Source organism: Pseudomonas sp. PDM09, assembly GCF_014852305.1.
Classification (GTDB): Bacteria; Pseudomonadota; Gammaproteobacteria; order Pseudomonadales; family Pseudomonadaceae; genus Aquipseudomonas.
Map to the genome: position 1 here is coordinate 1 of NZ_JACVBI010000013.1, position 57,671 is coordinate 57,671.

41 protein-coding genes and 1 rRNA gene (1 of these 42 running past the window's edge) are annotated in these 57,671 nt (G+C 59.4%); 19 read left to right on the forward strand and 23 right to left on the reverse strand.

The window, feature by feature from the left end; genetic code table 11:
* Positions 1–186: 186 nt before the first annotated feature.
* Positions 187–302: ribosomal RNA gene (gene rrf / locus IB250_RS26145) — 5S ribosomal RNA — on the forward strand.
* Between the two features lie 65 nt (positions 303–367).
* Here rrf and IB250_RS26150 read toward each other — a convergent pair.
* The 4 genes from IB250_RS26150 to IB250_RS26165 all read right to left on the reverse strand — a co-directional run bounded on the left by IB250_RS26150 (position 368) and on the right by IB250_RS26165 (position 5,738).
* Complete coding sequence (locus IB250_RS26150; RefSeq protein ID WP_192346376.1) at positions 368–1,564, reverse strand: PepSY-associated TM helix domain-containing protein; 1,197 nt, start codon at positions 1,562–1,564, stop codon at positions 368–370.
* A 70-nt stretch (positions 1,565–1,634) separates the two neighbouring features.
* Positions 1,635–4,136 (reverse strand): TonB-dependent siderophore receptor, encoded by a 2,502-nt coding sequence (locus tag IB250_RS26155; RefSeq protein ID WP_192346378.1) that lies wholly within the window; start codon positions 4,134–4,136, stop codon positions 1,635–1,637.
* Positions 4,137–4,224: 88 nt separating this feature from the next.
* A complete protein-coding gene (locus IB250_RS26160) occupies positions 4,225–5,238 on the reverse strand; it encodes a FecR domain-containing protein (protein ID WP_192346380.1) in 1,014 nt (337 codons plus the stop codon).
* A complete protein-coding gene (locus tag IB250_RS26165) occupies positions 5,238–5,738 on the reverse strand; it encodes a sigma-70 family RNA polymerase sigma factor (protein ID WP_192346382.1) in 501 nt (166 codons plus the stop codon). Before IB250_RS26165 ends, IB250_RS26160 begins: the two co-directional genes overlap by 1 nt.
* Before the next feature lie 299 nt (positions 5,739–6,037).
* Between IB250_RS26165 and IB250_RS26170 the strand changes: the two genes are divergently transcribed.
* Positions 6,038–7,918 carry a methyl-accepting chemotaxis protein gene (locus IB250_RS26170; RefSeq protein WP_192346384.1) on the forward strand — a complete coding sequence of 627 codons (1,881 nt, stop codon included), beginning with the start codon at positions 6,038–6,040 and terminating at the stop codon, positions 7,916–7,918.
* 155 nt (positions 7,919–8,073) lie between these two features.
* Here IB250_RS26170 and IB250_RS26175 read toward each other — a convergent pair whose 3' ends face one another.
* From IB250_RS26175 to IB250_RS26195, 5 genes are all read right to left on the reverse strand, one after another.
* Positions 8,074–8,544, reverse strand: coding sequence for an SRPBCC family protein (locus tag IB250_RS26175; protein WP_192346385.1), 471 nt, complete (start codon positions 8,542–8,544; stop codon positions 8,074–8,076).
* A gap of 29 nt (positions 8,545–8,573) precedes the next feature.
* A complete protein-coding gene (locus IB250_RS26180) occupies positions 8,574–12,005 on the reverse strand; it encodes a non-ribosomal peptide synthetase (RefSeq protein WP_192346387.1) in 3,432 nt (1,143 codons plus the stop codon).
* Between the two features lie 10 nt (positions 12,006–12,015).
* Positions 12,016–12,948 carry a diiron oxygenase gene (locus IB250_RS26185; protein ID WP_192346389.1) on the reverse strand — a complete coding sequence of 311 codons (933 nt, stop codon included), beginning with the start codon at positions 12,946–12,948 and terminating at the stop codon, positions 12,016–12,018.
* The gene (locus IB250_RS26190) at positions 12,945–13,721 is read right to left on the reverse strand and encodes a DUF3050 domain-containing protein (RefSeq protein ID WP_192346391.1); all 777 of its coding nucleotides are present in this window, start codon (positions 13,719–13,721) and stop codon (positions 12,945–12,947) included. Before IB250_RS26190 ends, IB250_RS26185 begins: the two co-directional genes overlap by 4 nt.
* Positions 13,722–14,405: 684 nt before the next feature.
* The gene (locus tag IB250_RS26195) at positions 14,406–15,098 is read right to left on the reverse strand and encodes a GntR family transcriptional regulator (protein ID WP_192346393.1); all 693 of its coding nucleotides are present in this window, start codon (positions 15,096–15,098) and stop codon (positions 14,406–14,408) included.
* 199 nt (positions 15,099–15,297) lie between these two features.
* Between IB250_RS26195 and lapG the strand changes: the two genes are divergently transcribed.
* Positions 15,298–15,990, forward strand: coding sequence for a cysteine protease LapG (gene lapG / locus IB250_RS26200; RefSeq protein WP_192346395.1), 693 nt, complete (start codon positions 15,298–15,300; stop codon positions 15,988–15,990).
* A gap of 14 nt (positions 15,991–16,004) precedes the next feature.
* Complete coding sequence (gene lapD, locus IB250_RS26205) at positions 16,005–17,951, forward strand: cyclic di-GMP receptor LapD (RefSeq protein ID WP_192346397.1); 1,947 nt, start codon at positions 16,005–16,007, stop codon at positions 17,949–17,951.
* A 592-nt stretch (positions 17,952–18,543) separates the two neighbouring features.
* Here lapD and IB250_RS26210 read toward each other — a convergent pair.
* Both IB250_RS26210 and IB250_RS26215 read right to left on the reverse strand, forming a co-directional pair.
* Positions 18,544–18,882 carry a tryptophan synthase subunit beta gene (locus IB250_RS26210; protein ID WP_192346399.1) on the reverse strand — a complete coding sequence of 113 codons (339 nt, stop codon included), beginning with the start codon at positions 18,880–18,882 and terminating at the stop codon, positions 18,544–18,546.
* 147 nt (positions 18,883–19,029) lie between these two features.
* Positions 19,030–29,865: a retention module-containing protein gene (locus IB250_RS26215; protein ID WP_192346401.1), complete on the reverse strand. Its 10,836-nt coding sequence runs from the start codon at positions 29,863–29,865 to the stop codon at positions 19,030–19,032.
* 359 nt (positions 29,866–30,224) lie between these two features.
* On the opposite strand from IB250_RS26215, the gene IB250_RS26220 reads away from it, so the two are divergent.
* The 8 genes from IB250_RS26220 (at position 30,225) to IB250_RS26255 (ending at position 39,915) form a co-directional block, all read left to right on the forward strand.
* Positions 30,225–31,577: a TolC family outer membrane protein gene (locus tag IB250_RS26220; protein ID WP_008074875.1), complete on the forward strand. Its 1,353-nt coding sequence runs from the start codon at positions 30,225–30,227 to the stop codon at positions 31,575–31,577.
* A gap of 39 nt (positions 31,578–31,616) precedes the next feature.
* Positions 31,617–33,773, forward strand: coding sequence for a type I secretion system permease/ATPase (locus IB250_RS26225; RefSeq protein WP_050682105.1), 2,157 nt, complete (start codon positions 31,617–31,619; stop codon positions 33,771–33,773).
* A complete protein-coding gene (locus IB250_RS26230; protein ID WP_063341962.1) occupies positions 33,763–35,130 on the forward strand; it encodes an HlyD family type I secretion periplasmic adaptor subunit in 1,368 nt (455 codons plus the stop codon). The genes IB250_RS26225 and IB250_RS26230 overlap by 11 nt, the downstream gene beginning before the upstream one ends.
* 303 nt (positions 35,131–35,433) lie before the next feature.
* Positions 35,434–36,345: a TauD/TfdA dioxygenase family protein gene (locus IB250_RS26235; RefSeq protein ID WP_192346403.1), complete on the forward strand. Its 912-nt coding sequence runs from the start codon at positions 35,434–35,436 to the stop codon at positions 36,343–36,345.
* Between the two features lie 15 nt (positions 36,346–36,360).
* Positions 36,361–37,386, forward strand: a complete 1,026-nt coding sequence (locus tag IB250_RS26240; protein ID WP_192346405.1) for an ABC transporter substrate-binding protein — start codon at positions 36,361–36,363, stop codon at positions 37,384–37,386.
* A 5-nt stretch (positions 37,387–37,391) separates the two neighbouring features.
* Positions 37,392–38,252: an ABC transporter ATP-binding protein gene (locus IB250_RS26245; protein WP_192346407.1), complete on the forward strand. Its 861-nt coding sequence runs from the start codon at positions 37,392–37,394 to the stop codon at positions 38,250–38,252.
* Between the two features lie 19 nt (positions 38,253–38,271).
* Positions 38,272–39,138: an ABC transporter permease gene (locus IB250_RS26250; RefSeq protein ID WP_192346409.1), complete on the forward strand. Its 867-nt coding sequence runs from the start codon at positions 38,272–38,274 to the stop codon at positions 39,136–39,138.
* Positions 39,139–39,426: 288 nt separating this feature from the next.
* Positions 39,427–39,915, forward strand: coding sequence for a glycine zipper domain-containing protein (locus tag IB250_RS26255; protein WP_192346411.1), 489 nt, complete (start codon positions 39,427–39,429; stop codon positions 39,913–39,915).
* Positions 39,916–39,984: 69 nt separating this feature from the next.
* Here IB250_RS26255 and IB250_RS26260 read toward each other — a convergent pair whose 3' ends face one another.
* The 4 genes from IB250_RS26260 to IB250_RS26275 form a co-directional block, all read right to left on the reverse strand.
* A complete protein-coding gene (locus tag IB250_RS26260; RefSeq protein WP_192346412.1) occupies positions 39,985–40,416 on the reverse strand; it encodes an acyl-CoA thioesterase in 432 nt (143 codons plus the stop codon).
* Between the two features lie 176 nt (positions 40,417–40,592).
* A complete protein-coding gene (locus IB250_RS26265; protein ID WP_192346414.1) occupies positions 40,593–41,819 on the reverse strand; it encodes a 3-hydroxyacyl-CoA dehydrogenase in 1,227 nt (408 codons plus the stop codon).
* 226 nt (positions 41,820–42,045) lie between these two features.
* Positions 42,046–43,980: an ATP-dependent DNA helicase RecQ gene (locus tag IB250_RS26270; RefSeq protein WP_192346416.1), complete on the reverse strand. Its 1,935-nt coding sequence runs from the start codon at positions 43,978–43,980 to the stop codon at positions 42,046–42,048.
* Between the two features lie 285 nt (positions 43,981–44,265).
* Positions 44,266–44,760 carry a polysaccharide deacetylase gene (locus IB250_RS26275; RefSeq protein WP_192346418.1) on the reverse strand — a complete coding sequence of 165 codons (495 nt, stop codon included), beginning with the start codon at positions 44,758–44,760 and terminating at the stop codon, positions 44,266–44,268.
* Between the two features lie 311 nt (positions 44,761–45,071).
* Between IB250_RS26275 and IB250_RS26280 the strand changes: the two genes are divergently transcribed.
* The 3 genes from IB250_RS26280 (at position 45,072) to IB250_RS26285 (ending at position 46,249) form a co-directional block, all read left to right on the forward strand.
* Positions 45,072–45,365 (forward strand): hypothetical protein, encoded by a 294-nt coding sequence (locus tag IB250_RS26280; protein WP_008076544.1) that lies wholly within the window; start codon positions 45,072–45,074, stop codon positions 45,363–45,365.
* Between the two features lie 81 nt (positions 45,366–45,446).
* A complete protein-coding gene (locus IB250_RS29125; RefSeq protein ID WP_412548354.1) occupies positions 45,447–45,614 on the forward strand; it encodes a hypothetical protein in 168 nt (55 codons plus the stop codon).
* A gap of 338 nt (positions 45,615–45,952) precedes the next feature.
* A complete protein-coding gene (locus IB250_RS26285) occupies positions 45,953–46,249 on the forward strand; it encodes a hypothetical protein (RefSeq protein ID WP_192346420.1) in 297 nt (98 codons plus the stop codon).
* Positions 46,250–46,347: 98 nt separating this feature from the next.
* On the opposite strand, the gene IB250_RS26290 is transcribed toward IB250_RS26285, so the two are convergent.
* Genes IB250_RS26290 through IB250_RS26300 form a run of 3 tightly spaced genes read right to left on the reverse strand, consistent with a single transcriptional unit; the run spans position 46,348 to position 48,562 of the window.
* Positions 46,348–47,019 carry a PP2C family protein-serine/threonine phosphatase gene (locus IB250_RS26290; RefSeq protein WP_192346422.1) on the reverse strand — a complete coding sequence of 224 codons (672 nt, stop codon included), beginning with the start codon at positions 47,017–47,019 and terminating at the stop codon, positions 46,348–46,350.
* A complete protein-coding gene (locus tag IB250_RS26295; protein WP_192346424.1) occupies positions 47,016–47,717 on the reverse strand; it encodes a hypothetical protein in 702 nt (233 codons plus the stop codon). The genes IB250_RS26290 and IB250_RS26295 overlap by 4 nt, the downstream gene beginning before the upstream one ends.
* The gene (locus tag IB250_RS26300; protein WP_401172055.1) at positions 47,714–48,562 is read right to left on the reverse strand and encodes a MarR family transcriptional regulator; all 849 of its coding nucleotides are present in this window, start codon (positions 48,560–48,562) and stop codon (positions 47,714–47,716) included. Before IB250_RS26300 ends, IB250_RS26295 begins: the two co-directional genes overlap by 4 nt.
* 235 nt (positions 48,563–48,797) lie before the next feature.
* On the opposite strand from IB250_RS26300, the gene IB250_RS26305 reads away from it, so the two are divergent.
* Complete coding sequence (locus IB250_RS26305) at positions 48,798–49,163, forward strand: DUF1493 family protein (protein ID WP_192346426.1); 366 nt, start codon at positions 48,798–48,800, stop codon at positions 49,161–49,163.
* Between the two features lie 129 nt (positions 49,164–49,292).
* On the opposite strand, the gene IB250_RS26310 is transcribed toward IB250_RS26305, so the two are convergent.
* From IB250_RS26310 to IB250_RS26320, 3 genes are all read right to left on the reverse strand, one after another.
* Complete coding sequence (locus IB250_RS26310) at positions 49,293–50,834, reverse strand: phosphoenolpyruvate carboxykinase (protein WP_192346428.1); 1,542 nt, start codon at positions 50,832–50,834, stop codon at positions 49,293–49,295.
* Positions 50,835–51,013: 179 nt separating this feature from the next.
* Complete coding sequence (hslO, locus tag IB250_RS26315) at positions 51,014–51,916, reverse strand: Hsp33 family molecular chaperone HslO (RefSeq protein ID WP_192346430.1); 903 nt, start codon at positions 51,914–51,916, stop codon at positions 51,014–51,016.
* Positions 51,917–52,141: 225 nt separating this feature from the next.
* A complete protein-coding gene (locus IB250_RS26320) occupies positions 52,142–52,549 on the reverse strand; it encodes an RNA-binding S4 domain-containing protein (protein WP_007903079.1) in 408 nt (135 codons plus the stop codon).
* Between the two features lie 232 nt (positions 52,550–52,781).
* On the opposite strand from IB250_RS26320, the gene IB250_RS26325 reads away from it, so the two are divergent.
* Positions 52,782–53,243: an ATP-dependent zinc protease gene (locus IB250_RS26325; protein WP_173667533.1), complete on the forward strand. Its 462-nt coding sequence runs from the start codon at positions 52,782–52,784 to the stop codon at positions 53,241–53,243.
* Positions 53,240–54,145 (forward strand): 30S ribosomal protein S6--L-glutamate ligase, encoded by a 906-nt coding sequence (gene rimK / locus IB250_RS26330; RefSeq protein ID WP_007903081.1) that lies wholly within the window; start codon positions 53,240–53,242, stop codon positions 54,143–54,145. Before IB250_RS26325 ends, rimK begins: the two co-directional genes overlap by 4 nt.
* A gap of 126 nt (positions 54,146–54,271) precedes the next feature.
* On the opposite strand, the gene IB250_RS26335 is transcribed toward rimK, so the two are convergent.
* Positions 54,272–55,585: an ATP-binding protein gene (locus tag IB250_RS26335; RefSeq protein WP_123498188.1), complete on the reverse strand. Its 1,314-nt coding sequence runs from the start codon at positions 55,583–55,585 to the stop codon at positions 54,272–54,274.
* Between the two features lie 114 nt (positions 55,586–55,699).
* On the reverse strand, positions 55,700–56,440 hold the full coding sequence (ompR, locus tag IB250_RS26340) for a two-component system response regulator OmpR (RefSeq protein WP_007903084.1): 741 nt from the start codon (positions 56,438–56,440) through the stop codon (positions 55,700–55,702).
* Between the two features lie 360 nt (positions 56,441–56,800).
* Here ompR and IB250_RS26345 point away from each other — a divergent pair, with 360 nt between their 5' ends.
* On the forward strand, positions 56,801–57,671 hold the 5' end (the start) of the coding sequence (locus IB250_RS26345; protein ID WP_192346432.1) for a Tex family protein. It continues 1,454 nt past the right edge of the window; the window shows 871 of its 2,325 coding nt (coding positions 1–871); it begins with the start codon at positions 56,801–56,803; its stop codon lies off the right edge, out of view.

The window sequence follows — 57,671 nt, forward strand, 5'->3', positions numbered from 1 at the left end:
TCCCGAACTCAGCAGTGAAACGATGCATCGCCGATGGTAGTGTGGGGTTTCCCCATGTGAGAGTAGGTCATCGTCAAGATTAAATTCCGAAACCCCTATCTGCGTATGCAGGTAGGGGTTTTGTTTTAGTAGAAGTCACCGATTTTGCTGGCACGTTACCGCTGTAACGGGCTGGTCACAGAATTTCTTGACGACCATAGAGCATTGGAACCACCTGATCCCATCCCGAACTCAGCAGTGAAACGATGCATCGCCGATGGTAGTGTGGGGTTTCCCCATGTGAGAGTAGGTCATCGTCAAGATTGAATTCCGAAACCCCTGTCTGCTTATGCAGACAGGGGTTTTGTCTTTCTGGGCTATAGAAACCTCAATCTGGAATGGGGCACATCCTGCTCTTACGTGCCTTGCTACTTCTTCGAGCCAGCAACTTGCGCCACCAGATATAGATTCCCGTCACCGACAGTACTGCAATCAAAACCCCCAACAACGCGATCATCACTTGCCCGGTGAGCCCAATGATCCGCCCTCCGTGTATAGGCAATTGCAGCCGATAAAAGCGCTCCCCCAAGGTGCCTTGCCCTGCAATTTCCTGTCCCAGTAAACGCCCGTCCGTGCCATGGAAGAACAGCCAGGACTTTCCATGGGCCTCGGTATCATGTTGCCCAAACCCTGCCCCATAAAAGTTGTACTCAAAGCTGTAATACAACTCCCCGATTGCAGCGGTCAGCCCCAGCCTTTGCCCTTCCTGCAGCGCACGTTCATAAGCCTGTTGATAACTCAGCCGCGTAACTCCCAACTCCTCAGCAGGCATGCGTCCGCGGGCCTCGTAAACGCTCGGCTCAATCGGCGAAAACAGTGAAACCACAGGCTTGAAGACCTGACTCGGCAGGTTCATGGCGACACTGCTGACCGCAATCGGTAGCAGCAACAACCAAAGCCACAACCCACCCGCCCGATGCAGGTCAAAATTCAGCCGGTAGGCATGCCCACCCTTGATCTTCCAGGCCGTCGACCATTTCTTCCAGAACGGTTTCCCACGTGGAAGCGTCAGCCAAAGCGCAATGAAACAATCGACAACCCAAGCGATCGCGACCAGTCCCATTAACAACAATCCCCAGTTATTCGGCAGGACCAGGTTGTAGTGAAACTCCAGAATGAACGGAATGAAGTTCTCCCGCTGAAAGCAGCATTCTCCCCAGAACCGCTGCCCTTTCTGCTCGCCATTGACCGGGTCCAGATAGAACACCTGATTGGGCTCGGCAAAAGGTTTTCCGGTCGCAGGGTCATTGCGCGGTACCGCAGCCAGCAATGCGGTATGACCCTGTTCTGAAGGGTACTCCATGTACCAGACTTGTAGCCGCGGATGCTCCGCTTGCAGCTTGTCGACCAAGGCTCCAGGTGGCAAACGCTGACCTTCGGCAGACGCTGCATAGAACCCCGGATTGAGCCACTCATCCAGCTCATGATTGAACGCCAGGATGCTGCCCGTAAGCCCCGCCATCAGCAGAAACAACGCAGTCGCCAAACCAATGTAGCGATGAAGTAAAACCAGAAATGCACGCATGGAATTTTCCTGCAGAGACGACAAAGCCAGCCCCTGAATTCAGGGGCTGGCTTTTTTGGATAACGAGTCGTTAGAACTGGTAGCTCACGGTAGCGGCGACGTTGCGCTCTTCACCCAGGTAGCAGAAGTTCAGGCTGGCGCAGGAGGCCACGTAGGACTCGTTGGTCAGGTTGTTCGCATTCAGACGTACGTCCACGCCCTTCAAGCCCATCTTGCCCAGGTCATAGCCGACAGACGCATCGAACAGCGTGTAGGACGGCACCTTAAGGGTGTTTTCCGCATCGGCCCAGCTGTAGCCGACATAACGCACGCCGCCGCCCAGACGCAGGCCATCAAGTGCTGCGCTGTCGAACTTGTAGTCCGCCCACACCGATGCCATATGACGTGGCGCCTGAGTCGGCGAGTTGCCCTTGTTTTCGATCACGTCGGTTGCAGTGCTCAACGTACTGATCATCGACTTCGAATACTCGATGTCGGTGAAGGTGTAGCTGCCGAGGACTTTCATGTTATCGGTCAGCTGCATGTGCGCTTCCAGTTCCAGACCCTGGGAGCGGACGGCGCCTACAGCGCGATAGAAGTTTTCCTGCGGCAGTTTGGTCGCCAGGTTTTCCTGATCGATGCGGAACAGCGACGCCGTGAACAAGTTGTCGGTGCCTGGCGGCTGGTACTTCAAGCCCACTTCCCACTGGGTGCCATCGGTCGGTGCCAGAGGATTGCCGGCGCTGTCCGCGTAGGAATTCGGGTTGAACGACTCGGAGTAGCTGATATACGGCGCGATGCCGTTATCGAACAGGTACAGCGCCCCAGCCCGGCCCGTCAGCTTGGTGCGTTCGTCACTGATTTCCGTGCCTACAGGGCGTCCCGCTTCAGCCAGCCGATTTTCATCGGAGGTTTCAACCCAGTCCTGACGCAGGCCCAAAGAGAAGCGCCACTTATCCATCTCGATCAAGTCTTGCAGGTAGACGCCAGTCTGTTCCAGGCGCCGCAGATAGCTGGTCGGGCTGTAGAAGTCGATGGCCGAATTGCCGTACACCGGATTGAACGCATCGATCGGCGCAAGACCGCCACTGGTCCAGTCGACGACCGTCTTGCGCCGCTGGTAGTCCGCGCCCATCAGCACGGTGTGTTTGGTTGCGCCGGTGAAGATCTCGGCTTGCAGCATGTTATCGACGATAAAGGCGTGGAGCTTTTCGTCGCCGCCGGTGTAATAGCGGTTCAACTCGTTACTGGTGGGAGTGGTCCAGCCATAGGCATAAACCTGATCGATCTTCACCTTGGAGTCGAGATAGCGGAAGTTCTGCCGAGCGGTGAGGACGTCGTTGAAGCGATGTTCGAACTGATAACCGAAGGACTGTTGATCACGCTGGAAGCCATCAATGCCCGGCTCGCCTTCGAAGAAGTTGGGAGAGATCCGATTGCCGTTGCGCTGATGGATCGTGCCATCGGCCGGGACGCCGCCGTGATAGCCGCCGTCGGGATCGTGTTGCAGATAGGCTTGCAGCGTCAGCGAGGTATCTTCGGTGAAATCGATGCTCACCGTCGGCGCCAGGGCGAAGCGCTTTTCCTCATTGTGGTCGAACTGTGTGTCGGACTGATCCGCCAACCCTGTCAGCCGATAGGCGATGCGCTTGTCATCATCCACCGGCCCGCTGAAGTCGAAGCCCATGCCGCGCTGACCTTGGGTGCCCACCGTGGCCTGGACCTGATGATAGGGCTCATACAACGGTTTCTTGCTGGTCAACGCCACCAGCCCGCCCGGCGAACTGCGACCGTAGAGTACTGACGACGGCCCTTTGAGAATATCGACTCGTTCGAGGAAATAGGGGTCTACCTGCATGGTGCTGTAGGTGCCGCTGTCACCCATGGATTTGAGGCCATCGAGATAGATGTTATCCACCGAGCCGTCGTTGAAACCGCGCATCGCCACGTAGTCGTAACGGTGGGTCGCGCCGTAAGGGTTGGTCAGCACGCCCGGGGTGTAGCGCATCGCCTGGGACACGGTTTGCGAGCCTTGGTCGTCCATTTGCTCGCGGGTCACCACGGACACGCTTTGTGAGGTTTCCAGCAACGCGGTACTGGTCTTGGTGGCGATCTGGCTGTGCGTTGCGTTGTAGCCATCCATGCTGCCCAGCGCGTTACCCAGGGCGAAGCCTTTGATGTCGGTGGTGGGCAGCGCCAGGGCTTCGGTTTCAGCGACGGGCCGCAGCACATAGCTGCTGCCATCCTGACTGACGGCCACAAGCCCTGTGCCGTTGAGCAAATGACTCAACGCCTGATCCGCCGAATAGTCGCCCTGTAATCCCGGCGATTGAAGGCCCTGAGTTTGAGCCGGTGTCGTCGACAGCGTGATGCCCGCCTGACGCGCGAATTGGTTGAGCACATCGCTCAAGGAGCCGGCGGCGATGTCGTAGCGGTGGCTACTGGCTTCGCTGCCCTGTGCTGCAACGCCAAGTGTCGGCAGCAGGCCGACACCCAATGCGGTCGAGAACAGCGCCGCGCGGATGGCGTGGCGCAATACGCCCGATTCCGCGGCGAAATGGAGAGGGTTCTTAGTGATGGCGCGCACAGTCATTGTAGGTTTCCGTAGGAAGTCGCTGAAGGCAGAGTCGAAGTGCTTACTGACTAAGCCGGACTTGTTCGGAAAACCCGCCAAAAATAATTCAGGCCTGTCGCTCCAGCCTCACCCAATAGCGGGTGCGATAGCGCAGTTGCACCGCCAGGGTTTGCGGCAGGATGGCCAGTAGTTTGTCGGTGTCTTCGAGACGGAAAACCCCGGACAGCCGCAAGTGGGCAATGTCGGCCGCGCAGGTCAGATAGCCGGGACGGTAACGTCCGACTTCATTAATGAAATCCCCGAGGCGCATGTTGCGGGTGACGATCAGGCCATCCACCCAGGCGCCCGCATCCATGTCCTGCGGCGGTGCCAACTGCGCTCGACTCCGATCGATCAGATAACTCTGCCCGGCCTGCACCTGAATCGGCAGGCCATCGGCCGCCCGTGGCGAATGGATTGCGACGACGCCGCTGGTGACGCTGAGCCGCGTGCAGTCGGCGTCCTGACGAACAATGAAGCGCGCCGCCACACTTTCGAACACACCGTGACGGCTTTGCACCCGCAACGGTCGATCAAGCGAAACCCCTCCACTTGCCCCACCGCACGTCACGACGATCTCGCCGCGGGTCAGTTTGATCAGGCGCTGCTGCGCGGTGTAGTCCAGATCCACCGCGCTGGCAGTATTGAGTTCCAGGCGCGAGCCATCCGGTAACTGGAAACCGCGTCGCTCGCCCGTGGCGGTGGCGAAGTCGGCGGTCCACTGTTGCCAGCCGATCGCATCCTTGCCCAGCCATGCCGCCGAACCCATCAAGAACGCGCCCGACAGCAGCTTCAATGCCTGGCGCCGACCCAATCCCTGCGCGCTGTTTTCCAAAGTGTTGAAAGCGACTTGGGCGCCGGGCACCGCGCGCAAATTACTGCTCAACTCGGCTTGCAGGGACTGCACCCGTTGCCAGGCCAGTTCGTGTTCATGGTGTTCCGCCCGCCAGATATCGCATTGCTGGCGCAGTCTGGAATTGGTCGCATTGTTACGCAGACGCAGCAACCAATGGATGGCTTGTTTAACCACCTGCTGATGCGGCGCGCCACGGCGGTTCAGCGCTGAGTTATCCACAGGCATCACGCTTCATACCGCAGCACATAGCAGTGATAAAGCGCGTCAGCCACATAGCGTTCCACCGAACGCAGGGATAATCCCATGTGTTCGGCGATCTGCTTGTGGGTAAGTCCTTCGCACTGGGCCAGCAGAAATGCCTGACGCACTTTCGGCTTCAGGCCTTCAAGCATACGGGCGATGCTTTCCAGCAACTCGAGCAGCAATGCCCGCGCCTCGGCGCTCGGGGTTTCGGCCTCAGGCAAATGGGCGATGGTTTCCAGGTACGCGCGCTCGATTTCCTCACGACGCCAATGGTCGATCACCAGGCCGCGGGCAATGGTTCGTAGAAAAGCGCGGGGGGCCTTGAGCTCCAGGCGTTCGGTTCTTTGCAGCAGCCGGACGAACGTGTCCTGAGCCAGATCCGCCGCATCGGTTGCATTGCCCAATCGCGCACGTAGCCACGTGTTGAGCCACCCGTGATGGCTGCTGTAAAGCGCCTGTACTGCAAACTCAGGTGAAGACATGAACGCGATAGCCCGACGGCACAAATGATAATTAGTCGCATTGTCATCAAGGGTCGGAAAATTTGCAACTGCCGTTCGAGCAACCGTCAGTAAACACCCCTGCTTGGGCGCTCTAGGATGCCGTTCGGCGGGTATCTGACGGGTTTCGTACAAATCCCTAAGATTTCTCCCGCTCGTGCCGACAGACTGGTGAGACATGCGTGCACCAAAGTAGAGCGGCCCAAGAATGCCGTCTGCGCGGTTACATGGAATGTTGAAACCGGAACGCATCCCCACTTTTTGCATAAGAAGCCCATGAAATGAATCTCAAGTTCAGCCATAAAATCCTGCTGGCCGCTTCAGGCGTCGTGGTGCTGGCTTTTGCGTTGTTCACTTTGTACAACGACTATTTGCAGCGAAACACCATTCGGCAAAACCTCGAGTCTTCCGTTGAGCAAGCCGGCGAGCTGACCGCCAGCAGCGTGCAGAACTGGATGAGCGGCCGGGTGCTGGTCCTGGAAAACCTCGCGCAGAACATCGCTCATCAAGGCGCCAATGCCGATTTGCCGGGGCTGGTCGATCAACCTGCCCTCACCTCGAACTTCCAGTTCACCTACGTCGGGCAGGCCAATGGTGTGTTCACCCAGCGCCCTGACGCGAAGATGCCGGACGGCTACGATCCGCGTCAGCGTCCCTGGTACAAACAAGCCGTGGTCGCCGACAAGACCATGCTGACCCCGCCTTACATGGCAGCGGTCGGGGGGTTAGTGGTGACCATCGCCATGCCGGTGAAAAAGCAAGGCGAACTGCTGGGCGTCGTCGGCGGCGACTTGAGTCTGGAAACCCTGGTGAAGATCATCAACTCGGTGGACTTCGGTGGCATCGGTCACGCGTTCCTCGTCAGCGCCGACGGTCAGGTGATCGTTAGCCCGGACAAGGATCAGGTGATGAAGAACCTGAAAGACATCTATCCGGGCTCCAGTGTCCGTATCGGGAAAGGCAATCAGGAAGTAGAACTGAACAAGCAGGACCGCATCCTCTCGTTCACGCCGGTGAGTGGTTTGCCAAATGCCGAGTGGTACATCGGTCTGTCGATCGACAAGGCCAAGGCCTACGCACCACTGAGCCAGTTCCGCACCTCGGCGCTGATCGCGATGTTCATCGCCGTGACCGCCATTGCAGTGCTGCTGAGTCTGTTGATCAGCGTGCTGATGCGTCCGCTGACCACAATGGGTCGTGCGATGCAGGACATTGCTCAGGGCGAGGGCGACCTGACCCGGCGTCTGGTGGTAGAAAGCAAAGACGAGTTCGGCGAGTTGGGCGGCTCTTTCAATCAGTTTGTGGAGCGGATTCACGCGTCGATTTGCGAAGTGTCCTCGGCGACCCGTCAGGTGCATGACCTGTCGCAACGGGTGATGGCATCGTCCAATGCTTCGATCATCGGCTCCGACGAACAAAGCGCCCGCACCAACAGTGTGGCCGCGGCGATCAACCAATTGGGCGCCGCCACACAGGAAATCGCCCGCAACGCCGCCGATGCTTCGCAACACGCCAGCGGCGCGAGCGAGCAGGCCGATGACGGTCGTCAGGTGGTGGAAAAAACCATCCTGGCCATGACCGAGCTGTCGCAGAAAATCAGCCTGTCCTGCACGCAGATCGAAACCCTGAACGCGAGCACCGACAACATCGGCCACATTCTCGATGTGATCAAAGGCATTTCCCAGCAGACCAATTTGCTGGCGCTCAACGCGGCCATCGAAGCGGCCCGTGCCGGTGAGGCCGGTCGTGGTTTTGCGGTGGTGGCGGACGAGGTGCGTAACCTGGCTCATCGCACCCAGGAATCGGCGGAAGAGATCCACAAGATGATCAGCTCGCTGCAGATCGGTTCTCGCGAAGCGGTGACCACGATGAATGCCAGTCAGGCATCCAGCGAGCAGAGTGTCGAAGTGGCGAACCAGGCCGGCCTGCGTCTGGTCAGCGTGACCCAGCGTATCGGCGAAATCGACGGCATGAACCAGTCGGTGGCCGCAGCGACCGAAGAGCAGACCGCCGTGGTGGAAACCCTCAACGTCGACGTCAACCAGATCAACCTGTTGAACCAGCAGAGCGTGGCCAACCTCAATGAAACATTGAAGGATTGCGATGCGCTGTCCCAGCAGGCCAATCGGTTGAAGCAGTTGGTTGATAGTTTCAAGATCTGATTCAAATCAGTTCTACCGCGTTATCGTTCAATCGCGAGCAGGCTCGCTCCCACATAGAATTTTCCGTGATCACTACATTTGTGAACGACTGAGAACCCCTGTGGGAGCGAGCCTGCTCGCGATAGCGGAGTACCAGTCACCGCTGAACTGAAGCCCTACACAAACAGCTTCAACACATTCCCCATCGCCTCATCGGCAAACCCCTGAAGAAAATCCTTGAACCCCGGCAGGGCTTCGGAACCGCCTTGAGCCGGTTCAGCGATGATGGTCCAGATCGCCCGCGACTTGCCTGCTCCCAAGGATTCAACGCTCATCGTCGCCCACAAATTGCCGATGCCCAAGGTGTTGTAGATGAGGGTCCAGGTCATGTTCATTGCCTGGTCGTCCCGAGAGTTGAGCTGCTCGACCACCAGATGGTTGTCGTCCTTGAAGAATTTCTTGCGCAGCGACGACACGCCTTCGCCCGTCATCTCGATGTGCGACAGCGCCGGAATGAATCGATCGAAGCCGGCAAAGTTACCGACCACCGCCCAGACCTGTGCCGCATCGGCCGGTACATCCACCGAAGACACAACGTGGCAGCCGTGAGGATTTTTGATCAGGGTATCGGGTTGCAGAGTATTCATGGTTTTGCTCCGTGCAGGGTTAGGGTGAATCAGATGAAGTTGATTTCTTTGAGGTAGTCGCAGCCGCGCCGCAGCAGCGCCGGGGATTTTTCCGGGTAATGCGTGCCCATCTGCCGGACGCCGGCCTGGGCGTTGTCGTGGCCGATCATCGAGATGTCGCCGATGTCTTCCTCGAAGCCGTTGAGGTAGAAGCCCAGCACGCCAAACAGTGCGTTTTCGCTGTCGACCCGGCCCAGTTGCTGCTGCCAGTCGGCGACGCTGACCATGGCGAACTCCCGGCCGGCCTCGCGAAATGACGCTACGTAGGAATCCCAGCTCAGGGGCTCGGGGTTGTGCAGGTTGAATACGGCTTTTTCGGCCTGGTAACGGCTGGCGTGGAAGGCGATGAATCGGGCGAGGAAATCCACCGGCATCAGGTCGAAATTCAGCGCCAGTTCCGGCACCTGGCCGAGCTGGATCGAGCCCTTGAGCATCAGCATCAAGCGATTCTTGTGGGGCTGGCAGACACCGGTGAGGCTGTTGAAGCTGATGTTGCCGGGGCGATAAAGATTGACCCGCACCCCACGCTCCCGCGCCCGTTCGAGGATCCGCTCGCCGACCCATTTGGACAGGTTGTAGCCGTTCTTGATGTAGATCGGCGGTGTCTGCGCGGCGGGCAGTTCCAGTACCCGGCCATCGTCGGAGATCGTGCTGGACGCCGAGAGCGTCGATACGAAGTTGAAGATCTTCTTGCTGCGCCCTTCACACAGGCGCAGGCACTCGAAAATCGGCTCGACGTTATCCCGCGCCAACGACTCGTAATCGAGGACGTGATTGACGTTGGCGGCGTTGTGCACCAGCGCGCCGAAGGTGCGGTCGATGCGTGCGTAAACGTCGTCCGGCAAACCCAATTGCGGTTGGGTGATGTCGGCGGCGTAAACGCTGACCCGGCTCAGGTCCAGATGGGTGAGACGGTTATCCCGCAGGGCCTGGGCGAAACGTTCGGCCGCGCTTTGTCCGCCGGACTCACGCACCAGGCACGCGACCTCGGTGGCGCCCCAGGCCAGCAAAGCTTCGACGATGTGTACCCCGAGAAAGCTGTTGGCACCGGTCACCAGCACTTTATGCACATCACCGCACTGGCTGATCGGTAGCGGATCGAGGTTGAGTTCGGCTTCGGCATCGATGAAGGCCTGGGGGCTGAGCGTCGAAGCTGCGCTTTGCTCGGGGCCATCGAGCAGCTTGGCGAGGGTCAGCAACGTAGGCGCTTCGATGAAGCGATTGATCGACAGGCTGCGACCGAACACCTGGCGGATGCTCAGCAGCAGCTGTGACAGCAGAATCGAATGCCCGCCCAGGTTGAAGAAGCTTTCATCGGTGGCAATCTCCTCGACCGGCAGCTCAAGCAACTCGGACCACAGCTGGCGCAACTGCATCTGCAACGGGGTCTGCGGCTGGCGCCGCTGACTGGCGACCTGGACCTGTCCCGAGGTCGCGAGCAGAGCCCGTCGATCGACCTTGCCGTTACTGGTGTATGGCAGGCGTGGCAGTTCAATGTAGGCGCTGGGGTGCATGTAACCGGGCAGCGCGTTTTGCACATGCTCGCGCAAGGCCGAGAGGGCGGTGCCTGGCTGCTCTTCCCTGGGGTGAACCAGGTACGCCAGGATTCGCCGCCGTTCATCGACCACCACCGCCACCTGACGAAACAGCTGGCTTTCGCGCAGGCAATGCTCGATTTCCTCGGGCTCTACCCGAAAGCCCCGAATCTTCACCTGATTATCACGACGGCCACTCAGCTCGATCCCGTCGTCGGTCCACTGGCCGATATCGCCGGTGCGATAAACCCGCAACGCCTGCCCGTTGGGCAGTGTCAGGTTGAGGTAGCGCGCCGCTGTCAGCGCCGGGTCGTTCAGATAACCAAGGCCGACGCCCGGCCCGGCGATGTACAGCTCGCCGGGTGTGCCTTGGGGCACTGGTTGCAGTTGCTCATCCAGAATCAACACCCGGGCATTGGCGATGGGGATGCCGAGATTGCGATTGCTATCGCTGACGCAAAATTGCCGCGTGGTGGCCAACACCGTGGTTTCGGTCGGGCCATAAATATTGTGGAATCGACATTGTGGTGCGAGCTGTTCAATCACGAACGGCTCGCAGACATCGCCACCGGTAATCAAGTGCTCAAGGCCCAGCGGTGCTTGCAACGGCATGACGCTCAGCAGCGCCGGTGGCAGGAAGGCGTGGGTCACTTGCTGCCCGCCAATCAACTCGACCAATTGCTGTGGATCGCGGCGCTGGTCGTCGCTGGGCACCACCAGCAGCGCACCGTGGATAAAGGTCGGCAAGATATCCAGCAGCGACGCGTCGAAATTGATGGTGGAAAACTGCAACGACCGACTGCTGCGCTGTAACCCGACATGGTCGGCGTACCAGGCACAGAAATGGCTGAGGTTGCGATGGCTGAGCAACACGCCTTTGGGCTGGCCGGTGGTGCCCGAGGTATAGATCGCCACGGCCGGTTCGTCGATGTTCACTGTGCGGCGGATCAGCGAGGCCGGGAGGCCGGGTTTGGGCGAAGGCAGACGGCGAATGTCCAGCATCGGCAGCGAGACGTCGCCCAACTCGCTGGCGCCGTCGTGCAACAGCAGGTCTGCGTTGGCGTTTTCCAGAATGAAGCGCCGACGTTGTGCCGGATGCTGCGGGTCCAGCGGCAGGTACACCGCGCCGCAACCCAGCACCGCCAGAATCGCCGCGTACAGTTGCAGCGACTTGGGCAGGCACACGCCGATCACCACCGGTCGGTCGGTTACGTCGCGATGGCGCAGCATGTCCAGCATCGGTTGTTGCAAGCTCAACGCCAGGCTGCGCAAAGCCTTGTAGTGGACAAGCGAGTCCTCGACCCACAAGGCCGGCCGCGTTGCGTCATCGAGCATGTGCTGCTCAATGCTGTGCATCACCGGCACTTGGGCGGCGGCCAGCAGCCACGGCACCGCGGGCGCATTGAGGCGGTGTTCGAAGGCCAGCATCTCCAGTGCATCAAGCCCATGCAATAGTGGGGCGGCAACGCCGACCTCCGCCGTGGGCCAATGATCGAAACAGGCCTCATCCCGGGAAAACTGGCTGACCAGCCGTGCGCCGCTTTCGACTACCGCTGCCAGTGCGCGCAGGCGCAGGGACTGGCCGTTGCCGCCGCTTTCAAGAGCGATAACCTGCCGCCATAACAGTCGTTGCGCACCGTCGCGAAAAACCACCACCGGCTGCGGCAACACCTCATCCGGCAGGGCATCAAGTGCTACGCGTACTTCCAGGCGAGACCGGGCCTGGAGGGCGCAAGGCGCCGTCCCGTCGTCGATTAACAAATCCACCGGGCCGTGATTGGCCGGCGATTCAATACGCACGACACCATGGCCGTGCAGTTCAAGTTCAAGGGCCAGTTCGGCCATTGCCTGGCTGCTGCCAGACACTGCAATTTCAAGGCGTCTCATGGACGGATCCTCAGGGGGTCAGGTAGTCGGCCAGGGCGTCGCGCACGCAGGGGGAGGCGAGCATCGAACTGCTGCGAAAGAAGCGCGTGATGTTGCCCACCAGCGGATGAAATCGGTTGATGGGGTAGGCCAGCGCACTGGCGTCTTCACACAGCGACTGGCGTACCGATTCATCGACGGGCAGGTGAGCGATCAGCTCGAAATCGAACGCCTGCTGCAGATCGCTCGCCAGATACTGGGCGATGAAACCCGGCATCAGTCGCGCTATCGCATGGCGGTCCTCTTCGGGGGCGGTGCGCCAGTACATCTGCACCAGCCGCGTCCAGAAACCGGCGTGACGTCCCTCATCCATAAGGTGGTCGGCCATCAAACCCTTGATCGAAGCCTTGACCGAATCGTCCCGGGCGAAGGCCGCCACTTCATTGGTCACGGTATTTTCGGCAATGGCGATGCAGATCAGCTCTACGGCGCTGAGCAGGTGCTTCGGTGCCTGGGCCAGCGTCGCCGGTATCGCGCGGCTGAGTTCGATCTGCATGGGCAACGGGATCGGTGCGATACCGGTCATGTCGATGGTCTGCTGCATGAAATCCATCGCCACCAGTGCGTGGTAATCCTCGTCTACCACGACCGTCATCGCGTCGTAGCGGCAGGCGAACGGGAACTCAATGCCGAAGCTGTTCTTGGCGATGCGGCGGGCGGTGTTGTCCACCAGCTCGGTCTCGAAAATCACCACGTCGTTGATGAACTTGTAGAGGCTCTGCACCAGCACAAAGTCGCGCAGCTGCGGGCAGTGGCTGAGAAAGGTCTGGCTGTGGACCAGGGGTTGGCGGCTCATGGGGAAGATCAGTTTGTCGTCGTCTTCGAGCCGGCGCCGTGGCCGGGTGCGGATCGTGGCGCGGCTTTCCCAGGCGTCAGCGAAGGATTGGTAGTGGACGGCGTTCATGGCGTCACCTGCGCAACCGGTTGGGCCATGCTCTGGCGCAGGCCGTCCCACAGGGCGGCGCGGCTTTGGACAGCGGCGAGCGCGGCGGCCAGAACTTCGGTTTCGCGCTGCGGGTCGCCATCGATCAGCCGTGCCAGCAGTTTTTCCGCCGCCGGGCCGTGGTCTTCGGAATCGACTTCGATGTGCCGTTGCAGGTAGTAACGAAACGTCGGGGCTTGATCCAGGCCAATGCCCCAGGCATCCAGCATGCGCTGGAACATCTGCGGAATGACGCTCTCGCGACCATGCACAAACGCGGCAGCCACGCTGTGCGCTGGGGCGTGCAGGGCGGTGTGCAGGGTCTGGCGGACGAACTCTGCCGCCGCCGGTTCGACCTTGACACTGTCCAGTGCGGTCTGGGGGCTTACGCCTTCCTGCTGCAGCGTAATGAATCGCTTGATGGCCCGGGTGTCCGCGCCGACCTCCTGCATGGCATCCAGATACAATTCGAAGTGGCTGCAATACCCCGCCCCGGGGCGGTCATCCGATTCTTCGCCCAGCACGATTTCGTTGATCAGGCGTGCAGCGTGCGGGTCCGCCGGCGGCAGCCAGGGCAGATGGACACAAGTGAGTTCACGTTGCAGCCGTTTGGTCAGCGACATGAAGTCCCACACTGCGAAAACATGGCTTTCCATAAAACGGCGCAATAAGTTAATTGATGTTATTTCGGAAAAAACCGGGTGTTGACCAAGTTCGCGTTTTTTCAGAAAAAGTTGTTCTTTGGTGGGCTGCATATGAACGTCCTCATCAATGTTGTTTAGCGGTAAGGTCGCCCGCTTTTTTATAAGGGCGAGCGGGTGCCTGAACCGAAGTCCATGGAATATCAAAGTTGTTTAAATATTCGCTCTGAATGCCCGTGCCGGCCTTGCAGGTATTGCCTGGTGGGGCTTTGCCGGAAGCAGGAGCGGTCGATAATGGCTCGACGAAGAAAAAACTAATACACGAAACAAGTAGGCGGCAAGCAAAATTTTAATTATTTGAAGTGGGCAGTTTATTGGGAATGAAGTGGCCTTATAAAACTTTTAATATAAGTTTTATTCGGGCGAAGTGGCTCCTTCCGATTTATATTCATCAGAATTGAATAGATTGAGTGAATACCTCACTCAGAGCACTTCAGGGAACAGGGAATCAAGATTTGATGTTTTATGGGCGGGACATCGGTCGGACTTCCGATTATCCCGCCTGTTGGCGCCGCTCCTTGCGTATTGGCTTCGATTCGCCTGGTTTTCTGTCAGGCGCTGACTTCTTTTGGTCTGTTTGAATCGATAAACGCAAGAGTGAGCCTAAATCAATGGCAGTGCCATTGAACTGATGGCGGCGACCGGTTGCGCGCACGGCTTCGCCGCGCCAGGCAAGAGCGGAGATGGAGAGGGGAATATGTAAGGAAGTGATACGCCGGCCAGGTCGCCGGCGAGCGATTAACGTTTGAGCTGTTGATCCAGATACCGCCGCATGGTGGCGGAGGCTTTTTCCAGGTGCTGCTCCAGCAAGGCAACCGCTTTATCGATGTCTTTGGCCCTCGCGGCCTCGAGCAGTGCGCGATGGTCGTCTTGGGTGAGTTTGCCCAGCCCCATGGACGACAGATGAAAGCGCAGGAAGCGCTCTTCTTCATTGAGCTCTCGTTCGATCAGGCCCAGAAGCTTGCGGTTAGGTGCCTTGTGGTAAAGCGACATGTGAAACAGCCGATTGAGCTTGCCGATCTCGGAGTAATCGGTTTGCGCTTCCAGTTGCTCGATATATTGGTCCGCCCGCGCCAGGTCGCTGTCATCGAGCAGTGGAATGGACAGGCGCAAAGCGAATGACTCCAGCACCGAGCGCAAGGCGTAGGTCTCGACCGCATCGTTGTCGATCAGCGGGGCCACCACGGCGCCTTTGTGCGGGACCACATTAAGCAGTGATTGCGCCTCCAACTGGCGCAATGCCTCACGCACCGGCATGCGGCTTACGCCGAACAGGTCAGCCAGTTCCTGCTGGCGCAGGGCGGTACTGCGCGGCAGGCGTCCGTCCAGGATGGCCGCGCGCAGGGTTTCTTCGATCACCGAGCGTGCCAGATGAGCGGGAATCGGCCCGTTGACCTTGATACTGCTGAGAGGGCTAGGCTTCTGTGTCACAACAAACGCACCCTGATTGGCTGATAAATTCTGGATCCAAATGGACCCTAGTGACTGGCTGACAGGTTGTCAAACGGGCAAAAGATCGCATTACCTTAAAGTCTAGCGTGCCGACGGTGATCTCACTGTGCCATTGTCTTTTACCGGGCTAACCTGCACCATCAACCGACTTCCACCTGCCTACCCTGGATGCCTCGCATTGGCGGTACGTTTCGCGATCCCTCGGACTTTGCGCTGGCTAGGCTGCGCGCTGCTGCTGGCCGGTGTGATGCTGGGCGGGCTGCATGCCGATTGGGATTTTTCGCTGATCAGCCGTCGCGCGCAGGCGTTGTACGGGCCTTTGGGTGAAGGGCAGCAGCGCATCGATGCCTGGCAGCAATTGCTGGCCACGCAGAAGCAGATTGGCGAGCTGGAACAGCTCAACGTGGTCAACCGGTTCTTCAACAGGCAGATGCGCTACGAAGAAGACATCGACCTGTGGCACGAGGTCGATTATTGGGAGACGCCGATCGAAGGCTTATGGAAAGGCGCTGGCGACTGCGAAGACTACGCTATCGCCAAGTATTTCAGCCTGCGCCATCTCGGGGTCTCCAGTGACAAGCTGCGTATCACCTACGTCAAGGCTTTGCGCCTGAACCGCGCGCATATGGTCCTGACCTACTATTCGAGCCCGGAGGCCATGCCTTTGGTGCTCGACAGCCTGATCGACGCGATCAAGCCCGCCAGCCAGCGAACCGATTTGCTGCCGGTCTACTCTTTCAATGCCGAAGGGTTGTGGTTGCCGGGTGCCAAGGGCAACAAAAAGGTCGGAGACACCAAACGCCTGTCCCGCTGGCAGGATGTGTTGAAGAAAATGCAGGCCGAAGGTTTTCCGGTCGAGACGACTAACTAGGAGCACGCGCTCAGATGTCCTTGTTCAAACAGCTGTTGATCGCTATCTGTCTGTTCCTGGTGGTCGCCTTCACCGGCAGCTTCATGGTCAGTCTGGAAAGCTCGCGTACCCAGTACGTCAATCAGTTGCGCTCCCATGCCCAGGATGCAGCCACGGCGTTGGCGCTGTCCCTGACGCCGAACATCGATGACCCGGCGATGGTCGAGCTGCTGGTCAGTTCGATCTTCGACAGCGGTTATTACGCGAGCATCCGTGTGGTCGATCTGACCAACGACAAGACAATTGTCGAGCGCAGCGGCATCCCGGCGGTCACCAACGTGCCGGACTGGTTCGTCAAACTGATCGGCCTGGAACCGGCCGGTGGCGACGCGCTTGTCAGCCGAGGATGGGAGCAGGCCGCGCGGGTCGAGGTGGTCAGCCATCCGATGTTCGCGTTGGCCAAGTTGTGGCAGAGCGCGTTGGGCAGCCTTGGCTGGTTGCTGATCTGCGGCGCGGTGAGTGCGGTGCTGGGCGCGCTGTTGCTGCGCCGGCAACTGAAGCCGCTCGATTACATGGTCAAGCAATCCCACGCCATTGCTCGCCGCGAATTCCTCAGCCTGCCGGAACTGCCGCGCACCCCGGAACTGCGTCGGGTGGTGCAGGCCATGAACCAGATGGTCGAGAAGCTCAAGGCGCTGTTCCAGGAGCAGGCCGAACGCAGTGAAAAACTGCGGGCCGAGTCCTATCAGGACAACCTGACCGGCCTGGCCAACCGGCGCTATTTCGAAATGCAATTGAACGCGCGAGTGAGCAATGCCGAGCAGGCCAGTTCCGGCTATTTGCTGCTGTTGCGGGTCAAGGATCTGGCTGGTTTGAACCAGCGGCTGGGTGGTCAGCGCACCGATGAGTTGTTGAAAGCGGTGGGCGAGCAGTTGTCCCGTGAGTGCGCCAGGTACCCGGAAACCCAGAACCTCGTCACGCGCATTCGTGGCGGTGAATTCGCCGTGCTGGCGCCGGGGCAGGTGCGCGAAGAAGCGCTGCAACTGGCGAGTAACCTCGACAGTGCCTTGGCGAGCCTGCATGCGACGGGCGCCACGGACGTCGCTTCGGTAGCCTCGATCGGGCTGGCGCCGTTTGCCCATGGCGACTCGCCGCAAGCAGTGATCGGGTTGGCGGATCAGGCGTTGGCCCAGGCGGAAAGTCAGGGCGAACCAAGCTGGGCGTGCCTCGATCACAGTGCATCGGCCCGGGTTGGCGATGACCATCATGCCTGGCACACCTTGCTCGATCAGGCGTTGGATCAGCAGCGTTTCGAGCTGTACTTCCAGCCGGTGGTGGCCAGCCACGACACGCAGGTGGTGCTGCATTACAAAGTGCTGTCGCGTCTGCTCGACGAGCAAGGTCAGACCATTCCCGCCGGGCGTTTCCTGCCGTGGCTCGAGCGTTTCGGCTGGACCGCGCGGCTGGACCGTTTGATGTTGGAACTAGTGCTTGAGCAGATGGCCGAGCATGAAGAGTCGCTGGCGCTGAACCTGTCTTCGGCGACACTGGCGGATCCGCAGGCGCTGAACAAAGTGTTCGAGATCCTGCGTCAGCATTCGAATCTCGGGGAACGACTGACTTTGGAAATCGGCGAAGAGCAATTGCCCGAGCAAGCGGTGTTGGAACAGCTGACGCGGCGTCTGCGCGAGCTTGGGTTCTCGTTGAGTCTGCAACGCTTTGGTGGGCGTTTCAGCATGATCGGCAATCTGGCGCGGCTGGGGTTGGCGTATCTGAAAATCGATGGCAGTTACATCCGGGCGATTGATCAGGAGAGTGATAAGCGCCTGTTCATCGAGGCGATTCAGCGGGCTGCGCACAGCATTGATTTGCCACTGATTGCCGAGCGGGTCGAGACCGAAGGGGAGTTGGCGGTGATTCGTGAGATGGGGTTGTATGGGGTTCAGGGGCAGTTGTTTGGTGAGCCGAAGCCTTGGCAGTAGCCCACTGATCGTTCCCACGCTCTGCGTGGGAATGCAGCCTGTGACGCTCCGCGTCACAACGGTGTCAGGCGCAACGTCGGCGGTGGGGCTGGAACGCGGAGCGTCCCTTGAGGCATTCCCACGCAGAGCGTGGGAACGATTACCGCTAGCGAAGTCCTAGGAGATTTCCTTCAAGTTGTAGCGGTGTTGGTGCACTTGTCCGGGCTCAGGCTCAGGGCTAGTCTGGCTTTTTGGCGGCTGCGCGCAGGAGATTCTCGGATCTGCTGGGTGTCCTAAATAGTCCCGGTCTTGCACACCTGCGCATGGCCGCCACCTCTTTACCGTGTCCCTCGACATCGACACCGAAGCCCCGAGCATCAACGCTGTGCAGTTGTTGGTGGAACGGGCGCTGGATCATCTTGAATCGCCGCAGATGTAGGCTCGGGCCGAGGTTTAGCAGTTAAATCTGTGGTGAACTGAAGGCCGCCATCGCGAGCAGGCTCGCTCCCACATTGGATCTCAGTCGTTCACAGATGCTGTGTTCACTGAAGATCAACTGTGGGAGCGAGCCTGCTCGCGATGGCGTCAGTAAAGGCAACATGAAGGCGGGGCGTTAGATCAACCCCGTCTCATCATCATCGATCAATTGGCTCAACCCGCCCAACGCTTCACGGGCCTGGGTCCGGTCCATCAGCTTGGCCTGCGCGGCCGGCGGCAGGTCGGTGACGCGGATCACGCCTTTTTGGGTCAGCACCTGAATCAAGTCGTCGAGTACCCGGATCATTTCCAGGTCGCTCTGCTTGAGCTGCTTGAGGCTGGTCTCAACCACTTCGTGGGCAAACCAGGCCTGGATTTCATGGTGGTCGGCCGGCAGCGTTTCCGTGGCCTCGGTGTAGGCCGTGGCTTCCACGCGCACTAACTGACCTTGCGCATCGCGTTGCACGTAAAACATTGAGCATCCCTCGGAAATGGACCAGCGTCGTGCTGTCAGCAGCATAGGCCAACGCAGGCGAGTATGCGGTGCGACAACGAAATCGTCACCCGTGAGGTAGGCGCAAACGTGACGGCCGCCCGGTTTGGGCGGCCGTCAGCCTGCTGATCAGCTGTTGTTGTGATCGACCTTGATGGTCGGGTCACTGCCGGCGATTAACGAGTTGATGCTGGCGCTGGACCAATTGTTGCCTTCCAGTTTGATCGTCACGTCCGGGGCGGCCGCTGCTGCGTCGGCGCCGTTGAACTTGCCGCCAGAGCTGACTTGCAGGGACGACACACCATCCACCGTGGTGATCTTCAAGAAGTTATCAATGGTGCTGCCGGTTTCGCCCTGCAACAGATCACGCAGGTCGATGCGGTCGCCTTCGCTGGCTTTGAAGTCCTTGATCACGTCGCTGCCGGTATCGCCAGCCTTCCAGATGAAGGTGTCGGCACCCGAACCGCCAATCAGGATGTCGTTGCCTTGACCACCGATCAACGAGTCATTGCCGCTGCCGCCAAGCAGGATGTCATTGCCCTTGCCGGCGTCGAGGAGGTCATTGCCACCCTGGCCGAAGAGAATGTCGTTGCCCGCGCCACCCAGCAGCGTGTCGTTACCGTCGTGGGCGCCAGAGACGTCGAACTCGGTGTAATGCTCGGTGATGTACTGGTGCACGTTGCTGGTGGTGACTTTGCTGGCGTCGACGCCGGTCTGCTGGGCCACGAACGCCTGCATGGCCTGATAACCCTCACCGGCAACGCCGTTGAAACTCACCAGGTCGCCGAACAGCAGGTCGTTGCCGTCGCCGCCGCTGACCGTGTCGGCACCCGGCATCGTCGCTTCGGTATGGCCGATGATCGAGTTGGCCAGGTCTTTCGGGTCGATGTTGGTTTGTGGCGTTTGATCCGAGTCGTACGGCTTGAGGTCGCCGAGGGTAACGTCCTTGTTCAGGCCGATGGCTTCCACCGTCGACACGCTGCTCAGCAATGTGAAGCTGCTGGTGGAGTTGTCGATGGCAGTGGAATCGGTGCTGTAGCCGGTGCCATCGCGATAGGACAGCTCATAGGTGCCGTTGCCCTCGGCATGGAGGGTGCCCAGTTCAGAACTGCTCCAGCGCCCCGAGTTTTTCAGAGTCTGCAGTGTGACGTTGCCGGCACTGTCGATGGTCAGGTAGTGAGTGTTGTCCAGGTAGCTGGAATATGTCTGCCCCAACTTGTAATTGGTGGTGGTGATGACGTCATCGAGCCTCACATTGCCGAACAAGGTCGGGTTGGTTTGCTCGCCACCCTGGTAGTAGGTCGGCTTGCCGTCGGTGATGAAGTACGTGAGGTTCTTCGCGCCGGTGTTGGCCATCGCATCGGCACTCTGGAACCAGTTGGCCGTGGTTTTGAACACGTCCTCGTAGTTGGTGCCGCCGCCGGACGACATCGAGTCCAGCACGGATTTGAGCAAGGTCAGAGCGTTCGGGTCGTTCAGGTTCACCGACACCGATTTGTTGACCTGGTTATCAAAGTCCGCCAGGAAGATGTTCACCGTCCCGGAGTTGCCACCCATGCTTTGCTTGAGGGTGTTGAACACCGCGGTCAGCGAATCCTTGGCGGCGCTGATCGAAGAAGCGCTCATGCTGCCCGAGCTGTCGACCATGAAGGCGATGTTGTAGTTGGTGCCTGGCACCACAGTCAGCCCGCCGATGTCGGCGACCATGATGTCGTTGCCGTCAGTACCGGTGATGGTGTCGTCGGCGGCAGTGGCAGTCACCGCGTTATAGACCGACGGGTACACCGTGACCGGGATCTGCGCGGTACTCGGTGCCGAACCGCCTTGGACTTCGGTGGACGTCGAGGTGACAGTCAGAGTGAACTGGCCGTTGTAGTACGGCGGCGGAGTAACGGTCAGCGTGCCGAGGTTCCAGCCAGTGACGTTGGCTTCACCGGAGGTGGCGCTGGCGGTGAAGGTATGGCCCGCACCGTCGGTGAGCACCGAGCCTGCCGGGATGCCGCTGATCTTCACGCTCAGGCTTTCAGAGCCGTCGGTGTCGGTCAGTGCCGTTTTGATCGCGGACAGGTGAACGCTGGTGCCTTCGGCGCCTTCGTTGAGTTTGTAGCCGTCGTAGTAGCCTTCGCCATTGCTGCCGTGCAGGTCGGAAACCGTCACGCCAGAAGCGGCCAGATCCGCCACGCCGGTGTACAGCGGCACGCCGGCACTGCTCAAGTCGACTGCCGCACCGCCGTTGACCGACAGGTTGACGTCATAGCTGCCCGGGCCGCTCTGGTTGTGGTGGTAGATGTCCAGAGTGTAATAACCGCTGGTGGTCGGGATGAGCGAACCGTTCAGATTACCGCCCGCGCCCCAAGTGATTGCAGCCACGTTTTTACCGCCGATGGTCACCAACAGGCTGTCGTCACCGGTACCGCTGAAGGTGTATGTCTTGCCGGCTTCGAGGTAAATCAGGCCAGAGGTTTTCGAGGCGGTGCCGGCCGTGACACTTCCGTTGGACTGCACATTGGTCACGGTGCCACTGGAGTTCGGTGTACCCGCGCCGTCGATGACCGATTTCAGCGTACTGGAAGATGCGCCGCTGCCATCGGTGCCAAGGCCCGACAGACCGGTCCAGACTTCCTTGATCAGGCCGGTCGACTTGACGCTGTTGTCCGCGACGCTCAGGGACGGCGCGTCGGCAACCGGTGTGATGTCGATTTTCACCGTGCCGGTGCTGCCCAGCAGTTGACCGTCGGTTGGCTGGAACTTGATCTGCGCGTAGTCAGCCTGGTTGTTGCCCAGGCCGCTGCCACCGTAACCATCGATGCCCGATTCGTTGGCATCTGGCGTGAAGCGCAACTTGCCGGCGTCGATATCGGCCTTGCTGACGGTCTGGTTGGTCGCCACGTCTTTCCAGGTCGCACCGTCCAGGTACTGCAACTTGCCGTCGCCCGGCAGCTGAGTGATTTTCACCCCCAGGTTGGCGGTTGCGCTGTCGACATCGCTGACGCCGAAGGTCGACCAGCCGAGAATCAGCGGGGTGTCTTCGGTGCCGGTGACGTTAACCGGTGCGGCGGTCGGCGCGTCGTTCACGGCCACCACGTTGACGGTGGTGGTCGCGGTGTTGGAGTAGTTGCTGCCATCGGTCACCGTCACGGTGATGATCCGTGGCACGGTGCTCGTATCTTCACTGCTGTTGGTGAAGCTGATGTTTTTGATCTGCTGCATGTAGTCGGCCAGCGTCGCGTTGCCCGACAGGGTCAGGGTAACCGTGCCGTCCTGGCTGTTGGCGTTGATGCTGATGCCATTGACGCTGTTGCCCAGGTTCAGCGCATCGCCCGGCTGACGATTGGTCAGCACGATGGTCGCGCCGGTCAGCATCGTGCTGTCCGGGTCGGTGATTTTCAGGTCGGTGTCGCCAATTGAGACGCCTTGGCCGGTAGTGCCTTCGGTGAAGGTCACGTTGTAGTTGGCCCCGGTGGCACCGCTGGAGTTGTTGGCGTCCAGGTCGAGAACCGGCGCGGCATCGTTGTCGATGATCGAGGTGCTGACACTGCCGTTGGAAGCACTGACCGCGAGGTTTTCGAAGTTGCCGCCGGTGGCCGAGTCGATCTTGACCACGAAGTTCTCGGTGCCTTCGGTGAGCTTGTCGTCCAGCGTCGCGACGTTGAAGCTTGCGCTGCTGGCGCCCGCCGGGATTTTCACGGTGTACACGCCGGTGAAGTCCGAACCGTCGGCGGCAGTGCCGCTGTAGACGATTTTCAGGGTCACTTCGGTCTGCGCCGGGTGGGTCAGGCTGACGGTGTAGCTGGCGGTCTGGCCTTCGGTGACCGAGGTGCTGCCGCTGATGCTGACTTCGGTTTTGTCGATCGTGTCGGTGACAGTCGTGACCGCAGCAGTATTGCTGGTGACCAGGTTTTCGAAGTTGCCGCCGGTGGCGCCAGTGATGGTTGCTTCGACTTGGCCGGCGTCTTTGTAGACGTCGTCCTTCGGCGCATCGACAGTCACGGTGCCAGTGGTTTTGCCAGCGTCGATGGTGATCACGGCGCCATTGCTCAACGTCACGGTCACCGGAGTGCCGGCGGCGTTGGTCAGGGTCGCGGTGTAAGTGATCTGGCTACCTTCGGCGACCGAGTTGGTCGCGCTCAGGCTGAGGTTGGTGGTGTCGACGGTGTCGGTCACGATGGTGCTGACCGGCGTTTTATCCGCTACCAGGTTCTCGTAGTTGCCGCCGCTGACGCTGGTGATCGAGTTGGTCAGCGGAGCATGACCGGCCAATGCGTCGTTCGGTGCGGCGGTGGTCACGGTACCGGTGGTTTTACCGACTTCGATGGTGATCGTCTGACCGTTGGCCAAGGACACGGTGACCGGGCTGCCCGTCACGGGCGCACCGACAGTCGCGGTGTAAGTGACGGTGCCGCCTTCAGTTGCCGACGCGGTGGCGTTCAGGGTAACCGTCGAGGTGTCGAGGGTGTCGGTGATGCTGGTGACTGCCGGGGCAGTGCTGGGAACCAGGTTCTCGAAATTGCCACCGGTGGCAGTGGAGATGGTTGCTTCGACGGTGCCAGCGTCTTTGTAGACGTCGTCCTTCGGCGCATCGACAGTCACGGTGCCAGTGGTTTTGCCGGCGTCGATGGTGATCACGGCGCCATTGCTCAACGTCACGGTCACCGGAGTGCCGGCGGCGTTGGTCAGGGTCGCCGTGTAGGTGATCTGGCCGCCTTCATCCACGGTGCCGGTCGCGGTCAGCGACAGGTTGGTGGTGTCCGCAGTATCGGTCACTGAGGTATCGGCTGATTTGCCGTCGACTTCCAGTTTCTCGTAGTTGCCGCCTTTGGCATCGTCGATCTTGACGCTCAGGGAGGTGCCGCCAGCCAGCGCATCATTTGGCGCAACGAAGTTGACAGAGCCGCTGCTTGAGCCGACCGGGATGGTGATGGTCTGGCCGTTGGACAGGGTGACAACCACCGGCGAACCGGTGACAGGCGAAGTTACGGACGCGGTGTAAACCACGGTACCGCCTTCGGCGACGGTAGACGTCGCGGTCAGGTTGACCGTCGAGGTGTCGAGGGTGTCGGTCACCTCGGTAACCACTGCCGCCGGGTTGGTCGCCAGGTTTTCGAAGTTGCCGCCCGCGGCATCCTTGATGGTTACTTCAACTTGGCCGGCGTCTTTGTAAACGTCGTCCTTCGGTGCGTCGACGGTTACAGAACCGGTGGTGGCACCGGCAGCAATGGTGATGACCGCACCGTTGCTCAACGTGACGGTGACCGGAGCGCCGGCAACATTGGTCAGGGTCGCGGTGTAAACGATGGAACCGCCTTCAGCGACCGAATCCGTAGCGCTCAAGCTGAGGGTTGTAGTGTCCGGAGTATCGGTAACCGAGGTGTCGGCTGATTTGCCGTCGACTTCCAGTTTCTCGTAGTTGCCGCCCTTGACATCGTCGATCTTAACGCTCAGCGAACCACCGCCGGCTAGAGCATCGTTCGGCGCGGTGAAGTTGACACTGGCGCTGCTCGAGCCGACCGGAATGGTGATGGTCTGGCCGTTTGACAGGGTCACAACCACCGGCGAACCGGTCACCGGCGCCGATACGGACGCGGTGTAAACCACGGTGCCGCCTTCAGCAACAGTAGACGTCGCGGTCAGGTTCACGGTCGAAGTGTCGAGGGTGTCAGTCACCTCGGTGACCGCTGCCGCTGGGTTGGTGGCCAGGTTCTCAAAATTGCCGCCCGCGGCATCCTTGATGGTCACTTCGACCTGGCCGGCGTCTTTGTAGACATCGTCCTTCGGTGCGTCGACAGTCACGCTGCCGGTGGTCGCGCCAGTGGCGATGGTGATCACGGCGCCGTTGCTCAACGTGACGGTGACCGGAGTCCCGGCGGCGTTGGTCAGGGTCGCGGTGTAAACAATGGAACCGCCTTCAGCGACCGAGTCAGTCGCCGAGAGGCTGAGGGTAGTGGTGTCCTGGGTATCGGTGATCGAGGTGTCCGCCGATTTACCGTCGACTTCCAACTTCTCGTAATTACCGCCCGTTGCGCCGTCAATCTTGACGCTCAAGGAGCCGCCACCGGCCAGCGCATCATTTGGCGCAACGAAGTTGATAGAACCGCTGCTTGAGCCAACCGGAATGGTGATGGTCTGGCCGTTGGACAGGGTCACAACGACTGGCGAACCGGTGACCGGTGCGTTGACGGACGCGGTGTAAATCACAGTGCCGCCTTCAGCAACGGTAGACGTCGCGGTCAGGTTCACGGTCGAGGTGTCGAGGGTATCGGTCACATCGGTGACCGCTGGCGCCGGATTGGTCGCCAGATTTTCGAAGTTGCCGCCCGCGGTGTCCGTAATGGTGACTTCAACCTTGCTGGCGTCTTTGTAGACGTCGTCCTTCGGTGCGTCGACAGTCACGCTGCCCGTAGTCGCGCCAGCGGCAATGGTGATCACCGCTCCGTTCGACAAGGTCACGGTGACCGGCGTGCCGGCCGCGTTGGTCAAGCTCGCGGTGTAGACGATGGAACCACCTTCGGCGACCGAATCAGTAGCGCTCAGGCTGAGGGTGGTGGTATCCGCGGTATCAGTCACCGAGGTGTCCGCCGATTTGCCGTCGACTTCCAGCTTCTCGTAATTACCGCCTGTTGCGCCGTCAATCTTGACGCTCAGGGAGCTGCCACCCGCAAGGGGGCTGTTTGGCGCGACAAAGTTCACGCTGCCGGTGGTTTCGCCGACCGGGATGGTGATGCTCTGGCCGTTGGACAGGGTGACGACCACTGGCGCACCGGTGACGGGTGCGCTGACGGTCGCGGTGTAGACCACGGTTTCGCCTTCAGCGACGTTCGCGGTGGCACTCAGCGAAACGGTGCTGGTATCGATGGTGTCGGTGATGGTGGTGACTGCCGGAGTGTCGCTAGCCACCAGGTTTTCGAAGTTGCCGCCGACCGCGCCTTTGATGGTCGCTTCAACGGTGCCGTTGTCTTTATAGACGTCGTCCTTCGGTGCATCGATGGTTACAGAACCGGTAGTTTTACCCGCTTCGATGGTGATCACGGCACCGTTGCTGAGCGTGACGGTTACTGGTGTACCGGCCGCATTGGTCAGGGTTGCCGTGTAGGTGATCTGGCCGCCTTCATCCACGGTGCCGGTCGCGGTCAACGACAGGTTGGTGGTGTCCGCGGTGTCAGTGACCGAGGTGTCCGCCGACTTGCCATCGATGTCCAGTTTCTCGTAGTTGCCGCCCTTGGCATCGTCGATCTTGACGCTCAGAGAACCGCCACCAGCCAGGGCATCGTTCGGCGCAGTGAAGTTCACGCTGGCGCTGCTCGATCCAACCGGAATGGTGATGATCTGGCCGTTGGACAGGGTCACGACCACTGGCGAGCCGGTGACCGGTGCGCTGACAGACGCGGAGTAAACCACGGTGCCGCCTTCAGCCACAGTGCTGGTCGCAGTGAGGTTGACGGTCGAGGTGTCGAGGGTGTCGGTCACGTCGGTGACTGCAGCCGCGGGGCTGGTGGTCAGGTTTTCGAAGTTTCCGCCCGCGGCATCCTTGATGGTGACTTCAACTTGGCCGGCGTCTTTGTAGACATCATCTTTCGGCGCATCGACGGTCACGGAACCGGTAGTTGCACCGGCCGCGATGGTGATGATCGCGCCGTTGCTCAACGTGACGGTGACCGGAGTCCCGGCGGCGTTGGTCAGGGTCGCGGTGTAAACGATGGAGCCACCTTCAGCCACGGAGTCGGTTGCGCTCAAGCTGAGGGCCGTGGTTTCCGTCGTATCAGTCACCGAGGTGTCCGCCGACTTGCCGTCGACTTCCAGCTTCTCGTAGTTACCACCTTTGGCATCGTCGATTTTGACGCTCAAGGAGCCGCCGCCTGCCAACGCATCGTTTGGCGTAACGAAGTCGACAGAACCGCTGCTCGAGCCGACCGGGATGGTAATGATCTGGCCGTTGGACAGCGTTACGACGACTGGCGAGCCGGTGACCGGTGCCGACACGGACGCGGTATAAACCACGGTGCCGCCTTCGGCGACGCTCGAAGTGGCACTCAGCGAAACAGTGCTGGTATCGATGGTGTCGTTAACGGTGGTGACCGCCGGGGTGTCGCTGGCGACCAGGTTCTCGAAGTTGCCACCAGTCGCGTCTTTGATCGTCGCTTCGACGGTGCCGGTGTCTTTGTAGACGTCGTCCTTCGGCGCATCGACAGTCACGGAACCAGTGGTTTTTCCCGCTTCAATGGTGATCACGGCGCCGTTCGACAAGGTCACGGTCACGGGTGTACCGGCCGCATTGGTCAGGGTTGCCGTGTAGGTGATCTGGCCGCCTTCATCCACCGAACCGCTGGCGGTCAGCGACAGATTGGTGGTGTCCGCAGTGTCAGTCACCGAGGTGTCCGCCGACTTGCCGTCAACCTCCAGCTTCTCGTAGTTACCACCTTTCGCATCGTCGATCTTGACGCTCAGCGAGCTTCCACCAGCCAGCGCATCGTTTGGCGCAACGAAGTTGACAGAACCGCTGCTCGATCCAACCGGAATAGTAATGGTCTGGCCATTGGACAGAGTGACAACCACTGGCGAACCGGTGACCGGTGCGTTGACGGACGCGGTGTAAACCACGGTCCCGCCTTCAGCGACAGTAGACGTCGCCGTCAGATTAACCGTCGAAGTGTCGAGGGTGTCAGTCACCTCGGTGACCGCTGCCACCGGGTCCGTCACCAGGTTCTCAAAGTTGCCACCGGCGGCGTCCGCGATGGTCACTTCGACCTTGCCGGCATCTTTATAAACATCATCGGCAGGCGCATCGACGCTCACGCTGCCGGTGGTCGCGCCAGCGGCGATGGTGATCACCGCGCCGTTGCTCAAGGTCACAGTGACCGGCGTGCCGGCCGGATTGGTCAGGGTCGCGGTGTACAGAATCTGACCACCTTCGGCCACTTCGGTGGACGCCGACAGGCTCAGGCCGGTGTCGTCTTTCGAGTCGGTAATGGTGGTGAGCGCTGGCTCTGTACTCGGGGTCAGTTGTTCGAAATTGCCGCCGGTGGTGCCGGTGATCGTAGTGCTGACGGTGTTGCCGTTGTTGTAGACGTCGTTGGTCGGCGTATCGACGGTCACGCTGCCGGTGGTCTTGCCCGCTTCGATGGTAATGACCGAGCCGTTGCTCAAGGTCACGGTCATCGGCGTGCCGGCCGGGTTGGTCAGGGTCGCGGTGTAGGTGATCTGGCCGCCTTCGATGACGGTGCCGGTGGCACTGAGGCTCAGGCCGGTATTGTCGATCGAGTCAGTGATGGTGGTGACTGCCGGCGTGGTGCTCGGTACCAGGTTCTCGAAGTTGCCGCCGCTGGTGCCCGTGATCGTGGTGCTGACGGTGCTGCCGTTGTTGTAGGCGTCATTGGCCGGGGTGTCGACGTTCACGGAACCCGTGGTTTTACCGGCTTCGATGGTGATGGTCGAACCGTTGGACAAGGTGACGGTGACCGGTGTCTGCGCCGGGTTGGTCAACGTGGCGGTGTAGGTGATCTGGCCGCCTTCAGTGACGCTGCCGGTGGCGGACAGGGTCAGGCCAGTGTCGTCGACCGAATCGGTAATGGTGGTGACCGCCGGAGTCGGGTTCGGCACCAGATTCTCGAAGTTGCCACCGGTAGTCCCGGTGATCGTGGTGCTGAGGGTGCTGCCATTGTTGTAGACGTCATTGGCCGGCGTCGGAACGTTCACGCTGCCGGTGGTCTGGCCGGCTTCGATGGTGATGGTCGAACCGTTGGACAGGGTGACGGTGACTGGCGTCTGCGCCGGGTTGGTCAGGGTCGCGGTGTAAGTGATCTGACCACCTTCGGTGACGGTCGAAGCCGCCGTCAGCGTGACGGTGGTGGTGTCGGCGGAATCGGTAATGGTGGTGACGGCCGGGGTTGGATTGGGCACCAGATTTTCGAAGTTGCCGCCAGTCGCGCCGGTAATCGTGGTGCTGACGGTACTGCCATTGTTGTAGACGTCGTTGGCCGGCGTCGGAACGTTGACGCTGCCGGTGGTGTTGCCCGCGGCGATGGTGATGGTCGAACCGTTGGACAAGGTGACGGTGACCGGCGTCTGCGCAGGGTTGGTCAATGTCGCGGTGTAGGTGATCTGGCCACCTTCAGTGACGGTCGAGCCCGCTGACAGTGTGACGGTGCTGGTGTCGACGGTGTCGGTGACCTGAGTCACGGCCGGAACGGTCGGCGGGGTGACCACGATACCGCTGCCGCCCGTGGTGCCGGTGACGGTCACGGTGATTTGGGTTGGATCGTTATAAACCGTGTCGTTCGGTGCCAGCGGAACGTTGACGGTGCCGGTGGTTTGGCCGGCTGCAATCACGATCACCGAGCCATTGGACAGGGTGATGGTCAGGTCGGTCAGCGGTGCCTGGGTCAGGGTCGCGGTGTAAACCAGCACGCCACCGGCCTCGGTGATGGTCGGCGTGGCGCTCAGGCTCAGGGTCGATTCGCGCAGGGCATTGGCGCTGGTATCAGCAGTCTGGCCGCCGGTGGTGTTTTGGGTTGCCAACGCGGCCGTGGCGAGACCCTCAGTCGGGAAGCCGATAGTCGGGTCGACCCGGCCAGCGGTTGCCTCCAGGGCCACGAAGCTGTGGCCACCACCGGCAGCGCCGCCCCCGCTTGCAGCCGTAGGGCCGGCCGCGGTGGCTTCAAGAGCGGTGGTCGGGTCGACGCCGGCGGCGATGGCTTGCTGCAATTCGTCAACCGATGGCGCGGCTTGTGCAGTGGCTTGCGCAAGGTCGGTGCTGGAATCCGGATCGCTGCCGCTCCACTGAGTGTCGCGGCCCAGGTCCAGGGTCCGGCCATCAGCCAGTTCGAGCGTAATGGCGCCGGCGGCACCGGTGTCTACCTGATCGCCGACCAACAACCGGTCGCCTTCAACGAGTACGCGGCGGATGCCTTCTGGCGACACCGCGAAAACCTGACCAACAATGCTTTTGACGATGGCAACAACACTGCTCATTGAAGACTCTCCGGGTGTCACGTTCAGTTGACCTCCATGAACCGCTCGGCATGTTCGCCGATCGGGGCTGGACGTACTTTCTAAGATGTTTGATGCATAACTTTGACGCGGCAATCGTCAATAATTTGGCTATATTTTTTCGAAATTAACTTTATGCCAAACTATTGACCTTATGGGAGCCATCCTAAACAATCGCCCCAGTAATGTCACATTGATATTTAAGCGGCGACCTGTCCTGCAGCGTGTGATCCAGTTCCGATTTTGAACTTTCCGACATACGGTCATTCCGGTTGCCATCATCCGATGCAGCGCCACGTACTGCAGTGATTCAAGACAAGAAGTCCCGGGAAATTCCAACTATGCGTTTGCACCTGTTCAAGGTTCTACCCTTCGCCCTTGCCGCCAGCTTTGTTCAGGCGCAAAGCCTCCCGCAGGCCATGCAGCAGGCGCTGGATGTTCATCCGGAAATTCAGGCAGGGGTTAACAGCCGATTGGCCGCGGATTATCAGTTAAAGGCAGCCAAAGGTGGATACCTGCCACGGGTCGATCTGCTCGGTGGTTACGGTCGCGAAGGCACTGACAGCGTCACCACCCGCGCCGCTGGCAACAATAACCACTGGGAAACGTTGAACCGTAGCGAGTCAAGTTTACGTCTGTCGCAGATGGTATTTGACGGTTTTGCGACGTCCAGCGAGGTGGGGCGTCAACAAGCCACCGTTAATTCCCGCGCTTATTCCTTGCTGGGCACATCGGAACGTACCGGGCTGACTGTCGCTCAGGTCTATCTCGATGTATTGACTCGCCGCGAATTCGTGCGCCTGGCTGAAGACAATCTGAAGAACCATGAACGGATTCTCGACCAGATCAAGTTGCGCACCCAGCGCGGCGTGGGCAGCGGCGCCGACCTTGATCAGGCTGACGCGCGTATGGCCCAGGCCCGCAACAACCTGATCACTGAACAGACCAACCTGGCCGATGCCGAAACCAACTTCCTCAGCGCCGTCGGCCAGATGCCCGATCAACTGGAGCGGCCCGCCGATTTCATGGCGCTGTTGCCGGCCAACCTGAATGAAGCCCGGGCGCAGATGCTGGAAAACAGCCCGATCCTGCGCTCCGCCGAATCCGATATCGCTGCCGCCGAGAAACAGTACGAAGCCGCCAAGTCGAGCTTCTATCCGCGCTTCGATGCCGAACTGGGTCGCAGCGCCGACAACGATATTGACGGTCAGAACGGTCACAGCAACGAATGGCAGGCCATGCTGCGTATGCGCTTCAATTTGTTCGCCGGTGGCAGCAACAAGGCTGATCTGGAATCCAAGTCCTACCTGTCGAACCAGGCGCTGGATATTCGAAACAATGCCCTGCGTGTGTTGAACGAAGAACTGGGTCTGGCCTGGAATGCCTTGAACAACGCTAACGCCCAAGTGCCGATCGCCCAGCAATATGTCGATCGCAGCACCAGCGTACGTAGCGCGTACCAGAAGCAGTTCAGCCTCGGAGAACGCACTTTGCTCGACCTGCTCGACAGTGAAAACGAGCTGTTCAGCGCTTCCCGTCGGCTGGCCGAGATCAAAAACATTCAGTTATTTACTCAGTACCGAATCAAGGCGACCATGGGCGAATTGCTCAAAAGTCAGGGCGTAGTCGCACCGTTGGCATCCGTTGTGCAAAACGACGTGAAGCCCAAGGTTCAGTTGCCCGGGATGAATTGAGTCCTGCCCCATTTTAATCGTTAGCCAAGAGTGTCGAGCGTGGAATCAGAAGTCAGTCGAGTTCAACTCATTCATGATCCGCGCGCGCTGCATGACGATCCGTTACTGGACGGCCTGCTAGCCCTTTGCACTTTGCACCAGAAACCGGCCAGCGCCGCGATGCTGACCACCGGCCTGCCGTTACCCAAACAACGCCTGAGCGTCGAACTGCTGCCCCGCGCGGCCGCTCGCGCCGGGCTGCAAGGGCGGGTGCTGCAACGTAAGCTGGAGCAGATTCCGGCGATTGCCATGCCGGCGCTGTTGCTGCTCAAGGAAGGTCGCAGCGCGGTGCTGCTCGGCTGGCACGGTGAAGACCAGGCCCGCCTGCTGCTTAGCGAAAGCGATGGTGGCGAAGTCTGCGTCAGCCGTGAACTGCTCGCCGACGATTACAGCGGCAAAGTCTTCTTCGCCCAACCCCAACATAAATTCGACGTTAACCACGGCACGCTGATCCCGCGTGCGCGTTCGTGGTTTCGCGACACCCTCAAGCGTTCGCGCTGGCTGTACGCCGACGCCATCGCCGCCAGTTTTCTGATCAACATCATTGCCATGGCCGCGCCGCTGTTCGTGATGAATGTCTACGACCGCGTGGTGCCGAACCAGGCCGAGTCGACCCTGTGGGTCCTGGCCATCGGCATCACGGGCGCTTATCTGTTCGACCTGATCCTCAAGAGCCTGCGCAGCCTGTGCCTGGACCTGGCCGGCAAGAAAACCGACCTGATCATCTCCGCGACGCTGTTCGAGCGCATCGTCGGCATGGCCATGAAATACCGCCCGGCCCGTGTCGGCAGCTTCGCCCAGAACATCCATGAGTTTCAGAGCCTGCGGGACTTCCTCGCGTCGCTGACCCTCACCAGCCTGATCGACCTGCCGTTTACGCTGCTGATCTTCATGGTCATCGCGATCCTGGGCGGGCATCTGGTGTGGATTCCGGTGCTGGCGTTCCCGATTGCCTTGCTGATCGGGTATGCCTTGCAGAAGCCGCTGGTGGCGACCATGGAACGAACCATGGCCCTGGGCGCCGAGCGCCAGTCGAGCCTGATCGAAACCCTCGCCGGTCTCGATGCGGTGAAGGTCAATAACGCCGAAAGCGAACGCCAGTATCAGTGGGAACAAACCATCGGCACCCTCAGCCGCCTCGAGCTGCGGGTGAAAATGCTGTCCGGTCTGGCGATGAACATCACCTTGCTGATCCAGCAACTGGCCGGGGTGATCATGATCGTCTTCGGCGTGTACCAGATCATCGACGGCCACCTGAGCATGGGCGGCTTGATCGCGTGCTACATGCTCAGCGGTCGTGCCCTCAGCCCATTGGCTTCGTTGTCCGGCCTGCTGACCCGCTACCAGCAGGCCCGCGTGACCATGACCTCGGTCGATCAGATGATGGAGCTGCCCCAGGAGCGCAATTTCGACGAGCGCCCACTGAGCCGCAAGGTGCTGCAAGGCGCCATTGAATGCCGTCAGCTGAGCTTCACTTACCCGGATCAGCAGAACCCCGCGCTGAAGAACATCAACCTGATCATCAAGCCCGGCGAGAAGATCGGCATCATTGGCCGCAGCGGCTCGGGCAAAAGCTCCCTGGCCAAACTGCTGGTGGGCCTCTATCAGCCGGACGACGGCGCGCTACTGGTGGATGGTGTGGATATCCGTCAGATCGACGTCAGCGAATTGCGCCACAACATCGGCTACGTGCCCCAGGACATCCAGTTGCTTGCCGGTACCCTGCGCGACAATTTGGTGTCGGGCGCGCGCTATGTCGAAGACGAATTGGTGCTGCAAGCCGCGGAACTGGCCGGCGTCCACGAATTCGCCCGTCTGCACCCGCAAGGTTATGAGCTGCAAGTCGGTGAGCGTGGGCAGAACCTGTCCGGTGGTCAGCGTCAGAACGTCGCCCTGGCCCGAGCGCTGCTGCTCAACCCACCGATCCTGTTGCTGGACGAACCGACCAGCGCCATGGACAACACTGGTGAAGAACGCCTCAAACAACGCCTCGCGGCGGTGGTTGAGAACAAGACCGTGGTGCTGGTAACGCACCGGGCTTCGCTGTTGTCGCTGGTGGATCGTCTGTTGGTGATCGACCGTGGGCAGATACTCGCCGATGGCCCGAAAGCCGCCGTGATGGAAGCGTTGAAGAAGGGGCAGATCAGTGTTGCTTAAGTCCGGGGTCAAGGATTCCATCCGCCGCTACTTCAAAGGCTCCGCGTCGCTGCAAGGCCAGCCCCTTCCCGAGGTCAACAAAGCGCTGATCGAAGACGCCCCGCGCGTGGTGCGATTGACGATCTGGGCGATCATCGGCTTCTTCGTGTTCCTGATGCTCTGGGCCAACTTCGCGGTAATCGATGAAGTCACCAAGGGCGACGGCAAGGCGATTCCGTCGTCGAAGATCCAGAAAATCCAGAACCTTGAGGGCGGTATCGTCTCCGAGTTGTTCGTGACCGAAGGGCAGATCGTCGAGGCCGGCGCGCCGCTGATTCGTCTGGACGACACACGGTTTGCCTCCAATGTCGGTGAAACCGAAGCCGATCGGCTGTCGATGCTGCTGCGTGTGGAGCGCTTGAGCGCCGAGGTCGATGACCGTCCGCTGAACTTCCCCGCCGACGTGCTCAAGGCTGTTCCTACTCAGGCTGCCAGTGAAGAGTCGCTGTACATCAGCCGTCGTCAGCAACTGTACGATGAAATCGGTGGCTTGAAAGAGCAGTTGATCCAGCGTCAGCAAGAGCTGCGCGAGTTCACCTCCAAACAGTCTCAGTATCGCAACGCGTTGTCGCTGCAACGTCAGGAAATCAACATGTCCGAGCCGTTGGTAGCTCAGGGCGCGGTGTCGCCGGTGGAGGTTTTGCGACTCAAGCGTGCGGAGGTCGAAACCCGCGGCCAACTGGACGCCACTACGCTGGCGATTCCTCGGGCCGAATCGGCGATCAAGGAAGTGCAGCGCAAGATTGACGAGACTCGCGGCAAATTCCGCAGCGAAGCCCTGACCCAACTCAACGAAGCACGCACCGATCTGAACAAGGCCCAAGCCACTGGCAAGGCCCTGGAAGACCGGGTTAGCCGGACGCTGGTGACATCGCCGGTGCGCGGTATCGTCAACAAGTTGCTGGTGAACACCATCGGCGGCGTGATCCAGCCGGGCAGCGATCTGGTGGAGATCGTGCCACTGGATGACACCTTGCTGGTGGAAGCCAAAATTCGTCCGCAAGACATCGCGTTCCTGCACCCGGGGCAAGACGCCACGGTGAAGTTCACGGCTTACGACTACACCATCTACGGTGGGCTGAAGGCCAAGCTGGAGCAGATTGGTGCCGATACCATCACCGACGAAGACAAGAAGACCACGTACTACATCATCAAATTGCGCACAGAGCGCAGCCACCTTGGGACGGATGAGAAGCCGTTGTTGATCATCCCGGGGATGGTGGCGTCGGTGGATATCATTACCGGCAAGAAGACCGTGCTCAGTTATTTGCTCAAGCCGATTATTCGGGCGCGCGCCGAGGCGTTGCACGAGCGGTAGTTTTTCGGTGCGGCTGAGGGCCTCTTCGCGAGCAAGCCCGCTCCCACATGGGATTTGAGTCGATCACAAGACCCCCTGTGGGAGCGGGCTTGCTCGCGAAGGCGGCCTAATAGACGCTGCATGCCAAAAGCCATATCGTTATTCGTTAACGGTATTTAAATTTCAATTCTTATACCTATAAAGTCACTCCCCTGCGTACCTGCCGACCAATCGGCGCGCCGCACGACACGAACCAACACGGGACCTCCGTGAGTTTCTGATCGATGCGCGCCCTTGAGCGCGCAGTGCGTGGGAGTGATTTTTATGTCAGCCGTCTCTTTTTCTCCAAAGCCTGTGTCAACCAGCGTCGCCGCCATCGCGTCGCAATCCTTCGAAATCCGCCCGTTCAGCGGCGCCGTCGGTGCTGAAATCATCGGCCTGGACCTGTCCCGCCCGATCAACAACCGGGATTTTGCCCGTGTCCATCGCGCGCACCTGGATCATCACGTGGTGGTGTTCCGCGACCAACGCATTACTCCCGAACAGCAGATCGCCTTCAGCCGCCGTTTCGGTGTGTTGCAGATCCATGTACTCAAGCAATTTCTGCTGGCAGGGCATCCGGAAATTCTCATTGTTTCCAACATCATCGAGAACGGCCAATCCATTGGCCTCGGTGACGCCGGCAAGTTCTGGCATTCGGACCTGTCCTATAAAGAACTGCCGAGCCTGGGCTCGATGCTGCATGCCCAGGAGCTGCCGTCCGAAGGTGGCGACACGCTGTTCGCCGACATGCACAAAGCCTGGGACAGCCTGCCCGAAGCACTGCGCAAAGCCGTCAAAGGACGCTCGGCCGCGCACTCCTACACGGCGCGCTACAGCGAGAGCAAATTCGAGGGTAACTGGCGCCCGACCCTGACGCCGGAGCAACTCGCTCAGGTCGCCGAAGTGGTTCACCCCGTCGTCCGCACCCACCCGGAAAACGGGCGCAAGGCGTTGTTCGTCAGCGAGGGCTTCACCACCCGCATCGTCGGTTTGCCGGAAGACGAGAGCAAACAATTGCTCGACGAGCTCTACGCCCACAGCGTGCTGGCGCAAAACATTTACCGCCATCAATGGCAGGCCCACGACCTGGTGTTCTGGGACAACCGTTCGCTGATTCACCTCGCCGCCGGATGCCCCAGCCATCTGCGCCGCAAGTTGTATCGCACCACCATCCAGGGCGACGCGCCTTTCTGATTTCGGAGAATTCCCATGTCCAAACGTCTTCCATTTGCACCCTTGGCTGCGGCCATTGGCCTGGGTTTCAGCCTGCTCACCGGCAGCCTGGTGGCGCCGACCGTGGCTCACGCCGAAGGTGAAATTCGTATCGCCGAACAGTTCGGCATCGTTTATCTGCTGCTCAACGTGGTGCGCGATCAGAACCTGATCGAGAAGTACGGCAAGCAGGAAGGCATCGACATCAAGGTCGACTGGACCCAGCTCTCTGGCGGCTCAGCGGTCAATGATGCGTTGCTTTCCGGTTCCATCGACATTGCCGGAGCCGGCGTCGGCCCGCTGCTGACCATTTGGGACCGCACCCACGGCAAGCAAAACGTCAAAGCCGTGGCCTCCCTGGGCAACTTCCCTTACTACCTGGTGAGCAATAATCCCAAGGTCAAAACCATCGCCGACTTCACCGAAAAGGACCGCATTGCGGTGCCGGCGGTCGGGGTCTCGGTGCAGTCGCGCTTCCTGCAATACGCGGCGGCCAAGCAATGGGGCGACAAGGAATTCAATCGCCTCGACAAGTACACCATCGCCGTTCCGCACCCGGATGCCACCGCGGCACTGATCGCCGGCGGTACCGAGTTGAGTGGGCACTTCTCCAACCCGCCGTTCCAGGATCAGGCGCTGCAAAACCCCAACGTGCATGTGGTGCTGAACACCTATGACTTGCTGGGTCCGAACTCGCCGACGGTGCTGTTCGCCACCGAGAAATTCCGCGACGAGAACCCGAAAACCTACAAAGCCTTCATCGCCGCGCTGACTGAAGCAGCCGAGTTTGCGCAGAACGATAAAGGTGCGGCGGCCGACACTTACATCCGTGTCACCAAGGCCAAAATCGACCGCGCGGCATTGCTGAAAATCATCGACAACCCGCAGTTCGAGTTCAGCATCACACCGAAAAATACCTACCCATTGGCCGAGTTCCTCTATCGCGTCGGCGCGATCAAAAACAAGCCGGACTCGTGGAAGGATTACTTCTTCCAGGACGCCCAGCCGCTGCAAGGGAGCTGACCGACATGAACGCCCCTTTGCAAGGCCACACGGCCAGCAAGCCGATCGCGGCAGCTCAAGCGCTGCTGTCGGTCGACCAGGTCAGCCTGGAATACCGCACGCCTGCGCGGGTGGTTCGAGCGACCCATCAGGTCAGTTTCGAGATCGATCCGGCGGACCGCTTTGTGCTGCTCGGTCCTTCGGGCTGCGGCAAGTCGACGTTGCTCAAAGCCGTTGCCGGGTTCATCCCGCCCTGTGAGGGTGAGATTCGCCTGCAAGGCCAGCGGGTCGATGCGCCAGGGCCGGACCGGATCGTGGTGTTCCAGGAGTTCGATCAACTGCCACCGTGGAAAACCGTCAAACAGAACGTGATGTTTGCGCTGCTCGCTTCCAAAACCCTTAAGCGCAAAGAGGCTGAAGAGCGGGCGCTGCACTATCTGGACAAGGTCGGTCTGGCGGCGTTTGCCGATGCCTACCCGCATACCTTGTCTGGCGGCATGAAAGCTCGCGTGGCCATTGCTCGCGCCTTGGCGATGCAGCCGAAGATCCTGTTGATGGACGAGCCCTTCGCTGCCCTTGATGCGCTGACCCGGCGCAAGATGCAGGAAGAGTTGTTGCTGCTCTGGGAGGAGGTGCGTTTCACGCTGCTGTTTGTCACTCACTCCATCGAAGAGGCGTTGGTGGTGGGCAACCGGATTTTGCTGCTGTCGCCTCATCCGGGTCGGGTGCGGGCGGAAGTCCACAGCCATCAATACGACTTGCACAGCTTGGGTGGCGTGGCGTTCCAGGAATCGGCGCGGCGGATTCATCGGCTGTTGTTCGACGAAGGCCAGTCGCCGGAAACCGAGCGTGCGCTGGATTTCGCCGACATTCGCATCGCGTATTGAGTCATTGGAGGATTGCCCGATGAGCCATTCATCATCTGCGCGTAAAGAGTACGAAACGGTTTTGCAGCCGCTGACCAGCGTACCGCTGGAGCGTGAATTACCGCTCGGCCAGCGTCTCTGGCAGCAAGGCTGGCTACGCAAAAGCCTGATCCTGATTTTGCTCGCGGTGCTCTGGGAAGCCGTTGCCCGTTATCAGAACAACGACCTGCTGCTGCCGAGCTTTTTGCAAACCGCCAGCGCGCTGCAGGATGGCCTGCTCAGCGGCGAACTGCTGAGCAAGGTGTGGATTTCGCTGGTTGTTTTGCTCAAGGGTTACCTGATTGGCATCGTTCTGGCGTTTGTCCTGACGACGCTGGCGGTATCGACCCGATTCGGTCGCGATTTGCTGAGCACGCTGACCTCGATGTTCAACCCGTTGCCCGCGATTGCCCTGTTGCCGCTGGCGCTGCTGTGGTTTGGCCTGGGGCAGAACAGCCTGATTTTTGTACTGGTGCATTCGGTGCTCTGGGCGTTGGCCTTGAACACCTATGCCGGGTTTCTCGGTGTCTCGGAAACCTTGCGCATGGCCGGGCGCAATTACGGCCTCAAGGGCATCCGTTTCGTGTTGTTCATCCTGATCCCGGCCGCGTTGCCGTCGATTCTTGCCGGGCTGAAAATCGGCTGGGCCTTCGCCTGGCGTACGCTGATCGCCGCCGAATTGGTGTTTGGCGCTACCAGTGGCAAGGGTGGTTTGGGGTGGTACATCTTCCAGAATCGTAATGAGCTGTATACCGACAAGGTGTTTGCCGGGTTAGCGGTGGTGATCCTGATTGGGTTGCTGGTGGAAAACCTGGTGTTTGATACGTTGGAGCGGGTGACGGTGAAGCGGTGGGGGATGCAGCGGTAGGTTCTGCGGTGTCTGACCTGGCCCTGTGGGAGCGAGCCTGCTCGCGATGGCGTTAGAACATTCAACGAATTTTTTCGAGCCGCACTTTCCAATCGCCCACAAAAAAGGCCGTTTCTGTATCAAAACGGCCTTTGCGAAGTAGTTAAAGACCGGTGAAAAACACTTAAGTTCCGCCCAAAAAACAGTAACTTATAGAATTGTGCTCAAGTCGTGTTACTCGTCGGATTTCTATTGTCACAACCATGACACAGCCTCAGGATCGCGCCGTCATCCCCTTGAGGTTCCTCTATGAAGTTCTCCTCGATTCTCTTGTTGTCCCTTGGCCTGGTCAGTGGCTTCGCTTCTGCAGGCGGCACCACCGAAGCTGGTGTGGGCGGCGCATTGGGCGGGGTTCTTGGCTCGGTCGTCGGTCAATCGCTAGGCGGCAGTACAGGTTCAACCATTGGCGCGGCCCTGGGTGGCGCGGGTGGTAGCGCAGTCGGCGCAGACAAACGCAGCCGTGGCGAAGCCGCCATTGGCGGTGCGCTGGGCGCAGCAGGTGGTAACGTGGTCGGCCGCAGCATGGGCGGCACCACCGGCAGCCTGATCGGCTCCGCAGCAGGTGGCGGCGCCGGTGGCGCGCTGGGTAACTACATGGGCAACAAGAGCGACGACGATGATCGTCGTTCCTATCGTCGTGGTTACGATGATGACGATCGTGGTTACTACCGTCGCGGCCATCCAGGTCGTGGTCATGCCTATGGCCATCGCAAGCATAAACATCACTATCGCGACTGAGGCTTGAATCGCCTCGTTTACCGGTAGATCAAAGAATCGCAGCCCTCGGGCTGCGATTTTTTTTGCTCCTCAAACCGCTAGCCGCTCCAACGCCCCGCGCAATCCGGCAGGAATTGCCACCGGTTGATTCGTGGTCCGATCCACGAACACATGCACGAAGCGCCCCGCCGCACAGGCATCATCTTCACCTGCCTTGAACACCGCCAATTCGTATTGCACCGAACTGTTGCCCAACTTGCCAACCCGCAGGCCGATTTCGATCCGGTCCGGGAAAGCGATAGAGGCAAAGTAGTCGCAGGCCGAACTCACCACAAACCCCACCACCTCGCCGTCATGGATATCCAGGCCACCGACTTCGATCAGGTAGGTGTTTACCGCCGTATCGAAAAAACTGTAGTAGGTGACATTGTTGACATGACCGTAGGCGTCATTGTCGTGCCAGCGAGTGGTGATGGGCTGGAAGTGCGGGTAGTCGGTGCGTTGGGGCATCGGGTTGGACATCAGCGTCAGTTCCTGGGGTTGAACAGCGAGTCTAAGGTGTAAACCGCGTTATCGTTCTTCGCGAGCAAGCCCGCTCCCACATTCAATCTTTATTGGACACAGGTTTTGTGTACGTCTGAGATCCAGTGTGGGAGCGGGCTTGCTCGCGAAGGGGCCTTCACAAACGCCACATAAAATCACATGTCAGCGAACCCTCGCCCCTCTGCCGCCAGTTCACCAATCAACCGCGCCGGCGCCCAGTGATCGCCCTGCTTGGTCTCAAGCTGCAACAACCGCAGATGAATAGCTTCCAACCCTTGCTGATCCGCCCAGGCCATCGGCCCGCCCTTGTCCGCCGGGAAGCCATAACCGTTGAGATAGACCAGGTCGATGTCGTGCGCCGATGCCGCGATGCCTTCCTGAAGAATCTTCGCTCCTTCGTTGACCAGCGCCAGCAAACAACGCTCCAGAATCTCTTCAGGGCTGATCTCGCGACGCTGGAACCCCAACCCTTCGCTGATTTCCAGCACCAGCGCATCGACTTCCAGATCGTGCTCAGCCTGACGACTGCCCGGTTCGTAGTGGTAATACCCATCGCCACTCTTCTGACCAAAACGCCCCAGCTCGCACAAGCGGTTGTCCACTTGAACCTCCGGCGCATCCTGGCCTTTGCCAGCCAACTCCCGAGCGCGCCACTCCAGGTCGATGCCAACCACGTCGTACATGCGGAACGGCCCCATGGCGAAACCAAAATCTTGCAGCGCCGCATCCATCTGATAAGGCAAAGCGCCCTCCAGCAGCATCTTGCGCGCTTCGAGCACGTACGGATGCAGCATGCGGTTGCCGATGAAGCCATGACAGTTGCCCGACACCACGCTGACCTTGCCCATGCGTTGGCCCAGGGCCAAGGCTGCATCGAGTACCGCCGGCTCCGTCTGGGCGCCGCGCACGATCTCCAGCAATTTCATGATGTGCGCCGGGCTGAAGAAATGCAGGCCCAGGACCTGTCGCGGACGGCGTGTGGCAGCAGCAATGGCGTCAATGTCCAGCGCTGAGGTATTGCTGGCCAGAATCGCTTCAGGTTTCATCAGGCCGTCGAGTTCGCGGAAGATCTTCTGTTTCAACTCGAGATTTTCGTAGACCGCTTCGATGACCAGATCGACGTCGCGGATCGCCGCGTAATCGGCAGCCGCCGTTACCCGTGCAATGCGCGCATCCGCCTCGGCCTGATCGATCCGCCCCTGACGCACGTTGTGGGCGTAAGTCTCAGCCACGCTGGTCAGCGCTTGCTCAAGCATCTGCGGATTGTTATCGACCCATTGCACCGGCACCCCGGCGTTGGCCAGGCACATGACAATGCCACGGCCCATGGTGCCGGCGCCGATCACGGCGGCGCGCTGAATATCGAACGGTGTCTGGCTCATGATTGTTCTCTTGTTAGCGATCCAAAGACAGTCCTCACCATAGTCAGGCGCCGGGCTTTTTTGAAGTTTATTCCTGTGATGAGCGACATTCAGGGGATGGATAAGCTTTCAAAAACACCGATATCCCTGTGGGAGCGGGCTTGCTCGCGAAAGCGGTGTGTCAGGCAACATCAATGTTGATTCTGATGGCCTCTTCGCGAGCAAGCCCGCACACATTGACGGTGTTTCAACTTGGTAGATGCGCTTGGGCCCAGTCGCGCACGTCGCCATACGGATAATCCTCCAACGCCGCAAACCCCGGAATCGACCGCGCCTTGAGCTTGGTAAACAGCGGCACGCTGATCCCACACAGAAACCGCGTCACGCGCTCTGCCGATGGAACACTCCCCGTGTGCTGCTCGTGCCTGTGGATAAAATCACCACACAGCGCCTCGAAATTTTTATCCACAAGCGCTGGCAATTCCGGTGGCGCTGGCAATCGCCCCACGTGACCGTGACACACGGAACAATGCCCACACTGCCGGGGTGCGTGATCGTCGCCGAAGTACTCGGCCAGGCGGTAACCCAGGCAGTGGTCGGTAGCGAACAGATCGAGCATGGCGTGAATTCGCGCGATCTCGGTGCGCTCGTGTTGGGTGAAGTAGGCGTGCAATTCAGCGCTCAGGGTTTGGGAATCAAAGTCCGCTTGCAGCAGGCTGTAGACCTCGGTCATCTGCTTGCTTTCGACCTCGACCCAGCCCTTTTCCTGAAAATAATCCAGCGCCTTGACCACCCGACTGCGCTCGGCGGAATACTGCTCATACAGCGCATCGAAATTCACCGTGGCCCAGGTCCGTGCGCGGCTGGAGGTCTGGATGATCGCCGAGACGAAGTCCTTTCGTTCACCTTCAAATCGGGCAAGTAATGCTTCGGGTTCCTGCAAATACTTGAAGCGGTATTCGGCGTAATAGGCATAACGCGGGGCGATCATTGCGCGCAGTTCCAGCTGCACCAGCAAAGTCTTGAGCGGTAACTGGCGAATGTTGCTCTGATCGGCCAAAGGTCCCAGCAGAAACTCCCATTGCCCCTCGGGCGCAGTGGCTTGCAACTCGTCGAGCACGCAACGAATGCCGTCCCGTTCCGGCGTGTCGCCGTAGACGAAGTTTTCCAGCACGTTGAGGCTGTCGCGGTTGGCCAGCACCAGGCAATCGGATGGCTGCCCGTCACGCCCGGCGCGACCGATTTCCTGACTGTAGTTTTCGATGGATTTGGGCAGGTCGAAATGCACCACGTTGCGGATATCGCTTTTATCGATACCCATGCCGAAGGCAATGGTGGCGACGATGCAATTGGACTGCCCACCCATGAACCGCCGCTGGATTGCTTCGCGCTGTTCGTGCGGCAAACCGGCGTGATAGGCCTCGGCCTGAATGCCACTGCGCCCCAGATGTTCGGCGATGTGCTCGGCGGTTTTCTGCAGGGTGACGTAGACAATACTAGGCTGGCCGGGACGCTGGCTCATCCACTCGACAAGGCGTCGTCGCTTGTCCTGGCCGCGTACCGGTTCCACCAACAGATTGAGGTTGGGCCGGTAGAAACCGGTCGTCACCACATCCTCAGGGGCAATGGCGAATTTAGCCTGCATGTCGGCGATCACCTTGGGTGTCGCGGTGGCGGTCAGCAGCAGCGCCTGAGGGATGTTGAACTGGCGCTGATAGTCCGGCAGCTTGAGGTAATCGGGGCGAAAGTTATGGCCCCATTCAGAGATGCAGTGGGCCTCGTCCACCACCAGCAGCGAGATCGGCACCTGCTGCAAAAAATGGCGGAAGCGCTCGTTCTTCAGACGCTCCACGGAAATCATCAGAATCTTCAGCTCGCCGGACTTTGCGCGGGCCATCACATCGCTGGCGTCATCGCGGCTCTGGGCCGAATCGATACTGCCCGCCGCAATGCCGTGGCGCTGCAAGAACGCTAACTGATCCTGCATCAACGCCAACAGGGGCGACACAACCAACGTCAGGTGCGGCAGCAACAAGGCCGGCAGTTGATAGCAAAGAGACTTGCCCGAACCGGTCGGGAAAATCGCCGCCGCCGAGCGCCCGGCCAACACAGCACTGACCGCCGCCTCCTGGCCGGGTCGAAACTGTGGGTAACCGAAAACCTGTTCCAGGGTGTTGTGCATAAGCTGTCACTCCGTTGACCGCTGCGAAGCCCAAAGCCTAGCCGGCGAACGCAACGAGTCGAGAAAAGGTCGGGGTAAAAACGATACTGGATGATACAGCGGATAGGTCGGGGAGACTGCACGGCGCAGGGAATGGGGCGGCTGGCAGATCGTTTTCGCGAGCAAGCCCGCTCCCACATTAGACCGAGTTCCTACGTAAGAACGCGGTCAACTGTGGGAGCGGGCTTGCTCGCGAAGAGGCCAGCAATATCACCCAAAAAACATCAATAAAACATTAATAAAAAATCAGGGCACCAACACCGCCACCCGCAACTGCTCATCCAGCGCCTGCTCATGAAACACTCGGCTCTTGCTCGCCCAAACTGCATAAGCCGGGCTGATTTCGCCCGTGAACGCCGCCGCCAACTGACGCAAATCAGCGACGTTGCGCACACGTGGGCAGAAGAGTTCGCCGTCGCAGTCCTGACTGGCATTGCGGTAGGTGACCAGCAACCGATCCCACAACCCGTCACGCACTTGTCTGACCGATTTGAGCTTCACAGCCTGCACACCCAGTCGCTGTTTCAGACCCTGTTCATCCAGCGCTTCGCTGGCCAGCAGCGCCTTGCCCACCATCAACACCTCGGCGCGGGATGCAGTGTCGACATCTGCCTGGGTGGTCAGGGCATCGGGCCAACCGGTATGTTCAAGAGCCAGCGAATGACCCGCATCGGTAGCGCCCGCGATCCGCCAAACACCGGCCCATAACAACAAAATCGAGGCCATACGTAGCCATTGCATACCTAATTCCCTTTAAGAGTCGACTCAGACGTTTCGAAACGTCCTACAAAATCTGGCGCGCACCCTACGGAGATTCAGTGCGCCACGCCTGACAATCCCGTAGGAATATCGACCTCTCGGGGGAAAAGCTTAAAAAATAGTCGGAACGTGCGTAGGCAAAGGTCGATAGCGCCGGTAAACCCCCTACAAAACCCGTCCATTTACGTCTTATTGCGACGCCTCGCTGCAGCCCTCTATAGTTTCCGACTCGGCTGAAAACACTGTGTCGGCCCGCCGGCGAGCCTGCCCGATTTCCCACAGGACTGACCTCGATGAACACGTTCCAACCGTTAACCAACCGCTATCGCCCGCTCAAAACCAGCTACAGCGAAACCCCCGTGCTGGTCATCGACACCCAAGCCAATCCTCACGAGATTCTCGACGCCGCCCAGCAACGCATCCGCGCCGCCAGCGATTTGCTCGAAACGCTCTATTGCCTGTGCTTCAAACAGGCTGACGTGAAAGACATTCCAAACATCGTCAGTGCGCTGTACCTGCTGACCCAGGATGGTCACGAATTGCTTGAAGTTGCCCGGCAGCGACTGCCGAGAATCACCACCAATTGATGCCAGAGCAAATCCAGAACCACATGAAGATCCCTGTGGGAGCCGGGCTTGCCCGCGATGAACGATAACGCGGTATGCCTGATGAAAAACGAAACATCCGATGCTCAACGACAACTCGATAAAGCGGCCTGCGGCACATGGTTCAGAGCACAAGTACAAGCCAGCCTCGACGACCCTCGTCCCTGCATTCCCAATCAAGAAGTCAAACGCGTAATGGCAATTAAACGAGAGAAAATGCGGAAGGGATAAGTCCGTCAGCAACGGCCTATCAAAGCTTCATCCCGTTCCTACAACCGAAGACACCTTGTCGCCTATCGCTGCCCGCAACTCACACCTATAGTCGTGACTGTCGCTGCCAAATCAGCGGCTCGGGCTTGGTCACCCGAATGGATCATACTTACGCGTTCGCTGTATGCTGCCGGCACCTCAAGTGTCTGCACGCTTTATGGTGGCTGTGTTTGGGACGCCTTCGGGCGTGCCGGGTATGCGTGTGATCCTCACCGGTTGACCAACCTGAACACAGTCCACCTCCCATCGCTTGGTCACGATGGTGGTGGCTTCATTTGATGCATTTGAGGATAAACACAATGAATTCATGGAAACCGCTCACCGATCGTTACCGCCCACTCCAAACCAACCTCACCGATTCCCCGCCCCTGATCATCGACACAGAGGCCAACCCCCAGGACATCCTCGAAGCCGCCCTCCAGCGCATCCGAGCGTCCAGCGATCTCCTCAAAACCTTGCACTGCGTTTGCTTCAAACACGGCGACGTAGAAGACATCCCCCACATCACCCACGCGCTCTTCTTGCTGACCCAGGATGGCTGCGATCTGCTACAGGTCGCCCAGCAACGCATGATGGGCTGGAAAGCGCCTGCCTGACGTTAAGCACTAACAGGCAAGCCACGCCCTTGTGAGAGCTGGCTTGCCTGCGATGAATACACGCGTAATTTCAATTCTGAACACAAATCGCCAGACATCTATAAACGAACGTCAATCCAGGTAACGTCATCGTCCATGTCAGTGATAGCAATTTCAGGAGTCCTCAAAACCTCAGCCTGGAAAGCCTCGCTCATATCGGCCCAGAAACCGTCCGTAGCAAAAACTAGCCGCTCACCTGCCAGAGCATTTCGAATCACGATCTCCGGATCAGGCGCTTTGCCTATTTTGTAGCTTCGAGTAATCCGGTTACGCGCTGGATCGCACGCCAGCTCGCGGTGTGATCGGTCGCGCTTCCAATTGGCCAGGCAATGAGGCGTCGTTATCCACCCAATGCCCATCCCCGCATCAACTATCCCGCAGCCGCAGTCACCCTCGTAAGCAATCGTCAGCAAGCCGTTTGCGACAACTGCCACCAAGTAGCTGGTTGATCCGCAGAGCTCAGAAAATAGTGGGGCATGTAGATCAGTGAGCACTGACCGAATCAACTGTGTAGCCAACTCATGAGTATCGTCGCCGCTTCCCTGCTCGACTCTCGACTGATAGGTGTCCATCAGTCTCTGAACCAACCCTTGGGCAAGTTGACCGCTACCGGCCTTCGATGTGCCGTCCACAATAACGAATAGGCCTCTGACCCCATCGAACACTGCATCAGCGTAATCGCGATTTTCTTCCCTGGCCTGCCCTTTTACGGATCTGGTCGCGTAGATCATCCTAGTCGGCTCAACTCTTTCATACGTTGAAAAATGAGCTTGCCGCGTTCCGGGTTGGCTCTCACGGAGCTTGAGCTTTGAATCGCATAGTCAATGCCATTGAGTTTGGCCAGGTCCCCGACACCACTGGCAATGAACTGCACTAGCTCAGCATCAGCGCTCAAAATCTCTTCCAATAGCTCCGGCCGACCGTCGATTAAAATGACGATATCCTCCACATCCTTGTGATACGGATCTCCTTCGCCACGACCGCTGAAGGCTTCAAGCTTGGTGGCCAGGAAATAGGGTGGCTTGAAAATCTTAATAGCTGTCCCGCCTGGTAACACGAACGTCACCGCGTGAGCGAGCCCCTCTACGAACCAGCGGTTGGCATAGCCAAGCACCGCTGCATCTGACGGCATCACATCGACAATGATGTCGTTGAACCGGAATCGGCAATTGACCTCATCCTCTCCTGTGATCTTGAAGCCCTTAGCGGCCAAGCGCTGCGTTAACTTCTCCCAGGCTGGAATACCCGCAAGTTCAATCACCAAGTCAACGTCATCGGTGAAGCGAATATCGTCGAGCACAGCTTCATCTGTGACCAGCATTGCGGTTGTGCACCCGCCAACAAAGGCCACTTCCGATAAAAACTCATCCCCCAATCCCTGCGCGACGAACTCAATCATCTGGTAGTTGTGGTCAGCATTCGCACTCATAAACCCATACCTGCCTTCAGCAAATTAATGGCTACTTTGCTCTCCCTTGGTCCTCCAACCCTTACCGCATCAACAAGCGCCAGATAGTGATAAAGCGTCCGGTCCTTCTTCACGGCATCAGGCACAGTCTTGTACAGAGGCTCAATGGCTTGACCTCTCTCACTACCGATCGGATCGGGCCAGACGGGAATCAGATCACCTGCGCTTTTAAGGTGCCTGGACAGCGCCGGCGCGGCAAAGCCCGTCGGGATGCCACGGACAATTGCACCCAGCCTCACAGGGAAAAAATATTTGAGCGCATGCTCTGCAATACCCAGCAACGCTCGACGATTGACCTTCGGCAGAGAGGTTTCAAAATCATTGGTCAGAAGTCCTGCTTCGCGGCAACGAGCAATCGAATTTGATACCTCACTCTTGCTAAGTCCTAGTGAGGATGAAAGGGCTCTGAGTGAATAGCACTCGGCCCAACTGGTAATCGGCGTTTCCAGCGCAGGTTCATCCCACCCCTCCCAATCTGCCAGCGACTGCATACCCCATTCGGCCGTGTTCGAACCGAATACCCCCCAATCCGGGTGCTGGTCCTGCTCTGTAGGGCCGGCAGAAGCAGCCTCGGATTTTGAATCAGCGAAGGCACCATGCCCTGCTCCAGACACATTCAGGGCGAAACCTACGTTAGGGATCGGTGCGCTGCCGATAGCGGGCGTCGAAACTGGCCCCCCCATTTGGAAGCCTTCTTCCTGCGCGTGGAGACTGACCATTTTGAACAGAAGAAAAATATCTTGACTCTTCATGAACCCAATCACTCCAAGTGTCCACATTCCATAAAACGTGGACACTTGTCGCATGCGTAAACTTTTATAGTCAAGGCATTTTTGTAACAGCACGACACCTATGCACCCACGCGCACTAGCTGACGCAAAGGCTCTCACGCTAACAAATGCGAAAAAACGAAGATGTAGGACGTGGTGTGGGAGATTTCCCAAAGCTGTAACAGCTTCTGAAACGACTGAGCCATTCGAATGCCGTCATGCTCAAGTCCATGCAATCATCCCCCATCGCATGCACTCCACGGACAGCACCATGAACCTCGCCCCCAACTTCCCCGACGACCACACCATGCACCTGCTCATGCAGCTGCTGCACGAAGAACTCGGCCTGCCCGAACGCAAAACGCTCAGCCTCACCACCTCGATCAACTTTGACCTGGGTTGTGACGGTGCTGATGCGCGGCATCTGATGGAAGCGTTGGAGGAACAGTTCGCCATCGACTTCGTTGACTACGACGCTTATCGCTACTTTCAGCCGGAAGGGTTTGATGTGTTTCTCAAGCGTCGGGCCAAGGGTCGTGGCGACAAAGTCCCGCTGACTATCGGAATGCTCTACAACGCGATCAAGGTGCAACGGTGGGACACTGAGAAGTTGGAAGGCATCTGTTCGAACGCGTAAGTGGCATTATTCTGGCTGTTTAGCGCTTTTTCAGCTGGAATAATGGCAGTTGTATTTCTGATGGTCCGAATCGCGCCCACAAAAAAGCCGCCCTCAAAGGGCGGCTTTTTCATTCGCTAAATCCAGGCCTTACAACTTCGGCCCAGCAGCCTTGATCGCGTCGCTTACATCAAACTTCTTGAAGTTCTCAACAAACAACCCAGCCAACGCTTTAGCAGCTTCATCGTAAGCAGCCTTGTCAGCCCAGGTGTTACGTGGGTTCAACAGGCCAGTCTCAACGCCCGGTACGGCCAGTGGCACGTCGAGGTTGATGGTGTCGAGGTGTTCGGTTTCAGCACCGATCAACGCGCCGCTCTGGATCGCTGCAATCACGCCACGAGTGGTCGGGATGTTGAAGCGTTTGCCGACGCCGTAGCCGCCGCCGGTCCAGCCGGTGTTGACCAGGTAGACCTTGGAGCCGAAGCCGCGGATGCGTTTGATCAGCAGTTCTGCGTATTCGCCAGCCGGGCGCGGGAAGAAGGGTGCGCCGAAGCAGGTGGAGAAGGTCGATTTGATGCCGCTGCCGGAACCCATTTCGGTCGAGCCCACCAGAGCGGTGTAGCCGGACAGGAAGTGGTAGGCCGCTTGTTCTTCGCTGAGGATCGACACTGGCGGCAATACGCCGGTCAGGTCGCAGGTCAGGAAGATCACCGCGTTTGGCTCGCCACCGAGGTTCTTCTCGGAACGCTTCTCGACGTGCTCCAGCGGGTAGGCTGCGCGGCTGTTCTGGGTCAGGCTGCCATCGGCGTAGTCGGCCTTCTTGGCGTCGTCCAGCACCACGTTTTCCAGGACTGCGCCGTGCTTGATGGCTTTCCAGATGACGGGTTCGTTCTTCTCGGACAGGTCGATGCACTTGGCATAGCAACCGCCTTCGATGTTGAACACCACGCCCTCGCCCCAGCCGTGCTCGTCGTCACCGATCAGGTAACGGCTTTCGTCGGCGGACAGGGTGGTCTTGCCGGTGCCCGACAGACCGAAGAACAGGGTCACGTCGCCCGCTTCGCCGATGTTGGCAGCGCAGTGCATCGGCAGCACATCGGCGGCCGGTAGCAGGAAGTTCTGCACCGAGAACATGGCTTTCTTCATTTCGCCGGCGTAACGCATGCCCGCCAGCAGCACTTTCTTCTGGGCGAAGTTGATGATCACGCAACCATCGGAGTTGGTGCCGTCACGCTCTGGCACGCATTCGAAGTTGGCAACGTTGAGGACTTGCCACTCTTCACGGCCAGCCGGGTTGTACTGGGCCGGGTTGATGAACAGGCAACGACCGAACAGGTTCTGCCAGGCAGTCTGGGTGGTCATCTTCACGGCCAGGTAGTGCTCTTCGGCAGCACCTACGTGCACGTGGGAAACGAAATGCTCTTGCGCGTTGTTGAAGGCCTCGACGCGAGCCCACAGGGCATCGAATTTGTCGGCCGGGAACTTGCGGTTGATCGGGCCCCAGGCGATGGCGTCCTGGGTGGTCGGCTCTTCAACGATGAAACGATCGACTGGCGAACGGCCGGTACGGTGACCGGTGCGAACAACCAGCGCGCCGGTATCGGCAAGCTCGCCTTCACCGCGATTCAGGGCTTCTTTAACCAGATCATCAACACTCAGATCGGTGTACACGGCGTTATTGGCTTGCGTCATGAGGTTCCCCGTCGGCCAGTGGCCGAGTGCTCCAAACGTTTTGTAGTAGAAAGTCGTGCACTACTACCGCGAAAAAAGTGGGCCGGATTATGCCAGAAAAGCCCAAAAAGTGTAGGGTCCTCCCGTCAGAACGGCGTTATTCCGGCGTTAAGCAGTGAATTTACCTGCGCTGAAACGTTTTAGTGACGGGTATCTGACGGCGTATCGACCCCTGCACCAGCAAACAATTGGGTGATATCGGCTGCGTCGAACAGGTAACGTTCGTTGCAAAACTGACAATCGATCTCGATACGGCCGCCATGTTCGACGACCAGCTTTTGAGCATCTTCCAGACCCAAACTGACCAGCGCATTGCCCGAGCGTTCCCGAGAGCAGCTGCAACGGAAACGTAGTTTCTGCACATCGAACAGGCGCACTTGCTCTTCATGGTAGAGACGATGGAGCACGGTTTCGTTGTCCAGGCTCAGCAATTCATCGGCTGTCAGGGTACTGGCCAGGGCGGTGATGTGCTGCCAGCTGGCGGCGCGTTCTTCTTCGTCTTTCAGACGGTCGGCAGGCAGTTGCTGCAGCAACAGGCCGCGGGCACGACGGCCATCGGCATAGAGCCAGAAGCGGGTATTGGTCTGTTGGGACATGACGAAGTAGTTGGTGAAGCAATCGGCCAGGGTTTCACCGTCGAGATCGACGATGCCCTGATAGCGCTGGCCCTGAGTCGGGTCGACGGTCAGCGCCAGGACACCATTGGGCATCAGATCGGCAAGGGTCGCATCCGGGGCAATCCGGTCGGCTTCGTAACGAGCCAGGCCACGAATTTCGCGCTCGCTGGAGCACTCGATCATCAGCAACGGCACCGGGCCTTCGGAACGGGCCTGCAGAATCAGCAAGCCATCAAACTTCAAGGTGCCAACCAGCAACGCTGCCGCTGCCATCAACTCGCCCAGCAGTTGTGCGACCGGCTCCGGATAGGCGTGTTTGGCGAGGACTTCGGCATAGCTACGCTCCAACCCAACCAGCTCGCCGCGGGTGTCGCTGTCATCGAAGATGAAGCGTTGGGTGAAGTCGTTATCCGATAGATGGGTCATAGGTCTGGGTATCTGAAAGGGTGACAAAAAAGAAAAATCGCGTCATTTCCGCATTTTTGGGCGGGCAACGTTCAGCCGTAAGGGCATTTTATGAACAATCCGGGGTTGTTCCAAGCAAGGTCAAACCTCGGTTTTCGACGAACGGTATTTTCATTTGGCCGCTGTCGAGTACACCCATATGGCTGCACAGGTGTGCGATTGCAAGTCTGTGCCCGACGGCGATCACTACTCGTCGTTGCTGTTACCGCGAAACTTGAACAGATCCCGGCGCTGCTTCTTGCTCGGTTTGCCATCGGTGCTCACGCCCAATGCTCCGGCCTTGCGCATGGCCGCAGCCGCTTCGCGTTTGGCAATGCTGGCTTCGGTTTCGGCATACAGGGCCTGAGCCTCCGGCGCGCCACGACGCACGATCGACAGCGCCTGGACCACCACCGTGCGCTCCTCGAAGCCGGTGCGAATCTGAAACTCATCGCCGACCCTCGGCTCCTTGCCTGGCTTGCAGCGCTCGCCCCGGCAATGCACCTTGCCGCTTTCAATCGCGGCCTTGGCCAAGGCACGTGTTTTATAAAAACGCGCGGCCCACAACCATTTATCGAGACGGACCTTGTCGTCCTCTTCGCTTTTTTGTGCCATTGGATGACCTCATTCTGAAATATCGATGAACTGTACTACCGTTTCTGTCGTGCCATGAATCACCACGCTGTGGATTAGAATGCAGGCATTCCCCCGCACATTGAGGGATGGAAATTCGGGCAGTAGATATCTGTCGCCTTTTACCCATTATTCTGCGTGAATACCGCGAATTCGGCCGCACGCGGCCTGAGCGGTTTTTGCCGGTTGAGCACTTTTGAAGACATTTGACCATTTGACCGTTATCGGTCTGCGCGAGTGGGTGGCGCTCCCGGATTTGGGAGTCGCTGGCCTTCGGGCAAAAATCGACACCGGCGCCAGCACCTCCAGCCTGCATGCCACCGACATCGAGCCGTTCGAGCGCGACGGGGAACAGTGGGTGCGCTTCACTGCGCACCTGGGTACGGTGGTGCAACTGCGGCACCGGCGCTGCGAAGCCCCGCTGGTAACGAGGAAAACCATTAAAAGCTCCAATGGCCATGCGCAGATGCGCTATGTGGTCAGCACCACCCTGGCCCTCGGTGATCGGGTCTGGCGGGTCGAGTTCACCCTCGCCTGCCGCAAGTCCATGCGTTATCGCCTGTTACTCGGTTCAAAAGCCCTGATCGACGGCCAGTTGGTGGTCAATCCGGGCATTAAATATGTACAAGACAAGCCGGTGTTCCCGGTATCTACCTTCTCCACAGGTGTTGCATGAAGATCGCTGTGCTGTCGCGGAACCCGCGTCTGTATTCCACCCGTCGTCTGGTCGAAGCCGGTATAGAGCGTGGCCATGAAATGGTGGTGATCGACACCTTGCGCGCCTACATGAACATTGCCAGCCACAAGCCGCAGATCCACTACCGTGGCAAACCGCTGGAGGGTTTCGATGCAGTGATTCCGCGGATCGGTGCATCGGTGACGTTTTACGGCTGCGCGGTGCTGCGCCAGTTCGAAATGATGGGGGTGTTTCCGCTCAACGAATCGGTAGCCATTGCCCGTTCGCGAGACAAACTGCGGTCGCTGCAATTGCTGTCGCGCCGAGGGATCGGTTTGCCGGTCACCGGCTTTGCCCACTCCCCGGATGACATTCCTGACTTGATCGAGATGGTCAACGGCGCACCGCTGGTGATCAAGGTGCTGGAAGGCACTCAGGGCATCGGTGTGGTGCTGTGTGAAACGGCCACGGCGGCGGAATCGGTGATCGAGGCCTTCATGGGCCTGAAGCAAAACATCATGGTTCAGGAATACATCAAGGAAGCCGGCGGCGCGGACATTCGTTGCTTTGTGGTCGGCGACAAAGTGATCGCGGCGATGAAGCGTCAGGCCAAGCCGGGGGAGTTTCGCTCCAACCTGCATCGCGGTGGCAGTGCGAGCCTGATCAAGATCACACCGGAAGAAAGAATGACTGCTTTGCGAGCGGCGAAGGTCATGGGCTTGGCGGTGGCGGGGGTGGATATCCTGCGCTCCAATCATGGCCCGCTGGTGATGGAAGTGAATTCGTCGCCGGGGCTTGAAGGGATTGAAACCACCACCGGGAAAAATGTGGCGGGGATCATTATTGAGCATCTGGAGAAGAATGGCGGGCCGAATATGACGCGGACCAAAGGGAAAGGCTGAAGCTGACTCGGTGATCGTTCCCACGCTCTGCGTGGGAATGCAGCCCGGGACGCTCCGCGTTCCCTCCAGAGCCGAACGCGGAGCGTCCGAAGAGGCATTCCCACGCAGAGCGTGGGAATGATCGGGTTAGACCGCATCCCGCGGCAACATCAACCCAAGCGGCAACCGCACCCGCGCTTCCAGCCCACCACCGGAGCGGTTGCGCAGCTCGACATTCCCGCCATGCATCGAAGCGATCCGCTTCACGATCGCCAACCCCAACCCGGTCCCCTTACCGCCCCGGGCCCGATCGCCACGGGTAAACGGGTTGAAGATCGCCTCCAGCTCCGACGGGTCGATTCCCGCGCCACGGTCCATGACGCTCAGCACCACATACGGCGCACTGGTATCCCCGGACACATAAGCCGCCACTTCAACGCCGCTGCCGGCGTGATGCAAGGCATTGCCGATGAGGTTGTTCAGCAACCGTTTCATCGACACCCGCCGTAGCGGGAACGGCTGGATCGGTTCCAGGCGCAAGCGCACTCTCTCTTCGTTCTGGTTATACGGCGCGGCAACTTCGCGAACCAGATCGCTCAGGTCCACTTCTTCCACCGACTCATCACGTCCGTCACGAATGAAGGCCAGGAACTGATCCAGAATCGCGTCCATGTCTTCGATGTCGCGGATCATGTCGTCTGTCAGGTCACTGTGGGCACCCATCAGCTCCAGGGACAGCCGCAAACGGGTCAGGGGCGTACGCAGGTCGTGGGAAACCCCGGCCAGCATCAGTTCTCGCTCGCGGCCGGCCTGTTCGACGTCTTCAGCCATTTGGTTGAAGGCGCGATAAACCTCGGTCATTTCGCTCGGTGTATCGCTGATCGGCAGGCGCACGCTGCGGCCCTGACCCAGTTGCCTCGCGGCATAGACCAGGCGTTTTAGCGGTTGATTGAGCTGGCTGACGAAAATCCACGCCGAGGCGGTGGACAGCAGGCCAATGGCGAGGAACCAGCCGAGCACATTCCAGATTTTCTGGCCGCGCAATGGGTGCGGATACAACGGCACTTTCAGCCAGCCATCGCCCAGGCTGGGTGCCCGCACCCACAGCGCCGGCGGTGAGTGCATGCGTAATCGCACTTCGGTGTCGGCGCCCAGTTCGGCCTGCATCTGGCGCTGGTAGATCTCGCTGTAGGGCCAGTGCTGTTCGCCTTCTGGCACACCGGCACCCACCACCCGGATCAGGGTCGCGGCATCGGCGATTTTGGTGCGGTTTTCTTCATCGGCGGCCCAATAGGCACGCAGCGTCAGGGCGACGCCGTGGCTATATTGGCGATCCACCAGCACATCTTCGTTCATCAACAGATAAACCAGGGTCAGCGCCTTGGAGAACAGGACGACGATCAGCACCAGCCACAGGGTGCGGGAGAAGAAGCTCTGGGGGAACCAAACAGGGGTTTTCATGAGTAACCGCTACACACTTGCAGGAGCGAGCATGCTCGCATATTGCGGATCACGGGTCTGCGGGAAAGGTCATCTGATCCCTTGCCCGCAAGACCCGCTCCTACAAATCACCGATCACTTCGTGGCGGCGCCATCCGGAACGAACACGTAACCCACGCCCCAGACAGTCTGGATGTAGCGTGGTTTGGATGGATCGGGCTCGATCATCCGGCGCAGACGGGAGATCTGCACATCGATGGAACGCTCAAGGGCATCCCATTCGCGGCCACGGGCCAGGTTCATCAGTTTGTCGCGGGTCAGTGGTTGACGCGCGTTCATGACCAGCGCCTTGAGCACCGCAAACTCACCGGTGGTGAGCATATGCACTTCGTCGCCGCGCTTGAGTTCGCGGGTGGCCAGGGACAATTCGTAGTCACCGAAGGTCACGCTTTCGTCTTCGCTGCCCGGGGCCCCCGGCACCGGTGCCGCCTGACGACGCAGAACCGCTTTGACCCGAGCCATCAACTCGTCCGGGTTGAACGGCTTGGCCAGGTAATCGTCGGCGCCCAGTTCCAGGCCCTTGATGCGGCTAAGTTCATCGCCCTTGGCGGTCAGCATGATGATCGGAATCTGATTGTTCGCCGTGCGCAGGCGGCGGCAAGCGGTCAGGCCGTCTTCGCCGGGCAGCATCAGGTCGAGGACCACCAGGTTGAACACTTCACGCGCCAGCAGGCGGTCCATTTGTTCCGTGTTTGGGACGGCGCGGGCGCGGTAGCCCTTGCTGACGAAAAAGCGCTCCAGCAGGCTGCTCAGCCCGGGATCGTCGTCAACAATAAGAATTTTTTCGCCTTCAGCAATGTTTGCAGTGCTGCTCATTGGATGCTCCTTTGATCTCGGCGCGCATTATGGCGTAGCTGCCGTTATACGCACCGTGTGCATTGTTAGCAGATTTTTCCTTCACCGCCAGAAAACCGGGCATTGTGCCTACAACCCGCGATGCCCCCGAATGGATAGAACGCTGGTTATAATGCGCGGCCTTTTGTGTCAGGCAACGTCTGATCGTTACTGTAAGCAGCCACTTTTTTTTCATGGCGCTGGCAGTAATTGTTCGATTTCACGGGTCAACGGGAAGCCTGTTGGCTCAGGTAGCGGCGCACGCCAGGCCGCTCAACCAGACTCGCCGAGCCTTTATCTCTGCGCCTGCGAGCCTGCTTTCACAATTTGTCAGGTGGTTTTATGGACAGCATCAACAGCCGCATCGCCGAGGAACTCGGTGTACGCCCACAACAGGTCGAAGCGGCCGTCGCGCTACTCGATGAAGGCTCCACGGTGCCCTTCATCGCCCGCTACCGGAAAGAAGTGACCGGCAGCCTCGATGACATCCAGTTGCGTCATCTGGAAGAGCGTCTGCGCTACCTGCGAGAACTCGACGAGCGGCGGATCAGCATCCTTGCCAGCATTCAAGAGCAGGGCAAACTGACCCCGCAACTCGAACGCGACATCAAACTCGCCGACACCAAGACCCGCCTCGAAGACTTGTACCTGCCGTACAAGCAGAAGCGCCGCACCAAGGGTCAGATCGCCCTGGAAGCCGGCCTCGGTACGCTTGCCGACGGTCTGTTCAACGACCCGACCCTGAACCCTGAAACCGAAGCCGCGCGCTTCATCGACGCCGAAAAAGGCGTGGCCGATGTGAAAGCCGCCCTCGAAGGCGCCAAGTACATCCTCATGGAGCGCTTCGCCGAAGACGCCGGCCTGCTGGACAAATTGCGCAACTACCTCAAGCAGGAAGCCACCCTCAGTGCCCGCGTGATCGCCGGCAAGGAAGAGGAGGGTGCCAAGTTCCGCGACTATTTCGAACACGACGAACCGCTGAAAAGCATGCCATCGCACCGCGCGCTGGCGATTTTCCGTGGCCGCAACGAAGGCATTCTCAGTTCCGCGCTGAAAGTCGGCGATGAACTGCCGGGCACCATGCACCCGTGCGAAGGCATGATCGGCCAGCAATTCGGCATCCAGAACCAGAACCGCGCCGCCGACAAATGGCTGGGCGAAGTGGTGCGCTGGACCTGGAAGGTCAAGCTGTACACCCATCTGGAAACCGACC

Bases quoted from the DNA above. Each gene is read 5' to 3' on its own strand.
- IB250_RS26210 (WP_192346399.1), bottom strand. From the start codon at position 18,882: ATGTTTTACGTGCAACGCGATGCGCAAGGTCAGTTAGTGCGCGTGGAA.
- IB250_RS26155 (WP_192346378.1), bottom strand. From the start codon at position 4,136: ATGACTGTGCGCGCCATCACTAAGAACCCTCTCCATTTCGCCGCGGAA.
- IB250_RS26240 (WP_192346405.1), top strand. From the start codon at position 36,361: ATGTCCAAACGTCTTCCATTTGCACCCTTGGCTGCGGCCATTGGCCTG.
- IB250_RS26165 (WP_192346382.1), bottom strand. From the start codon at position 5,738: ATGTCTTCACCTGAGTTTGCAGTACAGGCGCTTTACAGCAGCCATCAC.
- IB250_RS26255 (WP_192346411.1), top strand. From the start codon at position 39,427: ATGAAGTTCTCCTCGATTCTCTTGTTGTCCCTTGGCCTGGTCAGTGGC.
- IB250_RS26305 (WP_192346426.1), top strand. From the start codon at position 48,798: ATGAACCTCGCCCCCAACTTCCCCGACGACCACACCATGCACCTGCTC.
- IB250_RS26290 (WP_192346422.1), bottom strand. From the start codon at position 47,019: ATGATCTACGCGACCAGATCCGTAAAAGGGCAGGCCAGGGAAGAAAAT.
- IB250_RS26245 (WP_192346407.1), top strand. From the start codon at position 37,392: ATGAACGCCCCTTTGCAAGGCCACACGGCCAGCAAGCCGATCGCGGCA.
- IB250_RS26260 (WP_192346412.1), bottom strand. From the start codon at position 40,416: ATGTCCAACCCGATGCCCCAACGCACCGACTACCCGCACTTCCAGCCC.
- IB250_RS26335 (WP_123498188.1), bottom strand. From the start codon at position 55,585: ATGAAAACCCCTGTTTGGTTCCCCCAGAGCTTCTTCTCCCGCACCCTG.
- IB250_RS26310 (WP_192346428.1), bottom strand. From the start codon at position 50,834: ATGACGCAAGCCAATAACGCCGTGTACACCGATCTGAGTGTTGATGAT.
- IB250_RS26250 (WP_192346409.1), top strand. From the start codon at position 38,272: ATGAGCCATTCATCATCTGCGCGTAAAGAGTACGAAACGGTTTTGCAG.
- IB250_RS26190 (WP_192346391.1), bottom strand. From the start codon at position 13,721: ATGCAGCCCACCAAAGAACAACTTTTTCTGAAAAAACGCGAACTTGGT.
- IB250_RS26180 (WP_192346387.1), bottom strand. From the start codon at position 12,005: ATGAGACGCCTTGAAATTGCAGTGTCTGGCAGCAGCCAGGCAATGGCC.
- IB250_RS26280 (WP_008076544.1), top strand. From the start codon at position 45,072: ATGAACACGTTCCAACCGTTAACCAACCGCTATCGCCCGCTCAAAACC.
- IB250_RS26150 (WP_192346376.1), bottom strand. From the start codon at position 1,564: ATGCGTGCATTTCTGGTTTTACTTCATCGCTACATTGGTTTGGCGACT.
- IB250_RS26285 (WP_192346420.1), top strand. From the start codon at position 45,953: ATGAATTCATGGAAACCGCTCACCGATCGTTACCGCCCACTCCAAACC.
- rimK (WP_007903081.1), top strand. From the start codon at position 53,240: ATGAAGATCGCTGTGCTGTCGCGGAACCCGCGTCTGTATTCCACCCGT.
- hslO (WP_192346430.1), bottom strand. From the start codon at position 51,916: ATGACCCATCTATCGGATAACGACTTCACCCAACGCTTCATCTTCGAT.
- IB250_RS26295 (WP_192346424.1), bottom strand. From the start codon at position 47,717: ATGAGTGCGAATGCTGACCACAACTACCAGATGATTGAGTTCGTCGCG.
- IB250_RS26220 (WP_008074875.1), top strand. From the start codon at position 30,225: ATGCGTTTGCACCTGTTCAAGGTTCTACCCTTCGCCCTTGCCGCCAGC.
- IB250_RS26275 (WP_192346418.1), bottom strand. From the start codon at position 44,760: ATGCAATGGCTACGTATGGCCTCGATTTTGTTGTTATGGGCCGGTGTT.
- IB250_RS26215 (WP_192346401.1), bottom strand. From the start codon at position 29,865: ATGAGCAGTGTTGTTGCCATCGTCAAAAGCATTGTTGGTCAGGTTTTC.
- IB250_RS29125 (WP_412548354.1), top strand. From the start codon at position 45,447: ATGAAAAACGAAACATCCGATGCTCAACGACAACTCGATAAAGCGGCC.
- IB250_RS26175 (WP_192346385.1), bottom strand. From the start codon at position 8,544: ATGAATACTCTGCAACCCGATACCCTGATCAAAAATCCTCACGGCTGC.
- IB250_RS26270 (WP_192346416.1), bottom strand. From the start codon at position 43,980: ATGCACAACACCCTGGAACAGGTTTTCGGTTACCCACAGTTTCGACCC.
- lapD (WP_192346397.1), top strand. From the start codon at position 16,005: ATGTCCTTGTTCAAACAGCTGTTGATCGCTATCTGTCTGTTCCTGGTG.
- IB250_RS26160 (WP_192346380.1), bottom strand. From the start codon at position 5,238: ATGCCTGTGGATAACTCAGCGCTGAACCGCCGTGGCGCGCCGCATCAG.
- IB250_RS26320 (WP_007903079.1), bottom strand. From the start codon at position 52,549: ATGGCACAAAAAAGCGAAGAGGACGACAAGGTCCGTCTCGATAAATGG.
- IB250_RS26170 (WP_192346384.1), top strand. From the start codon at position 6,038: ATGAATCTCAAGTTCAGCCATAAAATCCTGCTGGCCGCTTCAGGCGTC.
- IB250_RS26265 (WP_192346414.1), bottom strand. From the start codon at position 41,819: ATGAGCCAGACACCGTTCGATATTCAGCGCGCCGCCGTGATCGGCGCC.
- IB250_RS26185 (WP_192346389.1), bottom strand. From the start codon at position 12,948: ATGAACGCCGTCCACTACCAATCCTTCGCTGACGCCTGGGAAAGCCGC.
- IB250_RS26300 (WP_401172055.1), bottom strand. From the start codon at position 48,562: ATGCGACAAGTGTCCACGTTTTATGGAATGTGGACACTTGGAGTGATT.
- IB250_RS26235 (WP_192346403.1), top strand. From the start codon at position 35,434: ATGTCAGCCGTCTCTTTTTCTCCAAAGCCTGTGTCAACCAGCGTCGCC.
- ompR (WP_007903084.1), bottom strand. From the start codon at position 56,440: ATGAGCAGCACTGCAAACATTGCTGAAGGCGAAAAAATTCTTATTGTT.